Raw genomic sequence first — 55,840 nt, forward strand, 5'->3', positions numbered from 1 at the left:
AACAAGGAGTGCACCGGCTGCCAGACCCTCGCCGGCGCCTACCAGTTCGTCGTCTCCACACCGGCGCCCCTCACCCTCGACACCGCGGCCCGGGAGCGGCTCGCCGACATCCACCGCCGGCTGGACGCGCTGACCCGCTCCTCGGTGCCCGCGGCCGAGCTGAAGACGCGGGTCGACGGACTGGCGGGCGAGGTCTCGCAGGTCCTGCGCGACGCCGTCGCCCACGCGCCGAAGACGGACACCGCCCAGCCCACGGTCACGCTTCACCGGCATCTGGACGGCTGGCCGGGCCACTGACCGTGTGAACGCCTCGCGCTCCCCCGGGGCGCGAGGCATCCGGCCACGCGGTGCCCCCATTGACATCGGATGCCCCTCGGCGCAGACTCGCCGCACATCAGTGAAGGAAATTTCACTGAGCGAACGGCGATACTCGTGGAGTCGACCCGAAGGGACCCACCGATGCGCACCACCGTCGGGATCATCGGAGCCGGACCGGCCGGACTGCTGCTCGCGCGGCTGCTGCACCGCGCCGGCATCGACTCGGTCGTCCTGGAGAGCCGTGACCGGGCCTACGTCGAACATCGGCAGCGCGCCGGAATCCTGGAGCAGGGCACGGTCGACGTGCTGCGCGCGGCCGGCGCCGGGGAGCGGATGGACCGGGAGGGTCTGCGGCACGACGGGATCGAGCTGCGCTTCGGCCGTCGCCGCCACCGCGTGGACTTCCCCGGCCTGACCGGCGGCCGGTCGGTGATGGTGTACGCCCAGACCGAGGTCTGCAAGGACCTGATCGCCCTTCAGCTGAAGGAGGGCGGGCCGCTGCTGTTCGAGGCGGAGGCGCTGGCGGTGCTGGGCGCGGACGGCGACCGGCCGCGCGTCCGCTTCCGGCACCAGGACCGCGAGGACGTGCTGGAGTGCGAGTACGTCGTCGGCTGCGACGGCTTCTGGGGCGTGTCCCGCAGGGCCTTCCCGGCCGCCCTGTCCCGCGTGTTCGAACGGACGTACCCCTACGCCTGGCTCGGCATCCTCGCCGACGTCGCTCCCTCCCACGACGAACTCGTCTACGCCCGCCACGACCGCGGCTTCGCCCTCCTGTCCATGCGCTCCCCGTCCGTCTCCCGCCTCTACCTCCAGGTGCCTGCCGGCACGGACGCCCACGACTGGACCGACGACGAGATCTGGGCCGAGCTGGAGCGGCGTTTCGAGACCGAGGACGGCTGGCGGCTGGAGCGCGGGCCCATCACCCAGAAGTCGGTCACGCCGATGCGGTCCTTCGTGCACGAGCCGATGCGGCACGGCCGGCTCTTCCTCGCCGGTGACGCCGCCCACATCGTGCCGCCGACCGGGGCCAAGGGGCTGAACCTCGCCGTCGGGGACGTCGTCACCCTCGCCCGCGCCCTCGCCCACGAGAAGGAGACCGGCTCCCCGGAGCTCCTCGACGCCTACTCCGCGACCTGCCTGCGCCGCGTCTGGCAGGCCGAGCGGTTCTCCTACGACATGACGACGATGCTCCATCCGGCCCCGGACGCCACCCCCTTCGAAGCCCGCCTGCAGCAGGCCCGGCTGGAGCGGATCGCCTCCTCCCGCGCGGCCGAGACCGACCTGGCCGAGGCGTACACCGGGTTCCCGCTCGGCTGACCGGGTCCCCGCCGGGTTAGCGGAGCGTCTCGGTGAGGTAGCAGGTTCGTCATGGAAGGCGATCACCCATGGCCGGGAATCACCGGTACGCGTAGCGTGTTGGGCAGCACGGCAGGGGAAAGATCCTCCTCAAGTATCATGTCGATCCTTTGCCAATCCATTACGCTTTGAGCCAAGGCTGCGCACGGCAGCCATGGAGGAGTGAAATGAGGAGCAGTAACCCGGTCTTCTCGCGACGGGGGTTCAGCCGCGACAACGGCTACGCCGGCTTCAACACCGCACCGCAGGCCGGGTACGCACAGGGCAACCCGTACGCGCAGAACCCCTACGCCCAGAACCCGTACGCCCAGCAGGGGCTCCAGTACGGCGCCCCGCCGCAGGCCCCGGTCACCACCGACCGGATGACCATGGACGACGTCGTCGTCCGCTCGGCCATCACGCTCGGCACCGTCGCCGTCGGCGCCGTCCTCGCCTGGGCCCTGCTGCCGGTCACGGCGACCAGCTACGGCCTGGCCGTCGGCTCGGCGATCGTGGCGTTCGTCCTGGCGATGGTCCAGAACTTCAAGCGCACCCCGTCCCCCGCGCTGATCCTCGGGTACGCCGCCTTCGAGGGCGTCTTCCTCGGTGTCATCAGCGAGATGTACAACAGCCGCTGGAGCGGCGCCCCCTTCCAGGCGGTGCTCGGCACCATGGCGGTCTCGGCCGCGACCCTGCTGGTCTACAAGGCCGGCTGGATCCGCGTCACCGCCCGCTACGCCCGCATCGGCATGGCCATCGCCATGGCGTTCCTGGTGGTGATGGCGGTCAACCTGCTGCTGGTCGTGTTCGGCGTCGCCGAGAACGGCGGTCTGCGCAGCTTCGGTCCGCTCGGCGCGCTCGTCGGCATCGTCGCCATCGTGCTCGGCGCGTTCTTCCTGACCCTCGACTTCAAGCAGATCGAGGACGGCATCGCCTACGGCGCCCCGCGCAACGAGTCCTGGCTCGCCGCGTTCGGCCTCACCGTGACGCTGGTGTGGATCTACCTGGAGATGCTGCGGCTGGTGGCTATCTTCACCAACAACGACTAGCGCCCGCGCCGGTCATGAGGAGGGCCCCGGGTTCCACCCGGGGCCCTTCGCCGTCTCGGCGGCGGCTAGCGCAGCTTGCGCGCCGCCCTCCTCAGGTCGTACTCGTGGACGATCGCCTTCGCGTGGCCGTACGCGAGGTCGTACTCGTGCCGGAGCCAGCTGACCTTCTCCTCGAAGCGGAACAGGGCGGGGCCTTCTTCAACGGTGCGCAGCCAGTCGGAGACTTCGCGACCGGTGCAGTGGGGGATGCGGGCGAGCAGATTGCGGTGGGTCTCCTCCGAGAAGAGCTGGGACATCGGCGCCTCCGAACGCAAAGGGGATGTAAGCCGGTCCTTCACGTCACGGTGCCTGAGCGTTCGCGTATTGGCAACAGTGCGGCACGTTACGCTCGGCGCGTGGTTGATACGACGCCCTTGACCCGAGCAGTGGATCACTTCGCCGACCGGTTGCGGGCTGCTCCGCAGAGCCGGCTTCAACGGGGCGCCGCGGCAGAGGCCTTGGCGATGGCGAGGGAGCTGTCCCGGCGGGCCCAGCTGTTGGAGGACCCCGGTGTCGAGCCCCGGGAGATGCCGGACGCCGGGATGTTCGCCGCGGCCGATCAGATTCTCGTGGCCGCGCACGACTTGGCGGTGGTGCTGGAGAGTGACGATCAGGTCGCTGAAGCGGTGCGGTTGGTCGAGGAGGCGCGTCAGAGGGCGGGTGTCTGAGCACCGTTCGCGCCTGCGGTTTCGTCGTGGCTGGTCGCGCCCACGCGGCGGAGCCGCATCTCAGACGCAGCCCCGCGCCCCTTACGGGGCGCTGTCCCCCGCCGGTGTCTCAAAGTGAGGCGATGACCCTGTCCGCCAGGATGTAGACCATGTTCGCGTCGTCCTCGCCGTAGGCGAAGGTGAGGGTGTAGGCGCCGGAGACGCCGGAGCCGCCCAGCAGGTGCGGGGCCTCGCCGGCTTCCACGGCCGCTGCCAGGCGTTCGGCGGTTTCGCGGTGGCCCGGGGTCATGCACAGGGTGGTGCCGTCGGCGAAGACGTAGACGTCGAGGGTGCCGAGGGGGCCCGGGCGGACATCGGAGAGCTCGACGCGTTCGGCGGCCAGCTGTTCCAGCGTGGTGACGGTGCGCTCGTGGTCGTTCACGGCCGGCGACTGCACCGGGACGAAGTCGGGGTGCGAGGGGTGACGGCGGCGGGCCGCGGCCAGTTCCGGGGACTCCGCGGCGAACTCGTCGGTGTCGGCGGTCGGCTCGGACACCGGCTCCAGCCCGGCGAAGTCGGCCTGCCGGGGCAGGAACAGCTCCGTGTCGGGCAGACCCAGCAGAGTCGGGGTGTCGGAGGCGTCACGGGCCTCCTGCGCGGCCCAGAACGCACGCGCCTCGGCCAGCTCCCGCTCCCGCTCCTCGGCGAGCGCCTCGGCCACGGCGGCGCGTATCTGGTCGGCGTCGGCGCCGCTGCGGGCGTGGGGCAGCAGCGCGCCCAGGGCGGCCGACTGGTTCTCGGCGAGCTGGGTCTGCAGCTCCGCCAGCTGACGGCGCACCTTCAGCACGGTGCGCAGGACGGCGACGCCCACGGCGCCGGTGGCGGCCGTGGTGAGCAGCAGGGCGATCGGCATGGCGCTCACTGACGTACTCCCGGTTCAAAGTCGACCCCCGACTTCCTACATCAGCTTGAAGGGCGGACTAAGCAGCTGTCAGTGCGTAACGTCACGAAACGGACAGGACTTTGATTCCGCGGCTTCTTCGCGTGCCGCGCTGACCTGTGCTGACCTGCAGCGATGCGTCCGGCGAGCGAGATAGGTCACATCCTGGGGGAATTTGGATCACGAAAAGGCCCAGAACCTTGGAGTTTCCTCGGTTCCGGGCCACTTCCTGACGTAAAGTGCCTGCCCCGCTACGGACGGTGGGTCAGCTGAGGCGCTCGATGACCATCGCCATGCCCTGGCCGCCGCCGACGCACATCGTCTCCAGGCCGAACTGCTTGTCGTGCCACTGCAGGGAGTTGATGAGCGTGCCGGTGATGCGGGCGCCGGTCATGCCGAAGGGGTGGCCGACGGCGATGGCGCCGCCGTTGACGTTCAGCTTGTCGATGTCGATGCCGAGGTCCTGGTAGGAGGGGATCACCTGGGCGGCGAAGGCCTCGTTGATCTCGACCAGGTCGATGTCGTCGATGGTGAGGCCGGCTCGCTGCAGGGCCTGCTTGCTCGCCTCGACCGGGCCGAGGCCCATGATCTCGGGGGAGAGGCCGGAGACGCCGGTGGACACGATCCGGGCGAGCGGGGTCAGGCCCAGCTCGCGGGCCTTGGTGTCGCTCATGATGACGACGGCGGCGGCACCGTCGTTGAGCGGGCAGCAGTTGCCGGCGGTGACGAGTCCGTCCGGGCGGAAGACCGGCTTGAGGCCCTGGACGGCCTCCAGGGTGACGCCGGGGCGGGGGCCGTCGTCCTTGCTGACGACCGTGCCGTCCGGGAGGGTCACCGGGGTGATCTCGCGCTCCCAGAAGCCGTTCTTGATGGCCTGCTCGGCGAGATTCTGCGAGCGGACGCCGAACTCGTCCATCTCCTGGCGGCTGATGCCCTTGGCGCGGGCCAGGTTCTCGGCGGTCTGGCCCATCGCGATGTACGGGTCGGGCAGCAGGCCGTCCTCGCGCGGGTCGTGCCAGGTCGTGCCCTCCTGCTGGGCGACGGCCTCGGTGCGGGCCTGCGCCTCGGCGAACAGCGGGTTGTAGGTGCCCGGCACGTCGGAGCTGCCGTGTGCGTAGCTGGAGACCATCTCGACACCGGCCGAGATGAAGACGTCGCCCTCGCCGGCCTTGATGGCGTGCAGGGCCATGCGGGAGGTCTGCAGGGAGGACGAGCAGTACCGGGTGATGGTGCAGCCCGGCAGGTGGTCCATGCCCATCTGTACGGCGACGATCCGGCCGAGGTTGTGGCCCTGCTGGCCGCCGGGGAGGCCGCAGCCGAGCATCAGGTCGTCGATGTCCCTGGGGTCCAGCTCGGGGACCTTGGCCAGCGCGGCCTGGATGATCGTGGCGGTCAGGTCGTCGGGGCGCAGGTCCTTCAGGGAGCCCTTGACGGCGCGGCCGATGGGGGAGCGGGCGGTCGAGACGATGACGGCTTCGGGCATCACGGCTCCAGTGAGGGTTGTTTGAGCAGGGCCGGTTGGGAAGTTACCGCTACGTATGGCCCAGGTCACCCGTGTCGCGGTGTGACACTGACCGCAATTTACTAAGCGCTTGCTTTGGCCCGCGGCGGCTCAGCGGCACACCTCTGCCGTCACAAGGACGGACGCGCGGGCTCGGCCTCCGGTACCCGGCGTCGACGGCGCCGCTTGAGCAGCGCCCACGGCCCCCGCGGCCCCGTCGGCATCGCGGCCGCGACTTCGGTACCGGCCTCCGACGCCGCCTCGGCCGCCGCGCGAGCGACCGGCAGGAAGCCCTCGCGCCGCGACACGTCCGGCCGTTCCTCCTCCGCCGGCCACAGCCCCAGCGCCGCGCACACCGTCGGCAGCACCGCCATCGCCGCCGTCGCATAGCCCTCGGCGGAGGGGTGGTAGTTGTCGGGACCGAAGAGCTCCCGTGGGTTCGCCTCGAACTCCGGGCCCAGCAGGTCACCGAGGGACACGGTCCGGCCCCCCTGCTCCACCACCCCGATCGTCTGCGCCGCCGCCAGCTGCCGGGAGGCCCGGCGGGCCAGCCAGCGCAACGGCTGCTGCACCGGCTCGATCGTGCCGAGGTCGGGGCAGGTGCCGACCACCACCTCCGCACCGGCCGTGCGCAGCCGCCGTACCGCCGCCGACAGATGCCGAACCGAACGGGTCGGCGGCATCCGGTGGGTCACGTCGTTCGCCCCGATCATGATCACGCAGATGTCCGGGACGGGGAACGACGACGACAGCACCAGCGCCACCTGGCGGTCCAGGTCGTCGGACCGGGCGCCCGGCAGCGCCACGTTCCGCAGCTCCACCGGGCGTTCGGCCACCGCCGCCAGACCCGAGGCCAGCAGCGCGCCCGGGGTCTGGCCCGCCCGGTGCACGCCCTGCCCGGCCGCCGTGGAGTCGCCGAGCATGGTCAGGCGGAGAGGTGGTTCCCCGGGGATGTCGTACGCGTGGCCGTACACGCCGTCGGCGACCGGAACCCGGCCGCCGCTGTGGTTGCCCACATGGCGCCGGGCCAGCCGTACCTCCGCGAGCAGCAGCCCGACCGCGGCGGCGCCGACCAGCCCGACCCCGCCACCGCCGTACGCCGCTCCGGCCGCGATGCGCCGGGCCACTCTCGCCCTCGACATGCTCGTCATGCGTCGCCGCCACCTCCTCGTAGCCGTACACACAGTCCTTGCCCCGTACGGACCGTGCGTCAATCTCAACGGGGAGTGAACGGCCGCCTCGGCCACACACCTGGCCTTAGGCTGGCGACACCACTAAGACCACATCTCTTTTGCAGCAACCGGAGACAACGGTGCAATTCCACGACTCGATGATCAGCCTCGTCGGCAACACCCCGCTGGTGCGGCTCAACAACGTGACCAAGGGCATCCAGGCGACCGTCCTGGCCAAGGTGGAGTACTTCAACCCGGGCGGCTCCGTGAAGGACCGCATCGCCCTGCGCATGATCGAGGCCGCCGAGCAGAGCGGCGAGCTCAAGCCGGGCGGGACGATCGTCGAGCCGACCAGTGGCAACACCGGTGTGGGACTGGCCATCGTGGCCCAGCAGAAGGGGTACAAGTGCATCTTCGTGTGCCCCGACAAGGTCTCCACCGACAAGATCAACGTGCTGCGGGCCTACGGCGCCGAGGTCGTCGTGTGCCCGACCGCCGTCGCCCCTGAGCACCCGGACTCCTACTACAACGTCTCCGACCGGCTCGTCCGCGAGACCCCGGGCGCGTGGAAGCCCGACCAGTACTCCAACCCCAACAACCCGCTCTCGCACTACCACTCGACCGGCCCCGAGCTGTGGGAGCAGACCGAGGGGAAGATCACCCACTTCGTGGCGGGCGTGGGCACGGGCGGCACCATCTCCGGCACCGGCCGCTACCTGAAGGACGTCAGTGACGGCCGCGTCCGGGTCGTCGGCGCCGACCCCGAGGGCTCGGTGTACTCCGGCGGCTCCGGGCGGCCGTACCTGGTCGAGGGCGTGGGCGAGGACTTCTGGCCGACCGCCTACGACCGCACCGTCGCGGACGAGATCGTCGCCGTGTCCGACAAGGACTCGTTCCAGATGACCCGCCGGCTGGCCAAGGAGGAGGGGCTGCTGGTCGGCGGCTCCTGCGGGATGGCCGTCGTGGCGGCGCTGCGGGTGGCCGAGCGGCTGGGCCCGGACGACGTCGTGGTGGTGCTGCTTCCGGACAGCGGGCGCGGCTACCTCAGCAAGATCTTCAACGACGAGTGGATGGCCGACTACGGCTTCCTGGAGGACGAGGGCCCGAGCGCCCGCGTCGGCGACGTGCTCAGCGACAAGGCGGGCGGCATCATCCCCTCCCTGGTGCACATGCACCCGGAGGAGACCGTCGGCCAGGCCATCGAGGTGCTGCGCGAGTACGGCGTCTCGCAGATGCCGGTCGTCAAGCCGGGCGCCGGTCACCCGGACGTGATGGCCGCCGAGGTCGTCGGGTCCGTGGTGGAACGGGAGCTGCTGGACGCCCTGTTCAACAAGCGCGCCTCCCTCGACGACCCGCTGGAGAAGCACATGTCCGCCCCGCTTCCCCAGGTCGGCTCCGGCGAGCCGGTCGGCGACCTGATGTCCGTGCTCGGCTCGGCCGACGCGGCGATCGTCCTGGTCGAGGGCAAGCCGACCGGCGTGGTCAGCCGGCAGGACCTGCTGGCCTTCCTGGCCAAGGGGGGAAAGCAGTAGCGAACCCCGGGTGAACTGCGGGTTTACCGGCGCGATGTGAGGCGAGTCGGGGTTTGCGGAAGTGGTACGAGCGTGTCACGTGCGCGCAGCACCCGCTTAACACGCGTCCGGCACATTAGGGGGTGTCGGCAGGGCGGGAGCGGCTCCCCGCCCCGGCCGGCGCCGAACGGCGCCAAGGACCTCCGGAGCGGCTCCCGGACCTCCATGGACGCCACGGACGCGGGGGCCCGGCCCTGACCCGGCCCGCGTCCCTCGCGGGGACCGCCGTCGTCCCGCCCCCCGGAAACGGGGGTGCGGCGGTCCCCGCGCAAGCCCCCCTCTTTGCGCCTAAACCGGCGCCGCTCTCGCGGACGTGGTTGCTCGCCGTCGTGGTTCCTCAATTGGTGGTTGCGGTCGTCGCTTTCCAACTTCCCAGCAAGGCAAGGCGTTCCGCCGTCTCCGAGCCCGGTTCCGGGGTGTACACCACGATCACCTGGTCCGGGGCCGCCGGGATCGTGAGGGTCTCGAACGGCAGGGTCAGCAGGCCGGCCACCGGGTGCCGTACCTTCTTGACGCCGTACGCGCACTCCCTGACCTCGTGGTCCGCCCACATCCGGCGGAAGTCCTCGCTCTTGAGGGAGAGTTCGCCGACCAGCGCGCACAGCTCGGGGTCGTCGCCGTACCGGCCCGCGTTGACACGCAGATGGGCCACCGTCTGGGCGGCGACCGCGTGCCACTCGGGGTAGACGTCGCGGCCGGTGGACGCGAGGAAGACCTGCCGGGGGATGTTCCGCTCCGCCGCCGTCACGCGGCTGAAGCCGTTCAGCGCGTCGCCGAGGGCGTTCCACGCGAGCACGTCCATACGGGGGTTCAGCACGAACGCCGGGCTGCGGTCCATGCCGTCCAGCAGGATCTGGATTCCAGGGCGGACGCGGGGCGCCTCGGACCGCTGCCGCCGCCCCCGCTGCCGGCGCGGCCGCGCCACCGTCCGCAGATACGCCTGCTTGGTCTCGTCCAGCCGCAGCACCCGGGCGACCGCGTCCAGCACGGCGTCGCTGACTCCCCCAGACTTCGTCCGGGAGGTGCCCCCAGTACCCCGGCCCTGCTCCAGCCGGATGTAGTAGTCGACGCTGACCCCCGCGAGCTGGGCCACCTCCTCGCGGCGCAGGTCCGGTACGCGGCGCCGACCGTGGCCGGGCAGCCCCACCTCCTCGGGCTGGATCCGTGCACGGCGCGAGCGCAGGAAGTCGCCGACTTCCCCTCCCAGCCAGTCCCCGTCCATGTCCCGATCGTAGGGGGAGCCGCCGGACGCCGTCCTGGTACTGGCAGACCCAGGAAAACCGCATCCCTGGGTACGGCCGCCGGACCGGGCGAGGCTGGTGCCAGCCGCCGGGGAGCCGCCCCGGCGCCCACATCCTGGGGGAACACCCATGTCGTACGAGAACCTGTCCGGCCGCGTCGCCGTCGTCACCGGAGCCGCCAGCGGCATCGGGGAGGCCGTCGCCCGTCAGCTGGCGGCCGAGGGCGCCCGGGTGGCGCTGCTCGCCCGGCGCGCGGACCGGCTGCAGAGCGTGGTCGACAAGATCCGGGCCGACGGTGGCGAGGCGCTCGCCGTGGTCGCCGACGTCACCGACGACGCCTCGGTGGCGGCCGCCCGGGACCTGGTGCACGAGACCTTCGGCGCCGCCGACCTCGTCGTGAACAACGCCGGAGTCATGCTCCCGAACCCCGTCGCCGACGGCCGGCTCGACGAGTGGCAGCGGATGCTCGACACCAACGTCACCGGGGTGCTGCGGGTCATCCGTGCCTTCGGCGCCGACCTGGTGGCCGCCGCCGGCGAGGGCCGCAGCGCCGACCTGGTGAACGTCTCCTCCATCGGCGCCCACATCCCCTTCCCCAACTACGCGGTGTACGGTGCCACGAAGGCCGCCGTCACCTATCTCTCGCAGTCCCTGCGCACCGAGTTCGGGCCGCAGGACGTGCGGGTGACGAACATCGAGCCGGGACTGACGGAGACCGAGCTGAAGGACCATGTCGACAGCACCGAGCTGTCCGGGCAGCTGGACGGCATGCTGGAGGCGATCGGTGCCCTCGCGGCGGCCGAGGTCGCGGACGTCGTCGCCTACGCCACCAGCCGGCCCCGGCACGTCAACCTCCGCCAGATCATGGTCCTGCCGACCCGGCAGGCGTGAACCGGCGCTCCGCTCGGCCTGCCGGCCCGGCAGGCCCGGGCTCAGTCCTGCCGCTCAGTCCTGCCCGCTCAGTCCTGCCGCTCGGAGCGGTCGCGGCGGCCGGTGAGCAGCTCCGGGTTGAGCCGTACCGCCTGGGCGAAGTTGACGCCGACGATGCCGATCCAGGCGGCCACCGTCCCGGCCGTCCCCGCGACACCGCCGGCCACGGCGGTCAGCGGGATCGCCAGGACCAGCGAGATGATCGCGAGCCCGAAGCGCTCCGGCCAGGTGTCGGCGTTCTTCGGGCGCCGGGCGCCGCGGGCGGTCGCCAGCTGCTGCTCGGCCAGATGACGGCGCACCCGGCGGTCCACCGCGTCGTCGATCCGCTGCTCGACCTTCTCCAGGAAGGAGTCGACCAGCGCCGTCTCGTACTCCTCGCCCAGCTCCCTGCGGGTCTGCAGGGTGGCGTCGAGTTCCTTCCGCAGGTCCGGATCCTTCTTCAGGCCGCTGTCCCGCGAGTCCAGTGCGCTCATGGGCTCAACCCTAGGGAGCGCCCATGCCCCGCGCACTGGGGACAACCCCCCTCTTGCCGTCCCCGGCGTGCGGTCGGCGGCGCACGCCCGAAGGGGGTCCCGAGACGGCCCTTGCCTGACTGCATAAGGTCATGCAGAGTTCTCTGTGTGTGAATAGTTTGGAGCGGCTCGGCGATGGGAGTGTGGGCTCGATGTCGTCTCGCATCGTGGACGCGCCGCAGTCCGTGTCGCAGTCCCTGCCGTCCGCGCGATCCGCGGCCGTGGTCCTGGACGGGTCCGGACTCGGCGTCGAGGACGTCGTGCGGCTCGCCGACGGCGCCGCGCATCCCGTCCCCGAGGCCGGGGCCATGCGGCGTGTGGAGCACTCCTGGAACGTCGCCCGGCGGATCGCCGCCACCGGGCGCGTCTACGGCCGCTCCACCGGCGTCGGCGCCAACCGGAACGAGGACGTGCCCACGGAGGCCGCCGCCGGCCACGGCCTGCGCCTGCTGCGCAGCCACGCCGGCGCCATCGGCGAGGAACTCCCCGCCCGCCAGGTCCGCGCGATGCTCGCCGTCCGCGCCAACCAGCTGCTGGCCGGCGGCGCGGGCCTCAGGCCCGGCGTGGTCACCGCCCTGTGCGAGGCCCTGGGCACCGGCGCGTACCCGGTGGTCAACGAGTTCGGCTCCGTCGGCACCGGCGACATCGCGGCCCTCGCCCAGGTCGGCCTCGCGCTCGCCGGGGAACACCCCTGGCGCGGCGCCGGCGCCCCCGAGCCGCAGCCCCTCGACAACAACGACGCCCTCGCCCTGATCAGCAGCAACGCCCTCACCCTCGGCCAGTCCGCGCTCGCCCTGCACGAACTGCGCGGGCTCATCGGCGCCACCCAGGTCGTCGGTGCGCTGTCCCTGCTCGCGGTCGACGGCTCCCACGAGGCGTACGCCGCCCCCGTGCACGCCGCCCGCCCGCACCGGGGCAGCACCGAGGTGGCCCGGCGGATGCGGGAGCTGATCGGCGCCGCCGACCGGCCCACCCCGCCGCTCGGCCGGATCCAGGACCCCTACGGCTTCCGCTGCCTGCCCCAGATCCACGGCCCGGCGCACGACGCGGCCGACGCCCTGGAGCAGATCCTCACCGTGGAGATCAACGCGGCCGCCGAGAACCCCCTCATCGCCCCCGAGGACCTGGCCGCCTACCACCACGGCGGCTTCTACCAGGCCCAACTCGCCCTCGCCCTCGACCACTTCAGGCTCGCCCTGATGCAGGTGGCCCGGCTGTCCACGTCCCGGCTGTCCACGCTCAACGAGCCCGCCTACACCCGGCTGCGCCCCTTCCTCGCCGACCACGAGCCGGCCTCCTCCGGCGTGATGATCCTGGAGTACGCGGCCGGCGCGGCCCTCGGTGATCTGCGGGCCTTCTCCGCGCCCGCCTCGCTCGGGCACGCTGTACTCTCCCGGGGCGTCGAGGAACAGGCGAGCTTCGCCTCGCTCGCCGCGCGGCAGACCTTGCGCGCGTGCGCTGCGTACCGTCTGGTGGTCGGCTGTGAACTCGTCGCCGCCGTCCGCGCGCTGCGCCAGCGCGACCTGCGGCCCGACCCCGGGCTGCCGGCCGGGCGGGCGTTCGCGCTCGCCGAGTCGGTCCTCGACGCCGACCCGGCCGACCGGCCGCTCACGGACGACGTGACACAGGCGGCCGCACTGCTCGACCGGTTCACGGACATCTGGAGGGGGAGCGCGTCATGAGCGTGGACAGGGATACCGGTGCGGGCGCCGTGGAGGGTGTCGCGTCCGGCGGGGCGACCGACAGCCCCGCGAACCGGCTGCAGGCGCTGTTCGAGGGCCACCGGCTCACGCCGACGCAGCGCCGGATCGCGCACAGCATGGTCCGGCGGGCCGCCGACGTGCCGTTCCTGTCCAGCGTGGAGCTGGCCGAGCTGGCCGGGGTGAGCCAGCCCTCGGTGACCCGGTTCGCCGTGGCGCTGGGCTTCGACGGCTATCCCGCGCTGCGCAAGCACCTGCGCGAGGTCGTGCCCGCCGAACCGGCCGCCGAGGCGGGCACCTTCAACGAGTACCAGCAGGCCGTCGAGGCCGAGATCGAGAACCTCAGGCACCTCGCCGACCTGCTCGCCGACCCGCGCCCGGTGCAGCGGGCCGGACGGATCCTGGCCGCTTCCCGCCCGCTGCCGGTGCTCGGCCTGCGCGCCGCCGCGTCCCAGGCGTACGGTTTCGCCTACTTCGCCGCCAAGGTCCACCCGGATGTCCGGCTCCTCAACGAGGGCGGCACCATGATCCAGGACCGGATCGACGCCGCCGTCCGCGCGGGCGCCTCCGCGCTGCTGTGCTTCGCCCTGCCCCGGCATCCGCGCGAGGTCGTCGACACCCTCGCCTACGCCAAGGACGTCGGCCTGACCACCGTCACGGTCGCCGACTCCGCGTTCGCGCCGGTCGCCAAGTACTCCGACCTGCTGCTGCCCGCCGCCGTCGGCACCGGGCTCGCCTTCGACACCGCGTGCGCGCCGATGCTGCTCGGACGGGTGCTGCTGGAAGCGCTCTGCGACGACCTGCCCGAGGCGCAGGCTCGGCTGGAGGAGTTCGACGCGAAGGCGGCGGGCCGCGGGCTCTTCGTGGAATGACGTTCGGGGTCTCTCAGACTCGTCTCACGTTCTGCTATTAGCTTCCTTACGAGACACGAGCGCTGTGGACACGTGACACGGGAGGCTGACGTGGCGCGCGGAGGACAGGGGCTGGCCCGGGTGGCCGTCGTCGTACGGGCGGGGGCCGCCCCGCTGTGGTGGTGCGGGGTGTTCGCCGCCGGAATCGGGGCGGTGCCGTCCGGGCTGACCGGGCGGCGGATCGGGGTGCTCGCCGGGGCCGCGCTGTTCCTCGTCGGCGCGGCGGCCGTGGCACTGGTGCGGCGGGGCCGCTACGGCGCCCTTGCCCGCGGCGTGGCCCGCGCGGGCAAGTACGACGTGCTGCAGGACCGTGCGGTGACCGTGCGCAACTGGCGCCGGGGCCACCGCTGGTGGCTGCTGCTGGCCTTCGTGGCGGCGCTCGGCTCCTCCTTCGCGGTGCCCGTGGCCGGCGGCATGCTGCTGGCCGGGCTCGGCACCGGGCTGCGGCTGAAGGCCGCCTGGATCGGGCGCCGCGAACGCGCCGCGGAGATGCTGCTGTGGGTCCGCGTCGACTGGCTGGACCGGCGCGGAGGGAGCCCGGCGGGCAAGGCCGTCAAGGGCCTGCGCGGCACGGGCATCGCGGCTGGCGACGCGGCCCCGGGCGGGGCCCGCCGCCGTACCGCGGCTCTGGTCTAGACCTCAAGCTCCGCTTCGATCTTCTTGAGCTGGTGCCGGGCCATCGCCAGGTTGGCCCGGGCGGCGTCGAGGACCAGGTACAGGAACAGGCCGTTGCCGCCGCGGCCCTTGAGCAGGCGGATCAGGTGGTACTGGTCCGTCAGCGTGATCAGGACGTCCTCGATCTCGCCCTTGAGGCCCAGCATCTCCATCGTGCGCATCTTGGCGCGGATCACGTCGGTGTTGCCCGCGGCGGCCACGTTCAGGTCGAAGGTCTTGCTGCCGCCGATCGTGCCCAGCGCCATGCCGCTGGTGTAGTCGACGAGCGCGACGCCGGTGGCGCCCTCGATGGAGGTGAGGGCGTCCTTCAGCGCGGTCTCGGTGTTGGCCATGGTGGATCCTCTCGTACGGTTCAACTGTCGGTTGCGGTGCGCGCGTCGGAGCTCGAGGCGCGGGTCGTGCGGGGCGTGCGGGGCGTGCGGGTACGGACCGGGGGTGCGGAGCTGACGGCGCCCAGCGGCCGCCCGGCGCGCCCCGCCTCCCGGGCCGAGGCGTCGGCGGCGTCGAGCAGCTCCCCGATGCGGGCTCCGGAACGGCGGCCCTCCAGATGCAGCCGGCCGACGTTGACCCGGTCCCCGGCGAGCAGGGTCAGCACGGCGGTGCGGCCGGCCGCGTAGGTGGCGACATAGCCGCGCTCGCCGCGCACCAGCAGCTCCCGGAAGCCGCCGTTGCCGGTGGCGTCGGCGACCCGTACGGCGACGCCGAGCGCGGCGGCGGTGAGTGCCGCGAGGCCCTCGGGGTCGACTCCGGGCGTGTCGTGGGCGACGACGAGACCGTCGACGCCCGCCGCCAGGGCGCCGGTGAGCTGCGGCACCCGGTTGCGCAGCTGGTGCAGCTCGTCCTGGACGGCCCCCAGGTCCTTCTCGGACGCCATCAGCTCTCTCCTCTCGGCGGGGCGGTGCCGTTCAAAGTGCCTCCAGCGCATCCCTGAGCCTCTTCAGCAGCGCGATGTCGGGGTCGGTGACCTGGGGTGGGGGCGGCGGTGCGAGTTCCGCGACGACGGGTGCCCGGGGCGCGACATGGCCGGCCGCGGCGAGCCTGCGTACGTCGACCAGCGTGTGGAAGGCCTGCCGGCCCAGGTTCCGGGCGATCTGGGTGGCCGTGCGGACGCCGTCCACGCGGTCCAGGACCGCCCGCTGCCGGGGCGTGACCGGCGCGGCGGCGGCCCGTGCGGCGGCCACCGGCGCGGCGACCGGGTCCGCGCGGATCAGCGGGGCGCTGTCGGCGGCCGGGTCGGGCCACAGTCGGTGCAGCAGCAGCCGGCGGCGCAGCGTCTCGCGTTCCAGGGCGACGACCGGGACCGAGGGCAGCGGGCCCAGCCGGGGCGTGTTGTCGTACCGGAAGCGGCCCGGGGTGCTGCTCGGCGCCAGGGCGAAGTACCCGGCGTCGTAGAGCGCGTCCAGGTGGCACAGTTCCAGCGCGCCGGCGGGCAACAGTCCGGAGGCCAGCAGGAGTTCGGCGGCGTGCGCCGGACCCGAGGCCCGGTCGGCGGCCCCCTGCCAGGCGTCGGCCGCGAGGGTGCCGTGGGCCGTGAGGAGCAGGTCGAGACCGGGGGCGAACGGGCTCTCGGCGTGCACCACGCGGCCCTCGGCGAGGTGCAGGGTGCCGTGCTCGCGGACCAGGACGCCGGTGGCCCGCTCCTCGGCGAGCCGGGTCAGCATCGGCGAAAGGGCCCGGCCCGCCGAGGTGTCCCGCACCGGCAGGGGCGGCGGAGGTATCTGGGTCACGGTCATCCCAGCACCAGCCGGGCCGCCATCTCGGCGAGCCTGATCCGGGCGAGCGCGAGGTTGCCCTCCTCGCGGCCGAGCCACAGGTGCAGGAAGACGCTGCTGTCGAAGGACGTGTCCACGAACCGCAGCAGGTGATAGCTGTCGCGGTTGCTGACGATCACGTCCTCCACGGTCGGGTGCCCGTCGTCGGCCCGGGTCGCGAAGGCGCCGTGCTCGGCGGCCATCCGGGCCAGTTCGGCGGCCTCGGCGGCGGTCGTCTCGTGATCGCCGCCGGGCGCCTCCCCGACCGTGCCGAGGGCCAGTCCGCTCGTCCAGTCCACCAGCGCCGCTCCCCGCGCACCGGGCAGTCGCATCGCTTCCAACAGGCACTCGTCGATTCCGGGCACCGGTGGCTCCCCTCCCGCCTGGGTCTCCGGCTGAGTGACAGCGACACTACGCACCGTGCGCGGGAAAGGGGGAGCCTTTGGCATTTTCCAGTGGAACATGCGTCCGGCGTACTAGTGTGGGTCAACTGAGCTCTGCGACAGGCGAGTTGATCCATTCGGTGGAGGGGCGCCGGAGGTGCGTCAACGGCTTCCCGGCGCTTGCAGGGTGGTGAGTGCGTCCGCGTGCGCCCCGCCGGATTCCGCCACCACCTCGGCGATGGTCTGCGGCTCCCGTACGGTCGCGAAGGCGACGCCTCCCGAGCCGTCCGGCGCGAAGCCGTAAATGCCCGGGCGTACAAGGGAGTTGTAGGCGTAGTGGTGGGCGAAGTAGTACGCCCCCGTGTCCAGCGCCGCCGCGTAGTCGCCCTGCTCCAGCAGGGGCAGCGCGCGCCCCGCCGCCAGCAGGTCGCCCGAGAAGCAGGCCGGCCCCGCCACGTCCTGCACCACCTCCGGTCCCGGCTTCGGCCGCCCCTTGGCGTCGTACGCGGCGATCCTCAGCGGCCACGCCCCCGGCGCGTACACCGTCCGCGTCGCCACCTGCACGCCCGCGTGCGTCACCGCGATCCGCCGCCCGCCCGCGCTCTTGGCGTACTCCACCCGGGCCACCACCGTCCCGTGCTTGGCCAGCAGCGACCGCCCGAACTCGGTCACCAGCCCGTACCGCCCGTCGAAGAGCCCCGGCACCTGATCGGCCAGCAGCCGGGCGTGGTGCGCGTACGAGGGCGCCGTCGCCTCGGCCGCGAAGTTCACCGGCAGCCCGCCGCCGATGTCCAGCGTGTCGATCTGCCGCCGTCCGGCCCGCTCGTTGATCTCCTCCGCGAGCGCGTACGTCTCGGCCACGCCCCGCGCCAGCAGCGCCGGCGGGATGCCCTGCGAGCCGGTGTGCGCGTGCAGCCGGGTCAGCCACGGCCGGTCCAGAAACGCCCGTACGACCCACTCGCGCGCCCCCTCGTCGCGCAGCGCCACCCCGAACTTGGAGGTCTCCGTCGCCGTCGAGGTGGCTCCGATCGTGCCGCCGCCGATCTGCGGGTTGATCCGGAGGCCGAGCGGGGACCTGGTCGGGGCGGACCGTACCAGGGTGTCCAGGCGGTGAAGCTCCTGTGGGTTGTCGGCGTTCACCGCGATGCCGAGGGCCAGCGCCTCGCGCAGCTCCGCCGGGGTCTTGGCGGGCGAGTCCAGTACGGTCCGGGCCGTCGGCACCCCGGCCGCCCGCGCCAGCGCCAGCTCGCCCGGGCTCGCCACCTCGGCGCCGATGCCCGCCTCGCTCAGCAGCCGCAGCACCGGCACCAGCGGGGTCGCCTTCACCGCGAAGGCGTGCAGCACCGGTGTCCCGGGCGGCACGACGGCGTCGAACGCCGCCCGCAGCGCCGCCGCCGACTCGCGGATCCCGGTCACGTCCAGCAGCCCGGCCACGGCCGCGTCCGGCCCCAGCAGCCCCTGCTCCACGGCGGCCCGCACCGCCTCGTCCCGCCGCGCGGCGCGTTCCCGCGCCTCCCTGTCGAGGTCTTGCACCACGGCCTCTCCCCTCGTGTCCCCTCGTGTCCGTCTCGCGTACATCCAGCCAAACACCGGCGACGGGCGGACGGGGTCGCCCCCATGTATTGACTAGTTCTATTCAGGAGGACAGGATGTGAATAGAGATAGCAACAGGAGGAGGCAGACGATGTCGGGACCCCGCCCCGTACGAGCACCGCGCGGCACGGAACTGAGCGCCCTGGGATGGCAGCAGGAAGCCGCCCTGCGCATGCTGCAGAACAATCTCGACCCCGAGGTCGCGGAGCACCCCGACAAACTCGTCGTCTACGGCGGCACCGGCAAGGCCGCCCGTGACTGGCGCTCCTTCGACGCCATGGTCCGCACCCTGAGGACCCTCAAGCAGGACGAGACCATGCTGGTCCAGTCCGGCCGCCCGGTCGGCGTGATGCAGACCCACGAATGGGCCCCGCGCGTCCTGATCGCCAACTCCAACCTGGTCGGCGACTGGGCCAACTGGGAGGAGTTCCGCCGTCTGGAGGCCCTCGGCCTGACCATGTACGGCCAGATGACCGCCGGCTCCTGGATCTACATCGGCACCCAGGGCATCCTCCAGGGCACCTACGAGACCTTCGCCGCCGTCGCCGCGAAGAAGTTCAACGGCACCCTCGCCGGGACGATCACCCTGACCGCCGGCCTCGGCGGCATGGGCGGCGCCCAGCCCCTGGCCGTCACCATGAACGACGGTGTGGCCATCTGTATCGACTGCGACCCGCGCGCCATCGAGCGCCGCATCGAGCACCGGTACCTGGACGTGAAGGCCGACTCGCTCGACCACGCGCTGCAGCTGGCCACCGAGGCGCGTGACGCCCGCCGCCCGCTGTCCATCGGCGTCCTCGGCAACGCGGCCGAACTGGTCCCGCAGCTGCTCGCGATGAACGCCCCCATCGACATCGTCACCGACCAGACCTCCGCCCACGACCCGCTGTCCTACCTGCCGGTCGGCGTGGCCTTCGAGGACATGGCCGACGCCGCCGCCAAGGACCCGGCCGGCTTCACCACCCGTGCCCGCGAGTCCATGGCACGTCACGTGGAGGCCATGGTCGGCTTCATGGACGCCGGCGCCGAGGTCTTCGACTACGGCAACTCCATCCGTGGCGAGACCCAACTGGCCGGTTACGACCGGGCGTTCGCCTTCCCCGGCTTCGTCCCCGCCTACATCCGCCCGCTGTTCTGCGAGGGCAAGGGCCCCTTCCGCTGGGCGGCCCTGTCCGGCGACCCCGCCGACATCGCCAAGACCGACAAGGCGATCCTGGAGCTGTTCCCGGAGAACGAGTCCCTGGCCCGCTGGATCAAGATGGCCGGTGAGCGCGTCCACTTCCAGGGCCTGCCCGCGCGCATCTGCTGGCTCGGCTACGGCGAACGCGACAAGGCCGGCGAGCGCTTCAACGACATGGTGGCCTCCGGCGAGCTGGCCGCTCCGCTGGCGATCGGCCGCGACCACCTGGACTGCGGTTCGGTGGCCTCGCCGTACCGCGAGACCGAGGCCATGCTCGACGGGTCGGACGCGATCGCCGACTGGCCGCTGCTGAACGCCATGGTCAACGTGGCCTCCGGTGCGTCCTGGGTCTCCATCCACCACGGTGGTGGCGTCGGCATGGGGCGGTCCATTCACGCCGGGCAGGTGACCGTGGCCGACGGTACGAAGCTGGGTGGCGAGAAGATCCGGCGCGTCCTCACCAACGACCCGGGCATGGGCGTCATCCGGCACGTGGACGCCGGGTACGACATCGCGGAGTCGGTGGCCGAGGAGCGCGGTGTCCGGGTGCCCATGCGCGAGGGTGACGACGCGTGAGTTTCCACGGCATGTGGGCGGAGCTGCTGCCGATCGGCCGCAGCTCCGCCTCCGGCGGCTACCGGCGCTACGCCTGGACCGGTGCCGACACCGACTGCCGGGCCTGGTTCAGGGAACAGGCCGAGGCACGCGGGCTGACCTACGAGGTCGACCGCAACGGCAACCAGTGGGCCTGGCTCGGTGACCCCGCCGCCGGGGATGCCGTGGTCACCGGGTCCCATCTGGACTCCGTGCCCGACGGCGGTGCCTTCGACGGCCCTCTCGGTGTGGTGTCCTCCTTCGCGGCCCTCGATGAGCTGCGGAGCAGGAACGCGCGGTTCGCCAGGCCCCTGGCCATCGTCAACTTCGGTGACGAGGAAGGGGCCCGGTTCGGGCTCGCCTGCGTCGGGTCGCGGCTCACCGCCGGGCAGCTGACCGTCGAGCAGGCCCACCGGCTCACCGACGCCGACGGGGTCAGCCTCCCGCAGGCCATGGAGGCCGCCGGGTACGACCCCGAGGGCATCGGGGCCGACCCGGAGCGGCTGGCCCGGATCGGCGCCTTCGTCGAGCTGCACGTCGAGCAGGGACGGGCCCTGGACCTGTCCGGGGACCGGGTGGGCATCGCCAGCGCCATCTGGCCGCACGGGCGCTGGAGGTTCGACTTCCGGGGCGAGGCCAACCACGCCGGCACGACCCGGCTGGTCGACCGCCGCGACCCGATGCTGTCCTACGCCGAGACGGTGCTCGCCGCCCGCCGCGAGGCCGAACTCGCCGGTGCCGTCGCCACCTTCGGGAAGATCGCCGTGGAGCCCAACGGGGTCAACGCGATCCCCTCCCTGGTGCGCGGCTGGCTCGACTCCCGCGCCGCCGACCAGGAGACCCTGGACACGGTGGTCGGCGGCGTGGAGAAGGCCGCGCGTGCGTACGCCGACGCCCACGGCATCGACCTGGACGTGGTCAGGGAGTCCTTCACCCCGGTCGTCGAGTTCGACCACGCCCTGCGCGACGAGCTCGGCCGCATCCTGGGCAAGGACACCGGCCTGAAGGTGCCCGTCCTCGGAACCGGGGCCGGACACGACGCCGGAATCCTCTCCGGCAGCATTCCGACCGCCATGCTGTTCGTGCGCAACCCCACCGGTGTCTCGCACTCCCCGGCCGAGTTCGCCGCCGAGGACGACTGCGTGGCCGGGGTGCGCGCGCTCGCCGACGTACTGGAAGGGCTGGCCTGCAGGTGACCAAGCGGACCTACTGGTTGGAGCACGCCTGGCTCGGCGACCGGGTCGAGCCGGGAGTCGCGCTGGAGATCGAGGACGGGCGGATCGGCGCCGTGCGCACCGGGACGCCCGCCCCGCCGCCCGGCGCCGAGGTGCTGCGCGGGCTCACCCTGCCGGGGCTCGCCAACGCCCACAGCCACGCCTTCCACCGGGCGCTGCGCGGCACCGTCCAGGTCGGCAGCGGCACCTTCTGGACCTGGCGGGAGGTGATGTACTCCGTCGCCGGCCACCTGACCCCGGACACCTACCACGCCCTGGCGCGCGCGGTGTACGCCGAGATGGCGCTGGCCGGCGTCACCTGTGCCGGCGAGTTCCACTACGTGCACCACGCGCCCGGCGGCACCCCCTACGCCGACCCCAACGCCATGGGTGAGGCGCTGATCGACGCCGCCGCCGAGGCCGGTATCCGGATCACCCTCCTCGACACCTGTTATCTGTCCTCCGGCTTCGGTGAGCCGCCCAACACCCACCAGCTGCGGTTCTCCGACGGCAGCGCGGAGGCCTGGGCCGAACGCTGTGCAGTTCTCAAGGAGCGGGACCACGCGCGGATCGGGGCGGCGATCCACTCCGTGCGGGCCGTGCCGGCCGGGCAGTTGGCCACCGTGGCGGGATGGGCCGAGGAGCGGCGGGCCCCGCTGCACGTGCACCTGTCGGAGCAGACCGCGGAGAACGACGCCTGCCTCGCCGCGTACGGCTGCACCCCCACCCGGCTGCTCGCCGACCACGGTGTCCTCGGGCCGCGCACCACCGGTGTGCACAACACCCACCTCACCGACGAGGACATCGCCCTGCTCGGCGGCTCGGGCACCGGCACCTGCATGTGCCCGACGACCGAGCGCGACCTGGCCGACGGCATCGGCCCGGCGACCGCCCTGCAGCGGGCCGGCTCCCCGCTCTCCCTCGGCTCCGACAGCCACGCCGTCATCGACCTGCTGGAAGAGGCGCGCGCGATGGAGCTGAACGAGCGGCTGCGCACCCGCACCCGGGGGCACTGGACGGCGGACGCCCTGCTGCGGGCCGCCACCGCCGACGGCCACGCCGCCCTCGGCTGGGACGAGGCAGGCACCCTCGAACCCGGCGCCCTCGCCGACTTCACGACGATCGCCCTGGACTCGGTCAGGACAGCGGGCCCGCTGCCCCGGCTGGGCGCCGAGACGGCCGTATTCGCGGCGAGCGGGGCGGACGTACGGCACACGGTCGTGGGCGGGCGGCATGTCGTACGCGACGGGGCGCACACGCTGGTGCCCGATGTGCCGTCGGCGCTCGCGGACGCCATCGACGCCCTGCGCGGCTGAACACCGCGCGCCCGAAGTCCGCCGACCCCCCTCCGGCCACCCACGAGGACACCATGAGCAGCAGCACCGTCATCACCAACATCGCCACGCTGGTCACCAACGACCCCTCCCTCGGTGACGGGTCCCCCCTCGGTCTGATCCAGGACGCGGCCGTCGTCATCGACGGCGACCGCGTCGCGTGGACCGGTGAATCCAGCAAAGCACCCGCCACTGACAACCGGGTCGACGCGGGCGGCCGGGCGGCGCTGCCGGGCTTCGTGGACTCCCACTCGCACCTGGTCTTCGCCGGAGACCGCACGCAGGAGTTCAACGCCCGCATGTCCGGCCGCTCCTACACGGCGGGCGGCATCCGCACCACGGTCGCGGCCACCCGGGCGGCGAGCGACGCGGAACTGGAGGCCAACCTCACCCGTTACCTCGACGAGGCCCTCCGCCAGGGCACGACGACGTTCGAGACGAAGTCGGGCTACGGCCTCACCGTCGAGGACGAGTCCCGCGCCCTGCGCCTCGCGGCGAAGCACACCGACGAGGTGACGTACCTCGGTGCGCACATCGTCTCCCCGGATTACGCCGAAGACCCGGCCGCCTATGTCGCCCTGGTCACCGGCGAGATGCTGGACGCCTGCGCGCCGCACGCCCGCTGGATCGACGTGTTCTGCGAGAGGGGCGCCTTCGACGGCGACCAGGCCCGCGCGATCCTCACGGCGGGCAGGGCGAAGGGCCTCCACCCCCGCGTCCACGCCAACCAGCTCTCCTACGGCCCCGGCGTCCAACTGGCCGTCGAACTCGACGCGGCCAGCGCCGACCACTGCACCCACCTGACGGACGCGGACGTCGACGCCCTCGCCAACAGCGACACCGTCGCCACCCTCCTCCCCGGCGCCGAGTTCTCCACCCGTGCCGAGTGGCCGGACGCCCGCCGCCTGCTGGACGCGGGCGTCACGGTCGCCCTGTCCACCGACTGCAACCCCGGCTCGTCCTTCACCTCCTCCGTGCCCTTCTGCATCGCCCTGGCCGTGCGCGACATGCGGATGACCCCGGACGAGGCGGTCTGGGCGGCCACGGCGGGCGGCGCGGCGGCCCTGCGCCGCACCGACATCGGCCGCCTCAGCCCCGGCGCCCGGGCCGACCTCACCCTCCTGGACGCCCCCAGCCATGTCCACCTGGCCTACCGGCCGGGGGTACCCCTGGTCAGCGGGGTGTGGCGGCGCGGCGAACGCGTGGTCTGAGCGGGGAGCGCCGCGCGGACGGCGCCGCACGGACAGCGGCCCGCCTCACTGCGCCCCCGCCCGCCACCGCTGCTCCCCGCTGCCGTCGAGGGGCTCCAGGGAGACGTCGTGTCCGCCGTCCGGGGTCACCGCCGTCTCGATGGCGATGTCCGGGCGGATCGTGCCGTCGGGGTCGATGGTGAAGCGGAGGTTGTCGCCGTTGTCGCTGTAGACCGAGTCGCAGGTCCAGATGCCCACGCCGCGGTCGGTCGAGCCGCGGCTGTCCAGGCAGAAGCGGTCGTCGGCCGCGGAGCGCAGCACGCCCAGGTAGGTGTCGAACCGCCAGCGCTGGGTGTCGGCGGAGGAGCACGGGGCCGTGACGACGTCGTTGCCCTGCGACAGATCGCCGTCGCGGATGTCCAGGCAGCGGCCCGTCGCCAGGTTCACCACCTGGGCGAAGGAGGTGCCGGGCGGGGCGAACGACGGGGTCGGCGTGGGAGTGGGCTTTTGGGTGTGCGGCGGGTGCGTGGCCGGGCGCGACGGACTCGGTGTGGGCGAAGGGGGCCTGGACGAGGGGGACTTGGTGGGCGAGGGAGACGGGGACGGGGTGACGGAGACCGTCGCCGTCACCGTCACCGGTGGCGGCGCGGGCGTCGCGGCCGTCGGCTGCTGGTCGTCGGTGTGTGCCGGGGTGAGGGCGAACACCAGGAGCGGGGTCAGGGCCACGCCCAGGGCCGCCGAGACCAGCAGGACGCGCCGCCGGGGCGGCCAGGACGGACGTACGGCAGAGGCCCCTGGAGCGCCATGAGCGCCATGGTTGCCAGGAGCGTCAGGAGCGCCAGGAGCGGCCGGGGGGTCCCCGGCGCGCAGGTACGCCGCCCCGCTCCACGGCAGCAGGCCGTCCGCCAGGGTCTCCCGGGGCGCGTCCCGCAGCGCCCGCAGGTCCTCGAACGCGGCCGTGCAGTGCGGGCAGCGGGCCATGTGGGCGTCCAGGTCGGGGCTGTGCCGCGGGCCGTCCGGCCGTACCGCCTCCTCGATCAGCCGGCGGAAGTCGGCGCACTGCGGGTCGTCGGAGGCGGCGAGACGGTCGCGCAGGCAGGCCTGGGCCAGGGCCTTGAGGGCCTGCGGGGTGCCGTAGGCCACGTCGACGCCGCTCAGGCCGAGGAAGGCGGCGGTGCGGTGCTGCGGCTCCGCCTCCAGCACGCCGTACCAGATCAGGCCCTGGGTGCGGGAGGGCAGCGAGCGGAACGCCGGGAGCAGGGGCGGGGTGGGGCCCTCGGGCAGGCCGGACGCGTTCAGGACGAGCAGCAGTCCGGGGTCGACGCCCGCGGAGCGCTCGTCGCGCGCCCAGCCGGCCGCGAGCCGTGCGGTGAGCAGCAGCAGCCGGTGGCGCAGCGGGACGGCCGGGTCGACGCCCCGGGCCGTCTCGCGGGCCGCCGTGGTGAGGACCTCGGCCGCCAGCCGGCGGGCGGCGGACTCGCCCGCGGCGCACAGCCGGGCGTAGGCCAGGACCGCCGGGTGGTGCCGGCGGCGCAGTTCCTGCAGGGCGGGGTACGCCGTCGCCGTGGGGGAGCGGAGCAGCTCGCTCAGCCGGGCGTCCGGCGCGTCCTCGTACTCCACGCCCGTCCCGGTGCCGCCCGCCTCGGTTCCGCCCGTCCCGGTGCCGTCCCCCTCAGCCATGCGTCCAGCCTCCTCGCACCCCGGGGCACCGCGTCGTTGCGGCCCCGGTCTCACATACCGGCCAGTAGCCGGTTCGGTGGGCCATAGTGGTCGAGGGGACCGGCCGGGAAAAGGGGTTACTCTGGGTAACCACGTAACGGTTGGTATCCCGGAGCCAGTTGGCCCCAAGGTCCGCAAAGAACCGGGAATGACGGACGGATTCCTGGCTACTCGCGGCAGACGGAGAGGTGGGCCGACGGCGGAGACGCCGCAGCGGCCCGGCACCGGTGGCCGGACCGCTGAGGAAGGCGTCACAGGGGCGACGCGGAGGTCACTCCTCGAGTGTCAGACCCTTGCGCAGCCGTGCCAGCGTGCGCGCCAGCAGCCGGGACACGTGCATCTGGGAGATGCCGAGTTCCTCGCCGATCTCCGACTGGGTCATGTTCGCCACGAAACGCAGGGAGAGGATCTTCCGGTCCCGTTGCGGGAGTTCGGCGATCAGCGGCTTGAGGGACTCGATGTACTCGATGCCCTCCAGGCCGTGGTCCTCGTACCCGATGCGGTCCGCGAGCGCGCCCTCCGTCTCGTCCTCCTCGGGCTGGGCGTCCAGCGAGGAGGCGGTGTAGGCGTTCGAGGCGGCCATGCCCTCCACGACCTCGTCGTTGGAGATGCCGAGCTTCTCGGCCAGCTCCGGGACGGTCGGCGCCCGGTCCAGCCGCTGGGCCAGCTCGTCCCCGGCCTTGGCCAGGTCCAGGCGCAGCTCCTGCAGCCTGCGCGGAACGCGCACGGACCACGAGGTGTCACGGAAGAAACGCTTGATCTCGCCGATGATCGTCGGCATCGCGAAGGTGGGGAACTCCACCCCGCGGGCGAGCTCGAAGCGGTCGATCGCCTTGATCAGGCCGATGGTGCCGACCTGGATGATGTCCTCCATCGGCTCGCTGCGGGAGCGGAAGCGGGAGGCGGCGAACTTCACGAGCGCGAGGTTGAGCTCGACGAGCGTGTTGCGGACGTACGAGTACTCGTGCGTCCCTTCCTCCAGCGACTCCAGGCGCTCGAAGAGGGTCTTGGACAGGGCCCGAGCATCGACCGGGCCGATCTCGTCGTACGGGGGGATCTCCGGAAGTCCCTCGAAGGGGTCGAGGGCGTCGATGGGATGATCCAGTTGTTCCGGTGGGGGTGTCGACGTCGCGATCGGGGTATGCGATGCGTCGAGCCGGGGTGACATGGTGTCCTCCATCGTTCTCGGCATATGGCTGCCGAAGCCGATACGTGCACTGCGGTGTGCGGCGCCTCCAAAGCCGGCGTGTAGCGAAAGATGTTCCTACTAGCCCTACCCGCTCGACGGAGGCGATCGCAAGTGCGTTCTGTTGTGATATGTCCACTTCCGTGAGGTTCTTCGGGTGCCGGAGTGCGCTTGGAGGGCGTAATGTTCGAGAGCAGTCAGCGTCCACGACCTCGGGAGAGAGACGGCATGGACCACGGGACGGTCGGCAGCGCACAGTCGGGCCGGCTTCTGGTGGAGGTGCGTGAAGAGGGCTCCAGCGCCGTTGTGACACCGGCGGGTGAGCTCGATCACCACACCGCCGATCTTCTGCGCGAGCCCCTTGACGACCTTCTGGACAAGGGATTCTCGCGCCTCGTCGTGGACTGCACACGACTGGAGTTCTGCGACTCCACGGGCCTGAACGTCCTGCTCGGTGCCCGGCTGAAGGCGGAGGCCGCCGGTGGCGGGGTCCATCTGGCCGGGATGCAGCCGGTGGTCGCCCGTGTGTTCGAGATCACCGGCGCGGAGGCGGTCTTCACCGTGCACGACTCCGTGGAGGCCGCCCTGGCCGACGGTGCCGACTGAGTCCGCCGTCCCCGCCCTCCCGTGTCCCGACGGCCGCGGGCGTTCGCTCCGGGCACGCCGAAATCAGGGGTGTTGTACCGGATCGGCCGGGCAGGAGAGGGCAGGAGAAGGCGGGGCACCCTCTGACGAGCGCCGGCCCGGACCGCCCCGGGACCGGCGGAACGACCGGACGGGACGTACGTGCGACGGACGGGCGAGCAGGACACCCCGCGCGGACTGCGGCGGACGACGTACGGACAGCGGGCGGACGACGTACGGACCGGCCGGCACACACCAGTGCCGGTCCTTTGAATCATGACATCGTGAACTGGTGATTCGGTGAGGTGAAGCGCTGATGAGCACCACCCGGCCTTACTCGCCGGGCGACCGCGGCCCGGAGCCCAGCGGCGCTTCCGGGGCGTCCGAGGAGGGTGCGCCGCCGGCCGGCGTCCCCACGGGGGCAGCCGCGCCGTCCGTGCCGCCCGACGGCACCCAGGGCCCCGGCGGGCCGCAGGTCCGCCGGATCGGCCTGCAGGGCGAGAGCGGGGTCGTCCCGCTCGCCCGCGACTTCACCCGCCAGGCGCTGTACGCGTGGGGCTGGCTGCCCGCCGCCGGCGCCGACCAGCGGGCCGCGGCCGAGGATGTGCTGCTCGTCGTCTCGGAACTGGTCACCAACGCCTGCCTGCACGCCGAGGGCCCCGAGGAACTGCTCCTGGCCTGCGACAAAAAGGTGATCCGGATCGAGGTCTCGGACCGCGGCACCGGCCAGCCGACCCCCCGCACCCCCCATCGCGCCGGCCGCCCCGGCGGCCACGGCATGTTCATCGTGCAGCGGCTGTGCCTGGACTGGGGCGTCGTCCGCGCCGCGGGCCGCCCGGGCAAGACGGTGTGGGCAGAGCTGGGCGCTCCGGCGTAGGGCGCCGGGTTCCCGGCGGATCGGCCCATCCGGTTTCCGCCTGCCCGCGGCGCCCGGAAAATCGATTTCCGTCGGAAGCGGCGCCGCCTACCCTGGCCGCAACGCGCTGACGGAGACAAGTAGCCCGGGACCCTGCGAGCCGAGAGAGCCGCCACCCGCTGTGAAGGCGGCCTCGCACCCCGGGTGAATCCACTCCCGAGTGCGGGGAGGAAATGCCCCGCCGGCCGGCCCCCGTCATCGGGCCCGAAGAGGCCGTCGTACGACGGCGAAGGCGTGGTGGCACCGCGAGCACCCTCTCGCCCGCGCCCCGAGGGACCGACCCGGGGCGGACCGTGCCGCCCCGCCGACCAGTTGGGCAGCACCATGCTTGACGTCACCCTCATCCGACAGCACCCCCGACGCGTCCGCGAAGGCCTGGCCAAACGCGGCCTGGACGTGGACCTCGACGCCTTCCTCGCGCTCGACCAGCGGCTGCGCGAGGCCCGTACGGCCCTGGAGCGGCTGCGCGGCGAACGGCGCCGCGTCTCGGCGGACATCGCGACCCGCCGCCGGACCGGCGAACCGGCGGACGAACTCCTCCACAGGGCCGCCGAACTGGCCGACCGGGTCGCCGAGGCGACGGCCGCGCACGGCAGGCTGGAGACCGAGCACCGCGCCTTCCTCGACGGCCTGCCGAACCTACCCGATCCGGACGTGCCCGCGGGCGGCAAGGAACACAACGAGGTCGTCCGCACCGGGGGCACCCGTCCGGAGTTCGGCTTCGCGCCCCGGGACCACGTCCGGCTCACCGAGGAGCTCGCACTCGTCGACCACCGGCGCGGCGCCGCGCTCGCCGGCAGCGGCAACTGGGTCTATCGGGGCGAGGGCGCCGCGCTGGAGTGGGCGCTGCTCAACCACTTCCTGGACGGCCACCGCCGGGCCGGCTACACCTTCGTGCTGCCGCCCCACCTGCTCACCTGGCAGGCCGGTTACACCGCCGGCCAGTTCCCGAAGTTCGCCGACGACGTCTTCGTCACGGACCGCGGGGCCGACGGCCGTCCCGAGCGGTTCCTGCTGCCCACCGCCGAGACCGCGCTCGCCGCCCTGCACCAGGACGAGACCCTCGACGAGCGCGAGCTACCGCTCAAGTACGTGGCCTTCACGCCCTGTTACCGCAAGGAGGCCGGCGGCTACCGCACCGCCGAGCGGGGCACCCTGCGCGGCCACCAGTTCAACAAGGTCGAACTGTTCCAGCTCACCCGGCCCGCCGACTCGGACGCGGCCCAGCTCGAACTGCTGCACCGCGCCGAGCAGTTGGTCGCGGACCTCGGTCTGCACCACCGGGTCACCCGGCTCGCCGCCGGGGACACCAGCGCCGCCCAGGCCAAGACGTACGACGTCGAGGTCTGGCTGCCCAGCCTGGGCGCCTACGCCGAGGTCAGCTCGGTGTCGAACGCCCGCGACTACCAGGCCCGGCGCGGCGGCATCCGGTACCGCCCGGCGGGCGGCGGCAGGGCGGCGTACGTCCACACGCTCAACGCCTCGGGACTGGCCACCAGCCGTCTGGTGCCGGCCCTCCTGGAACAGCACCAGCGGCCGGACGGCACCGTCGCCGTCCCCGAGGTGCTGCGGCGCTGGGGCCTGCCGGAGGTGCTGCGCAGGGCCTGACGCCACTGCCCAGCCTCCACTCCGGCCACGCGTCACACACGCCGGATCACCACAACTCCGGCGTGTGATGCGTCTTCCCTCCTCGCGGCGCCGGGCGTACCTTGACGGCCGAATCTGATATGTCGTCAGGAAATGTCGTCGCAAGGGATTGGGGTGGACCGATCGTGTCGTACCCGAAACGAACCGCCGCGCTCGCGTCCGCCGCGGCACTGGCCGGCTCGGTGGTGCTGCTGTCCGCGCCGGCCGCCCACGCCGACGTGGTCGACGTGAACTACCGCTGTCAGACCCCGATCGGCGTCAAGAGCGCCGTCTCGCCCATCGACATCAAGGGTGTCAAGAGCGGCAGCGGCTACCGGATCACCATGTCCTGGCAGAAGGGCGTCTCCTCCAGCCCCGTCGAGCTGGGCAAGGGCGCGATGACCCCGAGCGCGAGCATCCGGCTCGGCGGCGCCGACAGCGGCACGCTGCCGGTCAGCGGGCCCGCCAACGCGGCCGCGATCCCCGCCAACACCCCGATCAAGATCAGCGACTTGAGCGGTACGTACACGCCGAAGAAGACCGGCAAGGTCACCTTCACCCCGAGCACGCTCGTCATCAAGGCGCTCGGTACGACGACGACCTGCACGCCGACCAACAGCCCCGGGCCGGGGCTCACGCTGGACGTGACCGCGGCAGGAGGCTCGTCGTCGACCTCGTCCTCCGGCGGCTCCTCCACCGGCGGAACGCTCCCGCAGACCGGCCCGGAGGACTCCGCGATCGCCCTCGGCACCCTCGGCGGCACGGTGCTCCTCACCGGCGCGGCAGGCGCCCTCTGGCTGACCCGCCGCAACCAGCCGTCCCGCCGCTGACCTGGCCCGACGACCACGGAAGCCCCGGCCGAGCGCCGAAGCCCAGGCCGACCACCGAAAGCGGAGCCACCGCCGAGGCCTGAGGCCGACTGCCGAAGCCGAGCCACTGCCGAAGCCCCCAGGCCCGACTGCCGAAGCCCCCAGACCCGACTGCCGAAGCCGAACCACCGTCGAAGCCCCCAAGCCGTCCGCCCCAGATCGACCACCGAGAGCCGAGCCAGCGCCGAAGCCCCAGGCCCACCGCCGTGGCCTGAGGCCGACTGCCGAAACCGAGCCACTGCCGAAGCCCCCAGACCCGACCGCCGAAGTCGAGCCACTGCCGAAGCCCCCAGACCCGACCGCCGAAGTCGAGCCACTGCCGAAGCCCTCAGACCGACTGCCGAAGCCGAACCACTGCCGAAGCCCTCAGACCGACTGCCGAAGCCGAACCACTGCCGAAGCCCCCAAGCCGTCCGCCCCAGATCGACCACCGAGAGCCGAGCCAGCGCCAAAGCCCCCAAGCCGTCCGCCCCAGATCGACCGCCGAGAGCCGAGCCACCGCCGAAGCCCCAGGCCCACCGCCGAAAGCGGAGTCACCGCCGAGGCCTGAGGCCGAGCGCCGAAGTGAGCCACCGCCGAAGCCCCCAAGCCCGACTGCCGAAGCCGAGCCCCGCCGAAACCCAGGCCAACCGCCGGAGCCGCCCATGCCGTCCGCCGCCCGCGCCCTGACCCGCCATCGGTGCCCGCCCCGGACCCACGCATCGCTTCCGGCCCGCGCCGCCCTGCCCGCGGCCCTGTGCCTGTGCGCCGTACTGGGTGCCGCGGCGGGCGCCTCCGCCGCGCCCGGGGCTTCCACCGCATCCGGGGCCGCCGCCGCGTCCGCGCGGTGGTCCGTCGCGCCCGCGGGCGGTGGCCGCCCCTCCTTCTACGCCGAGGGTCCGCCGGGGGCGGTCCTGCAGGACACGGTGGCCGTCACCAACCCCGGGCGGGCGCCGGTCGTCGTACGGCTGTCCGGAACGGGATTGCGCACGGTCTTCGCCGAGCAGGCGGAGAGCGGGATACGCGTCCCGGCCCGCACCCGCGCCGAGGTGCCCTTCACGGTGACCGTGCCGGCCGGGGCCGCGCCCGGCGACCGCCCCGGCGCCGTCGTCGCGCGGGACGCGCGGGGACGTACGGCGACCGTCCCGGTCCGGCTGCGCGTCGGTGGCCCGGCGCTCGCCGCGCTGACCGTCGAGCACCTCGCCGTGCACGCCGACCGCATCACGTACGAGCTGGTCAACCGCGGTACGACCGTCCTCGTGCCGAGGCTCTCGGTGCGCGCCGACGGTGTCCTCGGCCGGGTCCTGGACCGGGCGCCGCGCACCCTCCCCGTCCACCTGCGCCCAGGCGCCCGCGTGCGGCTCGCCGAGCCCTGGCCCGACCGGCCCGCGCTGGACGCGGTCGACGTACGGCTGACGGTCACGGCCCCGGGCGGAGCCCATGACACGGCGACCACGTCGGCCCGGTTCGTGCCGTGGCCGGCGGTGGCGGGGGCGGGCGTCGTACTGCTCGCGGGGGTGGCGGTGCCGACCGCCGCCCGTCGGCGTCGCAGCGGCACTCCGGCGGCCGGTGCTCCGGTGACCGGGAGTGCACGGGGCCCTGTTGACGCCGGGCTCCCGTACCCCGGTGGTGAGTTGACGGAAGGCGCAGTGAAGTGAGCGGCAAGGCGGGGATCCTGCGGGTGCCGGCGATGCTGGCGGTGCTCGCGTTGCTTGTGTTGACCGGCGGCGGACAGACGTACGCGGCGGACGGGCCGGTGGTGAGACTGTCGGCGTCCCAGGCCGGCACCGGCGGCTCGGTCACCGTCAGCGGCAGCGGCTGGCGGTCGCACACGTTGCTGATGCTGCTGGTGTGCGGGCGGGCCACACCGGCCCGGGGGGTCATCGGCGGCACCAACTCCTGCGCCAACGGCGACGGCCGGGCCGTGACCACCGATGCCCAGGGCGCCTTCAGCCGGCGACTCCCGGTCGCCGAACCGCCCGTGCCCTGCCCCTGCGTGGTGCACGTGGCCACGGTCACCGGCGCGGGGGCGGAGGCGGACGCCGTCCTCCAGGTCGCCGGGCATCCCGTCGCCCCGCTGCCCGCCGAATCGTCCGCCGGCCGGCTGTCCGTGCTGTCCGATGTCCGGCTGACCGGTGCCGGTGGGCTGCTGACCTGGTTCGGCGCCCCGCCGAGCCGCAGCCTCGTGCTCACCGTCGGCAACACCGGCACGAGCACGATCAAGGACCCCGTCTTCCAGGTCGGCAGCGCGCACGGCGTCTTCGCCCCGCAGTGGGACGACCGGCAGTGGCACGGCACCCTGGCCCCCGGCCGGAAGGCCGAGGTGAGGCTGCCGGTCGAGCTGTCCGCCGGGGCGCACGGCGACTACACCGTCACCCTGAAGTACGACGGCAGGGTCCTCGCCGAACAGCCGTGGGGCGTGGGCCGCCCCTGGGGCGTGACGCTGTTCTGGATCCTGCTCTGCCTGGTCGTGCCGGCCGCGCTGTTCCGCATCGGCATGGCCGTGGTGGACCGGGTGCGGCCGCGCCGCCCGGGTGCCGCCCGCCCCGCCCGGACGCCGCGCCTGCCCCGGCTGCCCCGCACCGGCCGCCGTACCGCCGAACCGCCCCCCACGAACCCGACCCTGCCGTGGTTCGCCCCGGACTCCGTCCCGGGCGACCCGGCCGGCCGGCTCTCCGCACCGCACCCCGACAGCCCGACGAGTCCGACGACTCCCACCACGAAAGGACCGACGTGAGCATCCGAAGGAGAGGTACGGCCGCGGGCGCCGCGCTGGCGCTGAGCGGTGCGGGCGTCCTGCTGGGCCTCGCCGCGAGCCCCGCGCAGGCGGCCGAGGTGGCGTACGCCACCCACTGTGTGCCGCCGGCGGGCATCAGCCCGATCGACGGCACCACGAAGGTCGAGATCGACGCGCCGGCCACGGCGAAGGTCGGCGACACGGTGGACGTGGTGTGGAAGTTCGTCCAGGCCGCGTCCAAGAACCCCGACATCATCGACCTGCCCGCGAACTCGGTCCAGCCGTCCGGCGTGCTGAAGGCGGCCGGGGCACAGGCCGCCGACATCGCGATGCAGGGGACCCGCACGAACCCCCCGATTCCCAAGGGCGCCGCCATGGTGCTGTCCGACATGAAGGGCAGCGTCAAGCTGACGACGGCCGGCGAGGTGACGCTGACTCCCGACGCGTACACCGTCAACGCGATGTCGACGGACACCAAGTGCACGCCCAAGGAGACCGTGCAGAAGGCGGCGACCATCCAGGTGACGGGCGGGGGCGGCGGCGGGAGCACCGGCACGCCGACGCAGTCGACGACACCGACCCCGTCCAGTACTGCCACCCGGTCCGCCAGTCCCACGGCGACCTCGAGCGGCGGCAGCGGGCAGACCGACTTCACCGGCAAGGAGGTGCAGATCCCCTACGCCTGCAAGACGCCGATCGGCGACAAGAACGCGACCTCGCCGGTGCAGATCAACGCGAAGAAGAACGGCGGGAACTTCGACCTCACCGTGCAGTTCAAGAAGTCGGTGATGAACAGCCCCGCCGACATCCCGAAGGGCTCCGTGAAGCCGTCCATGGAGGTGGTGCTGGGCGGCTCCGACAAGGGCACGGTGCATGTGGAGGGGCCGACGAACGCGAAGGACATCAAGTCCGGCGACCCGATCGAGATCCCCGACCTCACCGGGACCTACAAGCCCGGCGCGAGCGGCACCTCGACGCTGTCCCCGGGCGTCCTCACGGTCAAGGCGCTCGGCACGACCACGACCTGCACACCGACCAGGACAGAGGTCTCACTCACCCTGGACACCAGTCAGCAGCCGGGTGGGGCGTCCGGCGGCACGTCCACCTCCGGCGGCTCGGCCGGCGGCAGCAGCACCTCCGGCTCCGGCGGCCTCGCCGAGACCGGCGCGAGCGACCACGGCGCCCTGAAGGCCCTCGGCCTGGTGGCGGGCACGGCGATCCTGCTGGGCGGCGCGGTGTTCACGTTCCTGCCGGGACGAAGGACGCGATAGCCGACCCAGGGGCGCGAGGAACCGCGCGACAAGCCAGGACGGACCTCTGGCCGCGCACCGGGATCGCCCCCGACGGCGCTTGGCCATGCCCCGGCACACCAAGAGGGCCACCACATCCCGAGGATGCGGTGGCCCTCTGTCGGCCGAGCCCAGCGGCAGCGACTAGTGGACGTCGCCCATGAGCTTGTTGACCTTCCGGCGGTACATCCACACCGCCGCACCGGCGATGACGGCGAGCACGGCCTCCAGGGCGACGAAGCCCATCTTGTCGAGGTTGACGCCGCCTATGGCCGGGTTGGACACCAGCGCGGTGATCGAGTCGCCCGCGGTGACCGCGAGGAACCAGACGCCCATCATCTGCGAGGCGTACTTCTTCGGCGCCATCTTCGTCGTCACCGACAGACCCACCGGCGACAGCGTCAGCTCACCGACGGTCTGCACGAAGTAGATCGCGACCAGCCACATCGCCGCGGCCTTGTGACCGCCCTCGGCGATCGACAGCGGGGCGAGGAAGAGGAAGAAGGACGCACCGATCAGCACCAGGCCGGAGGCGAACTTCACGATGGTGCTCGGCTCCTTGCCGCGCCGGTTCAGCCACAGCCACGCCCAGGCGAAGACCGGGGCCAGCGCCATGATCATCACCGGGTTGACCGACTGGTACCAGGAGACCGGGAACGTCCAGCCGGCGATCGAGTTCTTGGCCGAGCCGTCGGCGAACAGCGACAGGGTCGAACCGCCCTGGTCGTAGATCATCCAGAAGACGGCGGCGGCGGCGAAGAACCAGATGTACGCGCGCACCTTCGACTTCTCGCCCGAGTCCAGGTCCTTGTCGCGCAGCATGCGGGCGATGACCAGGATCGGCACGATCAGGCCGATGAGGGTGAGCGGGATCAGCGCCCAGTTCAGGGTGAAGTGGCCGGTGCCGCCGACGACGCCGTAGAAGACCGCGGCGATGGCCAGCCACATCAGGCCCTTGCGCAGGGTCACGGACTTCTGCTCGGCGGTCAGCGGGGTCGGGACCTCGCTGCTCTTCGGGCTCAGGTGGCGGCCGCCGAGCAGGTACTGGGCCAGACCCAGCGCCATGCCGAGCGCGGCCAGCGCGAAGCCCAGGTGCCAGTTGACGTTCTCACCGACGGTGCCGATGACCAGGGGAGCGGCGAACGCACCGAGGTTGATGCCGATGTAGAAGAGGGTGAAACCACCGTCACGGCGCGCGTCGTCCGGGCCCTTGTAGAGGTGGCCGACCATCGTGGAGATGTTGGCCTTCAGCAGACCCGAGCCGATGGCGACGAGACCCAGGCCGACGAAGAAGCTCGCGGCCACGGGCAGCGCGAGGCACAGGTGGCCGAGCATGATGATCAGGCCCGAGACGGCGACCGTCTTGCGGGGGCCGAGTACACGGTCGGCGAACCAGCCGCCGGGCAGGGCGAGCAGGTACACGAGCGAGACGTACACCGAGTAGATCGCGGTCGCGGTGCCCGCGCTCAGGTGCAGGCCGCCCGGGGCCACCAGGTACAGCGGAAGCAGAGCCCTCATGCCGTAGTAGGAGAAACGCTCCCACATCTCGGTCATGAAGAGAGTGGCCAGGCCGCGGGGGTGGCCGAAGAAGGTCTTCTCGGAACCGGGGGTGCCCGGGCGGACCGAGTCCTTCGTCAGGCTGGACGCCATGGTCGTTCCTTGCTGGTCGGGACGCGCTTTTCGAGCGTTGCGCGCCCGGTGGGGGTGTGGCCGGCACCGGCACGGTCGGTCGTCCGCCCCCAACGCCCGAGGGGAGTCCGCGTCCGGGTCTCGGAAGCGGTGGACGGCGACCACCGGGATCCACGCCCCGACGCGCGTCGATGCGCTGCGGAGCCCGGCCAGAGGTCATTCCTTTCAAGGCCGGCCAAGGCTTGATCTTGGTCGGCCCGCACACAAATAGAGACCCTCAGCGTCAAGTGCTCGCCAAAGGTCCCCGGTGTACTACAGGCGTTCAGGTCACCATACGGCAGGACACGGCCGGATATGGAAGGACTTGAGACACGGATCACAGGTGTCGGGGGAACCACAGGACCGGAATCGAAGGTCTCTTCTACGGTCTCATCCCCACAGTGATGGTCCGTACCAGTGCCGTCACAAGGTAAGAGTTCCTGGAAGCGATCACACCCCAGCACCGTGCGCGGGCGGTCTACCATCACCTCATGACCCGTGTACTGCTCGCCGAGGACGACGCGTCCATCTCGGAGCCGCTGGCCCGCGCCCTGCGCCGGGAAGGTTACGAGGTCGAGGTGCGCGAGGACGGACCCACCGCGCTGGACGCCGGAATGCAGGGCGGCGTCGATCTGGTCGTACTGGACCTGGGCCTGCCGGGCATGGACGGCCTGGAGGTCGCCCGCCGGCTGCGGGCCGACGGCCACACCGTGCCGATCCTCATCCTGACCGCGCGGGCCGACGAGGTGGACACCGTCGTCGGCCTGGACGCGGGCGCCGACGACTACGTCACCAAGCCCTTCCGGCTCGCCGAACTGCTCGCCCGGGTACGGGCCCTGCTCCGGCGCGGTGCCGCCGAGCCGCAGCAGCCGCCGGCCACGCACGGGGTACGGATCGACGTCGAGTCGCACCGGGCGTGGATGGGCGACGAGGAACTCCAGCTCACCGCCAAGGAGTTCGACCTGCTGCGGGTGCTGGTGCGGGACGCCGGCCGGGTCGTCACGCGCGACCAGCTGATGCGCGAGGTCTGGGACACCACCTGGTGGTCCTCCACCAAGACCCTCGACATGCACATCTCCTGGCTGCGCAAGAAGCTCGGCGACGACGCGGCGAACCCCCGCTACATCGCCACCGTACGAGGCGTGGGCTTCCGCTTCGAGAAGAGCTGAGCCCCTCCCCGGGTGAGCCCTTCCCGGGGCCCAGCGATCACCTCAGGTAACGGAACATGCGCCGACGTCTCATCCAGTCCACTCTCGCCGTCGTCCTCGTGGTGATCGCCGTCTTCGGTATCTCCCTGGTGATCGTCGAGACGCGGACGATCAGCAACAGCGCCCAGGAGCGGGTGGACTCCGAGGCGATCCGGCTGGCCAGCATCGTGGACAGCAGGATCCTCGCCGCGGAGAACGTCAACGCGGACGTGCTGCGCAATCCGGTCAGCAAGGACCAGTACGCGGTGATCCGCATGCCCGGGCAGGCGCCGATAGAGATCGGCACCAAGCCGCAGGGCGATGTCATCCGCGCCACCCAGCGGGGCGAGGAGGGCGAGACGGTCACCGTGCAGGAGCCGCGCTCCTCGGTGACCCGCGAGGTCGGCCGGACCCTGCTGATCATCGGCCTGGTGGCGCTGCTCGCGGTGGTCGCGGCCGTGCTGCTGGCCGTCCGCCAGGCCAACCGGCTCGCCTCCCCACTGACCGACCTCGCGGAGACCGCCGAGCGGCTCGGCTCCGGCGACCCGCGCCCGCGGCACAAGCGGTACGGCGTCCCCGAGCTGGACCGGGTCGCCGATGTGCTGGACTCCTCCGCCGAGCGGATCGGCCGCATGCTGACCGCCGAGCGGCGCCTGGCGGCCGACGCCTCCCACCAGCTGCGCACCCCGCTCACGGCGCTCTCGATGCGGCTGGAGGAGATCACCCTCACGGACGACCCGGACATCGTGAAGGAAGAGGCGAACGTCGCGCTCACCCAGGTCGAGCGGCTCACCGACGTGGTCGAGCGGCTGCTGACGAACTCGCGCGACCCGCGCACCGGCTCCGCCGTCACCTTCGACCTGGACGAGGTCATCCAGCAGCAGCTCGCCGAGTGGCGGCCCGCCTACCGCAGCGCCGGCCGGGCCATCGTCAGCTCCGGCAAGCGGCATCTGCACGCCGTCGGCACGCCGGGAGCGGTCGCCCAGGTGCTGGCGGCGCTGATCGAGAACTCCCTCATGCACGGTGGCGGCACCGTCGCGCTGCGCACCCGGGTCACCGGCAACCAGGCCGTGGTGGAGGTCACCGACGAGGGCCCCGGGGTCCCCGCCGACCTGGGCGCGCGGATCTTCGAGCGGACGATCAGCGGACGGAACTCCACCGGGATCGGCCTCGCCGTCGCCCGCGACCTCGCGGAGGCCGACGGGGGACGCCTGGAGCTGCTCCAGGCGCAGCCGCCGGTGTTCGGCCTGTTCCTCTCGCGCACGCCGCCGGCCCGCAAGGCGGAGGAGGACCGGCCGACGGTGCGCTGAACCGGGTTACGGAACCCGCTGCGACTTCGGCTCGGGTTCCGTGTGCGGCCGCTTCGACTCGGCCACCAGGATCGACTCCGCCTCCTGCGTCGGCTGCACGCGGAACACCCAGGTGCGGTACGACCAGAAGCGGAAGAGCGTCGCGACGCCGATGCCGACGAACTTGAAGACGTTGCTCTGCAGCGGGCTGTCCCAGCCGAAGCCGTAGGTCGCCGCGTACAGCACGCCGTTCTCGATCACCAGGCCGATCGCGCTGAAGAACAGGAAGAGCGTGAGCTCCTTGGTGCGGCCGCCCTTGTCGCGGTCCCGGTACGTCCAGTAACGGAAACCGACGTAGTTGAAGGCGATGGCGACTATGGTCGCGATGATGCTGGCGCGTACCACCGGCAGGTCGGAGACGTGCCGGACGAGGTTGAAGACGCCGAGGTTCACGAAGATGCCCGCGACGCCGACGGTGCCGAACTTGGCCACCTCGCGTACGAGCCGTTGCAGCCCCGAGGAACGAGGTTCCATGGCTGTGCAGCTCCCGTCGGTAGGTTTCGTCAGCCCAGCCATGCTATCCGGGTGAACCCCCTGTCGCCTGTGCACAAGGCCAAGACCGGGAAACAGATCGGAAAGAGGGCGGAAAGCGACCGGTAAGAGTTCCTCCGAGGGACGCGATCCGGTCGCCCCCGCGTGGCCGATACGCTAGGGGTGTGACGTTCCCGGTAGTCGGCATGGTCGGCGGGGGGCAGCTCGCGCGTATGACGCACGAGGCGGGCATCCCGTTGGGCATCAGGTTCAAGCTTCTCAGTGACACTCCTCAGGATTCCGCGGCGCAGGTCGTGAACGATGTCGTCATCGGCGACTATCGCGACCTGGACACGCTGCGCGAGTTCGCGCGCGGGTGCGATGTGATCACCTTCGATCACGAACATGTACCCACCGAGCACCTCAGGGCCCTGGAGGCGGACGGCATCCCCGTGCGTCCGGGGCCCGACGCGCTGGTGCACGCCCAGGACAAGGGCGTGATGCGTGCGAAGCTCGACCTCATCGGCATCCCGTGCCCGCGGCACCGGATCGTCGCCGATCCGGAGGACGTGGTCCGGTTCGCGGCGGAGGGGGACGGCTTCCCGGTCGTCCTGAAGACCGTGCGCGGTGGCTACGACGGCAAGGGCGTGTGGGTCGTGGAGTCCGCCGAGGAGGCCATGGACCCGTTCCGGGCGGGCGTCCCGGTGCTCGCCGAGGAGAAGGTCGACTACGTCCGCGAGCTCGCGGCCAACGTCGTACGCTCCCCGCACGGCCAGGCCGTCGCCTACCCGGTGGTGGAATCGCGGCAGGTGGACGGCGTGTGCGACACCGTCATAGCCCCGGCCCCCGACCTGGACGAGGCCCTGGCGCTCAAGGCCGAGCAGATGGCCCTGACCATCGCCAAGGAACTCGGTGTCGTCGGCCACCTCGCCGTCGAGCTGTTCCAGACCCGCGACGGCCGCATCCTGGTCAACGAGCTGGCGATGCGCCCGCACAACTCGGGCCACTGGACCCAGGACGGCGCGATCACCTCGCAGTTCGCCAACCACGTCCGCGCGGTCCTCGACCTGCCCCTCGGCGACCCCCGCGCGCGTGCCCCGTGGACGGTGATGGTCAACGTCCTGGGCGGCGACTACCCGGACATGTACTCCGCGTACTTGCACTGCATGGCCCGCGACCCCAAGCTCAAGATCCACATGTACGGCAAGGACGTGAAGCCCGGCCGCAAGGTCGGCCACGTCAACACCTACGGCGACGACCTGGACGACGTGCTGGAGCGCGCCCGTCACGCAGCCGGATACCTGAGAGGCACGATCACCGAATGAGCCCTGTTGTTGGCATCGTCATGGGGTCGGACTCCGACTGGCCCGTCATGGAGGCCGCCGCCAAGGCCCTGGACGAGTTCGAGATCGCCTACGAGGTCGACGTCGTCTCCGCCCACCGCATGCCGCGCGAGATGATCACGTACGGCGAGCAGGCCGCCGACCGCGGCCTGAAGGTGATCATCGCCGGTGCGGGCGGTGCCGCCCATCTGCCCGGCATGCTCGCCTCCGTCACCCCGCTGCCGGTCATCGGCGTGCCGGTGCCGCTGAAGTACCTGGACGGCATGGACTCGCTGCTGTCCATCGTGCAGATGCCGGCCGGGGTCCCGGTCGCCACCGTCTCCGTCGCCGGTGCCCGCAACGCCGGTCTCCTCGCGGCCCGCATCCTCGCCGCGCACGACGAGGACCTGCTGCACAAGATGCGCGACTTCCAGCAGGACCTCAACGACCAGGCCACGGAGAAGGGCAAGCGGCTGCGCTCGAAAGTCGAGGGGTCGAGCGGCTTCGGCTTCGGGAAGTAACAGGTAATGACCTCAACCGACGAAGCCCGGTCCCTGCTGCGCGAGTTCCCGGTCGTCGACGGCCACAACGACCTGCCGTGGGCGCTGCGCCAACAGGTCCGCTACGACCTCGCGGCCCGCGACATCGCCGTACGGCAGGACGCCCATCTGCACACCGACATCCCGCGGCTGCGCGAGGGCGGGGTCGGGGCGCAGTACTGGTCGGTGTACGTGCGCTCGGACCTGCCCGGGGCCGTGCCGGCGACCCTCGAACAGATCGACTGCGTACGGCAGTTGATCGCCCGGTACCCCGCCGATCTGCGGGCCGCGCTGACCGCCGCCGACATGGAGGCGGCGCGCGCGGAGGGCCGTATCGCCTCCCTCATGGGCGCGGAGGGCGGTCACTCGATCGACAACTCCCTGGGCACCCTGCGCGGTCTGTACGAGCTGGGCGTGCGCTACATGACGCTCACCCACAACGACAACAACGACTGGGCGGACTCCGCGACGGACGAGCCGAAGGTCGGCGGTCTGTCGGCCTTCGGGCGCGAGGTGGTGCGGGAGATGAACCGCCTCGGCATGCTGGTCGACCTCTCCCACGTGGCCCCCGAGACCATGCGGGCCGCGCTGGACACCACGTCCGCGCCGGTGATCTTCTCGCACTCCTCCGCGCGGGCCGTGTGCGACCACCCGCGCAACATCCCCGACGACGTCCTGGAGCGGCTGCGCGCCAACGGCGGCGTGGCGATGGTGACGTTCGTGCCGAAGTTCGTGCTCCAGGCGGCCGTCGACTGGACGGCCGCGGCCGACGACAACATGCGCGCCCACGGTCTGCACCACCTCGACACCAGCCCCGAGGCGATGAAGATCCACGAGGCCTTCGAGGAGCGCAACCCGCGCCCGATCGCCACGGTGTCCACCGTCGCGGACCACCTGGACCACATGCGCGAGGTCGCCGGCGTCGACCACCTGGGCATCGGCGGCGACTACGACGGCACCGCGTTCACCCCCGACGGCCTCGGCGACGTCTCCGGCTACCCCAACCTCCTCGCCGAGCTGCTCGACCGCGGCTGGTCCAAGGCCGACCTGGCCAAGCTGACCTGGCAGAACGCGGTGCGGGTCCTGGGCGCCGCGGAGGACGTGGCCCGCGACCTTCAGGCCACCCGCGCCCCGTCCAACGCCACGATCGAGTCGCTGGACGGCTGACCGGCCAGGGTGGGGTAGTCGTTGTACCCCTCCGTCCCGCCCACGTACATGAAGTACCGGTCCCGGACCGGGTTGAGGGGTGCGCCGAGGCGCAGCCGCTCGACCAGGTCCGGGTTGGCGAGGAACGGCCGGCCGAGCGCCACCAGGTCGGCGCCGGCCGCCAGCATCTCCCGCGCGGCCCGGGCGACGGCCTGCGTGGACAGGTCGGTCAGGTCCGGGTTGCCGATCAGGACGCCGGGCCAGTCGGCGCGGATCCGCCGGTACCAGCCGGTGGCCGGGTCGGAGCGCACCAGGTGCACATAGGCGAGGTCCAGCCCCTTCAGCCGGTCCAGGAGCGCGGCGTACAGGCCCTCGGTGTCCTCCTCCAGGACGCCGTTGACCGTGCTCGCGGGGGAGATCCGGATGCCCACCCGGTCCGCGCCGATCGCGTCGGCCACCGCCTCGGTCACCTCCGCCGCGAAGCGCACCCGCCGCCGGGCCGGGCCGCCGTAGCCGTCGGTGCGGCGGTTGGTGTTGTCCGCGAGGAACTGGTGCAGCAGCATCCCGTTGGCCGAGTGCACCTCCACGCCCTCGAAGCCCGCGTCGACGGCCCGGCGCGCGGCGGCGGCGAAGTCGGCGATCGTGGCGCGGATGTCGTCCGCGCTCATCTCGCGCGGGACGGCGGCCCGCAGGTGGCCCCGCGGGGTGAAGATCGTCTCCGGCAGCGGGACGGGGGAGGGAGCGACCGGCGTGAGGCCGGTGGTCGCCGGATGGCTGACCCGGCCGCCGTGCTGGAGCTGCAGGAACATCCGCCCGCCGGCCGCCCGCACCGCGTCCGTGACCCGCCGCCAGCCGACGGTGTGCCGGTCGGTGTGGATCGCGGTGATGTCCGGGTACGTCTGCCCGACCGCGTTGGGCGTGGAGCCCTCGGCGATGATCAGTCCGGCGGCGGCACGCTGGGCGTAGTGCGTGACCATGAGGTCCGTCGGTGTGCCGTCGGCTTCCGCGCGGTTGCGGGTCAGCGGGGCCATCACGAGGTGGTGGGGGAGGTCGAGCCGGCCGAGCCGCGCCGGGGCCAGGAAGTCCGTGGAGTCCGTGAAGTCCGTTGTCTGCGTCATGCCGGCACGGTAGAACTTGACACTGATGTGAGATTCAAGCCCTCGTCGGCGAGGCGGGCACGCGGAGTCGGACACGCGGAGGCGGACATGCGGATCGGTGAACTGGCCCGGCGCACCGGCGTGAGCGAGCGGTCGCTGCGCTACTACGAGACCCAGGGGCTGCTCACCGCCGAGCGCACCCCCGGCGGCCACCGCGACTACCCGGAGTGGGCCGTCGACCGGGTCATCCGCATCCAGGAGCTGTACGCGGCCGGGCTGCACAGCGAGAAGATCCGGCAGCTGCTGCCCTGTATGCGCGACCGGGACGGCGGCCCCTCCGCGATCGCCACCCCGCGCCTGGTGCGGGACCTGACCGCCGAGCGGGACCGGATCGACCGCATGATCGCCGATCTGCGCCGCTCCCGGGAGACCCTGGACGAGGTGATCCGCACGGCCCGGGACGCCTGAGCTGCCGTACCCCCGAACGCCCCACTCACCAGGAAGCCGTCCTGGCCTCCGTGCGACGGTGGCGATACGCCCCAGCCCGACGTGGCTCACGACCTGCGTGGGCCGCGACGACGTACGGAGCCCGCCATGGCCGACCTCCAGGACGACATCCCCACCCCGACCGAGGTCGGCGAGGACGACGGCCTGCCGGACGACCCCTTCCCCACCGAGCCCGCGTCGCTGCGGCGGGCCCACGCCCTGCTGGCCGTCCACCCGGTGGCCGACGGCTACAACGCGCTGCCGTGGGCCCTGCGCCGGCTGCCCTGGTACGACCTGGAGCTGGGCGAGGCGGCCATCGACACCGACATACCCCGGCTGCGAGAGGGGCACGTGGGCGCGCTGTTCTGGTCACTGCACCTGCCCGAGGGCCCCGCCGGCGACCGCGCGACGGCCGCCACCCTGGAACAGCTGGACCAGGCCCGCTCGGTGATCGACGCCCATCCGGAGGGCCTGCGCCTGGTGCGCACCGCCGGGCAGATCATCGACGCCCGCAACTGCGGCCGGATCGCCGTGGTGCTGGGCCCCGCCCACGCCACCGCGCTCGACGACTCCCTGGGCATCCTGCGCGTCCTGCACGGTCTCGGCCTGCGCGTGCTCACGCTCGCGGGCACGGCCTGGGCGGGGGAGCGGGGCCTGACCCGGTTCGGCGAGGAGGTGGTGCGCGAGATGAACCGGCTCGGGGTGGTCGCCGATGTCTCCGGTGCCTCGCGGGCCACCGCCGAACGCGCCCTCGCGCTGTCCAAGACCCCGGTGCTGTGCACCCGCTCCGCCGCCGGCGCCCTGCGCCCGCACCCGGCCAACCTGCCCGACGAGCTGCTCACCGCACTGGGCGCGGCGAAGGGCCTGTGCCTGGTGCCGCTGACCGCCGAGCAGACCGGGCCGACGGTCCAGGACGTCGCCGACCACCTGGACCACGTCCGCGACATGGCCGGCCCGGAGTGCGTGGGCCTGTCCGGCGCCTACGACTCCGGTGCCGACCACCCCCGCGACCTCGCCGACGCCTCCCGCTACCCCCGCCTGATCGCCGAACTCCTCCGGCGCGACTGGTCCGAGACCGAGCTGGCCCAGCTGACCTGGGGCAACGTCCAACGGGTGCTGCGCAGCGCGGACTTCACGGCGAGGGCGGCACAGCACCGCCGGGAGGTGTCGAACCCGAAGATCGGGGAGCTGGACGCCCCCTGATCAGGGCGTCACGGATGATCGATCCGGCACAGGCAGAACGGATGCCCGGCCGGGTCGGCGTAGACCTGGAAGTCCTTCTTCTCCCGGTCCTCCAGATCCAGCGGGCGGGCGCCCAGCGCCAGCACCCGCTCATGGGCCGCGTCGACCTCCGCCCAGGTCCGGCCGGCGTCGAAGTCGAGATGGAACTGCTGGCCGTTCACGTCCGCGCGCGGCCACTCGGGCGCGGTGTACCCCTCGGCCCGCTGGAAGGCCAGCCGCGGCCCGTCCGGCACCTTCAGGACGACCCAGTCGTCGTCCTCGGCGTCCGGGGTGCCCCCGGCCACCGCCGCGTAGAAGGCGGCCAGTGCGTGCGGATCGGGACAGTCGAGCACGACGGAACGGAGACGGGCGACGGACGCCATGGGATCCTCCTCGATGTCAGCAGGCGCACCGGCTCAGCAGGCGCACAGACAGAACGGGTGCCCCGCGGGGTCGGCGTACACACGGAAGGTCCGCTCGCGGTCCCCGGCGTCCAGCGGCCGCGCCCCCAGTTCCAGCACCCCCTTCTCCGCCGCGTCGAGGTCCTGCACCACCAGGTCCAGATGGAACTGCTGCGAGGCGTCCGGCGCGGGCCACTTCGGCGGCACGAACCCCGGCGCCTGCTGGAAGGCCAGCGCCGGCCCGCCGGGCACCTTCAGGTCCACCCACTCGCCGTCCCCCTCCACCGTGCCGCCCAGCACTCCGGCGTAGAAGCCGGCCAGCGCACGGGGATCGGGACAGTCCACCACCACGACACCGAGCTCGGCGAGAGCCATGACTACCTCCTTGGGTCACGGGCAGAGTTACCCGTAGAGCCGGGTAACCGGTAACGGTTACTGCATGCTCCCGTATTGGGGGTAACGTCGCAACCATGAATGAGAGATCGGCCGCCCCCGGAGCCCTGGCGCTGATCGAGTCCCTGGTCAACACGCTTTCGGACATCCGGACCGGCGCCGACACGCTGGACACCGAGGAGGGCAGGGGGCGCTTCGGGGTCACCGAGGACACGGTGGAGGAGGCGCGGGAACTGCGGGAGTCGCTGCGGGCGGCGCTGCTCGCGCACGCCGGGCATCCGCCGCACCGCGAGGTGACCCAGCTCGGCGAGCTGCTCTCCCGCGCGCCCCTGTACGTCGCCGTGGACGCGCGCGACGGCTCCGCGGCCCTCGCCCCGGCCCCGGACGCGCCGCTGCTCTCCCGTGTCGCCGCCGCCGTCGCCGAGGGACTGATGCAGGGAACCTGGATGCGGCTGAAGGCCTGCGAGGCCCCCGACTGCCACTGGGCCTACTACGACCGCAGCCCGGCCGGACGCGGCCGCTGGTGCTCCATGCAGGTGTGCGGGGCACGGGCGAAGATGCGCCGCTACCGGGCCAAAGAGGGGTAGCACACAGGCAGTTCACCGGCCACGTATGTGTCCGGTGGTGCAGAATACGGAAAGACGCCGGTTCGGCCGACTGAGCCTCGGCCGAACCGGCGTCACCCGCCTGCTCTATGCGGTCGGGCGGCCCATCGCCCGGTACGTCCAGCCCGCCCGGCGCCACAGCTCCGGGTCGAGGGCGTTGCGGCCGTCCAGGATCAGCCGGGCCGCTGCGACCTCGCCGAGGGCCGCCGGGTCCAGCTCGCGGAACTCCCGCCACTCGGTGAGGTGCAGGACGACGTCGGCGCTCCGCACGGCCTCCAGCGCGGAACCGGCGTAGCCCAGGGTGGGGAAGACCTTGCGGGCGTTGTCCATGCCCTTCGGGTCGTACACGGTGACCTGGCCGCCCTGGAGGTGGATCTGGCCGGCCACGTTCAGCGCGGGCGAGTCGCGCACGTCGTCCGAGTCGGGCTTGAACGTGGCGCCGAGCACCGCGACCCGCTTGCCGAGGAAGGAGCCGCCGCCGAGCGCCTCCCGGGTCATCTCCACCATCTGGCCGCGCCGGCGCATGTTGATGGAGTCGATCTCCCGCAGGAACGTCAGCGCCTGGTCCGCGCCCAGCTCACCGGCGCGCGCCATGAACGCCCGGATGTCCTTCGGCAGACAGCCGCCGCCGAAGCCGATCCCGGCGCGCAGGAACTTCGACCCGATCCGGTCGTCGTACCCGATGGCCTCCGCCAGCCTCGCCACGTCACCGCCCGCCGCCTCGCACACCTCCGCCATCGCGTTGATGAAGGAGATCTTGGTGGCGAGGAAGGAGTTCGCGGCCGTCTTCACCAGCTCGGCGGTCGGGAAGTCGGTCACGACGAACGGCGTGCCCTCACCGATCGGCGTCGCGTACACCTCCCGCAGCAGCTTCTCGGCCCGCTCGCTGCGCACACCGGCCACGATCCGGTCCGGGTGCAGGGTGTCCTGGACGGCGAAGCCCTCGCGCAGGAACTCCGGGTTCCAGGCCAGCTCGGCGTCCTCGCCCGCCGGGGCGTGCTCGGCCAGATAGCCGGCCAGCCGGTCGGCCGAGCCCACCGGCACCGTCGACTTGCCGACGACCAGGGCCGGACCGTGCAGATGCGGGGCGAGAGAGGAGATGGCGGAGTCCACGTACGACATGTCGGCCGCGTACTCCCCGTGCCGCTGCGGGGTGTTGACGCACACGAAGTGCACGTCGCCGTACGCCCCGACCTCGGCCCAGTCGGTGGTGAACCGCAGCCGCCCGGTGGACCCCTCGAAACCGGCGACGTGCCGCCGCAGCAGCTCCTCCAGACCCGGCTCGTACATGGGCGTCTCGCCGCGCTCCAGCATGGCGATCTTCTCGGGTACGACATCGAGTCCCAGCACCTCGAAGCCGAGCTCGGCCATGGCCGCGGCGTGCGTGGCGCCGAGGTAGCCGGTGCCGATCACGGTGATCTTCAGGCTCATGGATGCGCTCCAGCTCGGGTACGTCGGTGATGCGGCCCCTGAGCATAGTCGGGCCCCTCGCCGGGCAATTTCCCCGCTGTCGTGTAGCTCACGTAGGCGTCCTCCGGGCGGCCCTCTAAAATTTGAGTTACTTAACGGTAATTAGCGTCAGTATCACTGCGTCTTTGGAGCGTGAGAGACCGTGGCCGGATCGGCTGACTTCGACCTGTACCGCCCGTCCGAGGAGCACGACATGCTCCGGGACGCCGTCCGCTCCCTGGTCGAGGCGAAGATCGCGCCGTACGCCGCCGCGGTGGACGAGGAGGCCCGCTTCCCGCAGGAGGCCCTCGACGCCCTGGTGGCCAACGACCTGCACGCGGTGCACGTCCCCGAGGAGTACGGCGGCGCCGGCGCCGACGCGCTCGCCACGGTCATCGTGATCGAGGAGGTCGCCCGCGCCTGCGTCTCCTCCTCCCTCATCCCCGCCGTCAACAAGCTCGGCTCCCTCCCGGTGATCCTCTCCGGCGGCGAGGAGCTGAAGAAGAAGTACCTGACCCCGCTCGCCAAGGGCGACGCGATGTTCTCGTACTGCCTCTCCGAGCCGGAGGCGGGCTCGGACGCGGCCGGCATGAAGACCAAGGCGGTCCGCGACGGCGACTTCTGGATCCTCAACGGCGTGAAGCGCTGGATCACCAACGCGGGCGTCTCCGAGTACTACACGGTGATGGCCGTGACCGACCCCGCCAAGCGCTCGAAGGGCATCTCGGCGTTCGTCGTCGAGAAGTCGGACGAGGGCGTCTCCTTCGGCGCCCCGGAGAAGAAGCTCGGCATCAAGGGCTCGCCCACCCGCGAGGTCTACTTCGACAACGTCCGCATCCCCGCCGACCGCATGATCGGCGAGGAGGGCACGGGCTTCATGACCGCCATGAAGACCCTGGACCACACCCGCATCACCATCGCCGCCCAGGCCCTCGGCTGCGCCCAGGGCGCCTTCGACTACGCCAAGGGCTACGTCCAGGAGCGCAAGCAGTTCGGCAAGCCCATCGCCGACTTCCAGGGCATCCAGTTCATGCTCGCCGACATGTCGATGAAGATCTCGGCGGCCCGCGCCCTCACCTACCAGGCCGCTGCCGCCTCCGAGCGCGGCGATGCCGACCTCACCTACCTGGGCGCCGCCGCCAAGTGCTTCGCCTCGGACGTCGCGATGGAGGTCACCACCGACGCCGTCCAGCTCCTCGGCGGCTACGGCTACACCCGCGACTACCCGGTGGAGCGCATGATGCGCGACGCCAAGATCACGCAGATTTATGAGGGCACCAACCAGGTCCAGCGGATCGTCATGGCCCGCAACCTGCCGTAACGGCACGGGACTTCGGATCTCTTCGGAAGGCGCCCTCCGGGGCGCCTTCCGGCTGTTGGGCCGCACGTGACGACCGGTCGGTCACATGCGGGCCGGGTCCGGCCGACGTAGGACGGAAGCACACGGGGTCCGCCCCGGGCCCCCGCCTCCCAGGAGGAGCCATGACCCAGCCGGGAACGATGACGCCGATGACCCAGCAGATGCAGGACTGCGTCAATGCCTGCATGGCCGCGCACACCGTGTGCGAGGAGACCATGAGCTCCTGCATGCAGATGGGCGGCCAGGCCCAGATGCAGATCATGCGCGCGCTCATGGACTGCTCCGAGACGACCCGTATGTGCGCCGACATGATGATGCGCCGCTCGCCCATGTCGGGCGACATGTGCGCGATGTGCGCCAAGGCGTGCGAGATGTGCGCCGAGGCGTGTATGGCGATGCCGGACGATCCGCAGATGATGCGCTGTGCGGAGGCGTGTCGCCGCGCGGCGGAGATGTGCCGCGCCATGGCGGGCGCCAAGATGTGAGGCCCGCCTGAACGCGGAGCGAGGGCACCCGGACGGGTGCCCTCGCTCCGGCGTGTGGCCGCTCAGTTGCCGGAGACGGTGACCTTCTGGTCGTTGTTCAGCTCGTCCACCAGCGTCTTCACCTTCGCCTTGTCCCAGACGAGGTTGCCGCCGACGGAGCCGGAGATCGGCATGTTCAGGGAGGTGCCGTCACCGCCCTGGACGCCCTTCATCGCCCAGAACATCGAGCCCAGGTCCCACAGGGACATGTCCTTGTCGACGATCAGGGAGTCCAGGCCCGCGCCCATCACCGGGTAGAACTTGAAGGGGTTGAGGACCGTCGACGGGGTGGCCACCTGGTGGGCCAGGGCCGACAGGAACTTCTGCTGGTTCTTGGTGCGCTGCAGGTCGGAGGCCGCGAACGCGTGCCGGGTGCGGACGAAGGCGAGGGCCTGCGCGCCGTTCAGCGTCTGCTTGCCCGCCTTGAAGTCGGCGCCCGAGTACGAGTCCTTGAAAGCCTTGTCGATGTTGATCTCGACCCCGCCGACCGCGTCCACGATGTTCGCGAAGCCCTGGAAGCCGATCTCCACGTAGTGGTCGATGTGCAGACCCGTGTTGGCCTCGATCGTGCGGACCAGGAGGGTCGGGCCGTCCTCGGCGTAGGTCGCGTTGAGCTTCTCCTGCCGGCCCGTGGCCGGGTAGAGCTTCCCGGACGACCCCCTGAAGGACGGCACGGTCACGTTCGAGTCGCGCGGCAGCGAGATCAGCGTGTCGCCGTTGCCGCCGACGTGCAGGATCATCATCGAGTCCGTGCGCTTGCCCTGGGCGGAGCCCGTGTGCAGCTTCTTCTCGTCCGCCTTGGACATGCCCTCACGGCTGTCGGAGCCGACGATCAGGTAGTTCGTGCCGGCGCCCGACGCCGGCCGGTCGATGACCTTGGACAGGTCGACCTCGCGGCGCAGCTTGGAGTCGGCCCAGAAGTAGGTCGCGACGGACGTGACGACCAGCACGGTGGCCAGGGTGATCACGGTCCACTTGATCCGGCGCCGCCAGTTCGGGCGCGGCCGGTACCGGTCGAGCTCCGGGTCCGGGTCGTTGTCGTTGGGCACGAAGCCGGCGCCGCCGCGCCGCCCGCCGCCGTACACCTGCCCGGTGTTGTAGCCGCTGTCGTAACCGGCGCCGTCGTCGTATCCCTGGCCGTCGACGTACGACGGCTGCTGCGGGACGCCGGCCCCGTACGGCGGCGCCGCCGGGCCGGGGTCGCCGTAGGAGCGCTGCCCGGGCGGTACCGCCGGGCCACGCCGCACCTGACGCATCACGCGGGCGTTCTCCGGCTGTGCGCCGGCACTGCCGCGTCCGTAGCGCGGGCCGCGGTTGTCGTCGGACCATCCCTCGGGCCAGTCATTCATGCGCCCCAGTGTGCAGGGCGTCGGTGTGAGGCTTACAAGGGCTGTCGGAAAATAACAGCGGCGCTGTTGCGAAGCCGACACAAATTCCGCGATTGTCGCTTCGGCATAAGGTGGAGGGCATGACAGACCAGGCCACGGACGCGGAACCGGAGACGGAACCGGACATCCCCGGCAAGCCGACGTCCGCCTCGCGCACCACCCTCAGCCACATCATGACCCACAACGACACCAACCTCCTGGGGACGGTGCACGGTGGCGTGATCATGAAGCTGGTCGACGACGCGGCGGGCGCCGTGGCGGGCCGGCACTCCGGCGGTCCCGCGGTCACCGCGTCGATGGACGAGATGGTCTTCCTGGAGCCGGTGCGCGTCGGTGACCTGGTCCATGTGAAGGCGCAGGTAAACTGGACCGGCCGGACCTCCATGGAGGTCGGCGTGCGGGTCCTCGCCGAGCGCTGGAACGAGTCGACCCCGCCCACCCAGGTCGGCTCGGCCTACCTGGTGTTCGCGGCCGTCGACGCCGACGGCAAGCCACGCCGGGTGCCGCCGGTGATACCGGAGACCGAGCGTGACAGGCGCCGCTACCAGGAGGCGCAGATCCGCCGCACCCATCGCCTGGCGCGCCGCCGGGCCATTCGCGAGCTGCGGGAGAAGCGCACGGCCGAGGGCTTCGAGGACTGAGCGCTCAGGAGGTTCCCGGGCACACCACCTCGCTGCCGCGCACCGGGGTCTGCTCGGGCTGGGCCGGGTCCTCGAAGCGGACCTTGTGGACGTCCTTGAAGTCCGCCCCGGCGATCACCCTCAGCAGCGGGCCCTGGCCCGGTACGGCGCGCAGCTCGGCCCCCGGCAGGGCAGCCGCCAGGGCACGGGCCGAGCGGTCCCAGCGGGGGTCGTAGGAGATCACGGTGTGCGGCACGTGCGCGGCGGCCGTCACCGGCAGGTGCGTCGTGGCGAAGCCGGTCGCCGCGAGCCCCGCGTCGACGCGCTTGGCGAGGCCGACCGTGCCGCTGCCGTTCTCCACCTGGACCCGGATCTGCCGCGGATCCACGTCCACGGGCGCCACCGGCGCGGGGGCGGGACCATGGCCGCGCTGCGGCTGGTCCACGGTGAGCGGCTTGTCGTCGCGCAGCGCCGAGAAGAGCCGGTCCGCCTTGGCCTGGTCCCACTTCAGGGTCGAGCCGATGCCCTTGACGTCGTAGTTCATCTGCCCGATGGGCACGGTGGTGAACTCGGAGGAGGACGGGGAGAAGTTGCGCATGGCCCGGCCGAGGTCGAGCAGCTCGTCGGTGCCGAAGCCCTCGTCGGCGCGGACCGAGCCGAGCACCGCGCGGGCCACGTCCCTGAACCGCATCGGGTTCAGCAGCACCCCGGAGGAGGTGGCCCGCTCGATCAGCGCGGCCAGGAACCGCTGCTGCCGCTTCATCCGGCCGAGGTCGCTCGCCACGTCCACGTGCCGGGCCCGCACGTACTGCAGGGCCTGGCCGCCATTGAGGGTGTGCGTGCCGGGGCCGAGGTCGAGGCCGGTGTAGGAGTCCTTCAGCGGGGTCGTCGTGCAGACCTTCACCCCGCCGAGGACGTCCACGGTCCGCATGAAGCTGGTGAAGTCGACCTCCAGATAGTGGTCGATCTTCACATGGGTCATGTTCTCGACCGTGCGGATGGTCAGCTGGGGGCCGCCCTCGGCGTAGGCCGCGTTGAGCTTGATCGGGTGCGGCCCCTGCTGCTGCCTGGAGCGGACGTCGGTGTGCGCGGGCACCTCGGCGTAGGAGTCGCGCGGCAGGCTCACCACCGTGGCCCGCTCCCGGTTGTCCGAGACGTGCACGATCATCATCGTGTCGGTGCAGTGGCAGGGCACCCCGCCCAGCCGGTACTGCCGCCGCTCCCGGTCGGTGATCCGGTCCCGGCCGTCGGTGCCGACCAGCAGGATGTTCATGCCCTGGCCCGCCCGCGGCCGGTTCTTCATGTCCTTGAAGGCGTCGACCCGGGCGATCCCCGCGTCCAGGCTGCTGATCACCGCGTGCCCGATCCCGGCGGAGGCGAGCACGACGACCGACAGCGTGCTCACCGCCCGCATCGCCCACCGGGGCCGCCGGGGCGGCCGTACCGACCGCACGGGCCGCTCGGGCGGGTGCGGCACACGGCGAGGCGGCTGCGGTCGGCGCTGCGGGCGGGCAGGGGACCGGGGCGGGCTGGCCAAAGAGGACACCTCCGGACGAGGCCGTACGCGGGATCCGTGAGCACCGTAGGCCGATACGATCTCCAGCCCGGGGCTACGCCCCGGCGGCGCGCACCGGTGTCCCCCGTTCGCGGTAACGTGAGCCCCCTATGAACGCCAAGCCCGACGTGCGACACCCCGCTGTTTCCGTGATCATGCCCGTCCTCAACGAGGAGCGGCATCTGCGCGGGGCCGTCCAAGCGATCCTCGCGCAGGAGTACGCCGGCGAGATGGAGGTCGTGATCGCCCTCGGTCCGTCCACGGACCGCACGGACGAGATCGCCGCCGAGCTGGTCGCCGAAGACCCCCGCGTGCATACCGTCCCCAACCCCACCGGCCGTACCCCCGCCGCGCTGAACGCGGCGATCAAGGCCTCCCGGCACCCGATCGTGGTCCGCGTCGACGGCCACGGCATGCTCTCGCCGAACTACATCGCCACCGCCGTCCGGCTCCTGGAGGAGACCGGCGCACAGAACGTCGGCGGCATCATGCACGCCGAGGGCGAGAACGACTGGGAGCACGCGGTGGCCGCCGCGATGACCTCGAAGATCGGGGTCGGCAACGCCGCCTTCCACACGGGCGGCGAGGCCGGTCCCGCCGAGACGGTCTACCTCGGGGTGTTCCGCCGCGAGGCCCTGGAGCAGCAGGGCGGCTACAACGAGGAGTTCATCCGCGCCCAGGACTGGGAGCTGAACTTCCGGATCAGGGAGGCGGGCGGCCTCATCTGGTTCTCGCCCGAGCTGAGGGTCTCGTACCGTCCGCGGCCCTCCGTGCGGGCGCTGGCCAAGCAGTACAAGGACTACGGCCGCTGGCGGCACGTCGTGGCCCGCTACCACTCCGGCTCCATCAACCTGCGCTACCTCGCCCCGCCGACCGCCCTGTGCGCCGTCGCGGCCGGAGCCGTCGTCGGCGCGGTGCTCACCCCGTGGGCCCTCGTCGTCCCCGGCGGCTATCTGGCGGCCATCGTCGCGGGCTCGGTCCCGGCGGGCAGGGGGCTGCCCCTGAAGGCCCGGCTGCAGATCCCGGTGGCCCTGGCGACCATGCACATGTCGTGGGGCTGGGGCTTTCTGACCAGCCCCAAGTCCCTGGCCCGCAAGGTCATCGCGTCACGGCGGCCGGCGGTGCTCAGCGCCCGGTGATCAGGTGGGGCCCCGATCCCGGGGCCCCACCGCCGGTCACCACCGATAGGGCTTGTACACGTCCATGCACGTGCTGGTGTCCGCACCGTTGAGGGCGTCCGAGCCGTCGGGCGTGTCGCCGGCCTTGGGCTTGGGCCGCTGGGGATAGCTCGTGCCGGTGCGCCAGTCCGCGCCGACGACGACCGTGACCCCCGAGACATCGGTCGACCGCTTCACCGCGCTCGCCGGGATGCCGAGCGCCTTCGCCACCGCCTGCGCGTCACCCTGCAGATCCGCGCTCGGATACTGCACGACCGTGCTGTCCTGCGACAGCGTCCCCGAGGTGTCGGCGGCCGCCCGGGTGTAGCCCTTCTGCGCCAGCACCTGGCTGATGTCGTTCGCCCGGCCTCCCACCGGTGCCTGTGTGGAGGTCCGGGTGGCGTTGCGCACCAGCACCCCGAGCCGGCCCGGGTCCGTGGAGGGCGACTCGGTCGCCGGGGCCTTGTCCGCGACCTGCTTCGCGGCCGACGGTGTGCCGTTCTTGTCGAACGGGACGTCGTCGCGCAGCATCTCCCACAGCTTGTCGGCGTTGGCCTCGTCCGGCACGACGTGCTCGCGGTTCTGCGAGTCCGTGACGTTGGGCATCGTCAGCGACGTGATGCGGTTCGTCGGCACCGACTTCAGCTCCATGGCCAGGTCGTACAGCTTCTTGACCGAGCCGATCTCCTCGGAGACCTGGAGCGACTTGGTGGCCGCCTCGGCCAGGTCCATCAGCCGCCCGCTGTCCGTGAAGACGTTCTGGTGCTTCAGGGTGCGGACCATCGAGTTCAGGTACATGTGCTGGGCGCGGGCCCGCAAGGGGTCGCTGCCCCAGGCGTGCCGCGTGCGCAGCCACTGCAGGGCCTGCTCGTGGTAGATCTTCTGCGTCCCGGCCCTCAGCTTCAGCCCCGAGCCGCCGGGCTGGTCCGGCGTCGGGTGGTCCCAGACGTTCTGCTTCACACAGACCTCGACGCCGCCGATGGCGTCCGCCATGCTCACCACGCCGGCGAAGTCGATCATCATCCAGTGGTCGATGTAGACCCCGGTGAGCTTCTCCCAGGTGGCCAGCGTGCAGCCGGCCCCGCCCCGGGCCAGGGTGGTGTTGATGATGTCGTTGGTCGCCGGGTAGACCTTGCCGGTCTTGGGATCGGTGCACTTGGGGATGTCGACGCGGGTG

The 55,840-nt window shown here is 72.1% G+C and carries 54 protein-coding genes (2 of these 54 only partly in view); 32 read left to right on the forward strand and 22 right to left on the reverse strand.

The features are described from left to right. From FB563_RS18145 to FB563_RS18155, 3 genes are all read left to right on the forward strand, one after another. A protein-coding gene (locus FB563_RS18145) for a hypothetical protein (RefSeq protein ID WP_055705227.1) crosses the window boundary here: on the forward strand, positions 1-297 show its 3' end. It extends 381 nt beyond the left edge of the window; only the last 297 of its 678 coding nucleotides appear in the window; its start codon lies off the left edge, out of view; its stop codon occupies positions 295-297. A 162-nt stretch (positions 298-459) separates the two neighbouring features. Beyond that, a complete protein-coding gene (locus FB563_RS18150) occupies positions 460-1,635 on the forward strand; it encodes a 4-hydroxybenzoate 3-monooxygenase (RefSeq protein ID WP_055705228.1) in 1,176 nt (391 codons plus the stop codon). A gap of 206 nt (positions 1,636-1,841) precedes the next feature. Further along, positions 1,842-2,702, forward strand: coding sequence for a Bax inhibitor-1/YccA family protein (locus FB563_RS18155; protein ID WP_055705229.1), 861 nt, complete (start codon positions 1,842-1,844; stop codon positions 2,700-2,702). A 65-nt stretch (positions 2,703-2,767) separates the two neighbouring features. Here FB563_RS18155 and FB563_RS18160 read toward each other — a convergent pair whose 3' ends face one another. Continuing rightward, positions 2,768-2,998 carry a DUF4287 domain-containing protein gene (locus FB563_RS18160; RefSeq protein ID WP_055705230.1) on the reverse strand — a complete coding sequence of 77 codons (231 nt, stop codon included), beginning with the start codon at positions 2,996-2,998 and terminating at the stop codon, positions 2,768-2,770. 99 nt (positions 2,999-3,097) lie between these two features. On the opposite strand from FB563_RS18160, the gene FB563_RS18165 reads away from it, so the two are divergent. Next, entirely contained in the window at positions 3,098-3,409 is a 312-nt protein-coding gene (locus tag FB563_RS18165; RefSeq protein WP_079048657.1) for a hypothetical protein, read from the forward strand. 109 nt (positions 3,410-3,518) lie between these two features. Here the strand turns inward: FB563_RS18165 and FB563_RS18170 are convergent, their stop codons facing one another. From FB563_RS18170 to FB563_RS18180, 3 genes are all read right to left on the reverse strand, one after another. Then, positions 3,519-4,310, reverse strand: coding sequence for a hypothetical protein (locus FB563_RS18170; protein WP_055705232.1), 792 nt, complete (start codon positions 4,308-4,310; stop codon positions 3,519-3,521). 283 nt (positions 4,311-4,593) lie between these two features. Beyond that, positions 4,594-5,811 (reverse strand): acetyl-CoA C-acetyltransferase, encoded by a 1,218-nt coding sequence (locus tag FB563_RS18175; RefSeq protein ID WP_055705233.1) that lies wholly within the window; start codon positions 5,809-5,811, stop codon positions 4,594-4,596. 149 nt (positions 5,812-5,960) lie between these two features. Continuing rightward, complete coding sequence (locus tag FB563_RS18180) at positions 5,961-6,980, reverse strand: SGNH/GDSL hydrolase family protein (protein ID WP_199832763.1); 1,020 nt, start codon at positions 6,978-6,980, stop codon at positions 5,961-5,963. Between the two features lie 161 nt (positions 6,981-7,141). Between FB563_RS18180 and FB563_RS18185 the strand changes: the two genes are divergently transcribed. After that, a complete protein-coding gene (locus tag FB563_RS18185; RefSeq protein WP_055705235.1) occupies positions 7,142-8,533 on the forward strand; it encodes a cystathionine beta-synthase in 1,392 nt (463 codons plus the stop codon). A gap of 376 nt (positions 8,534-8,909) precedes the next feature. Here FB563_RS18185 and FB563_RS18190 read toward each other — a convergent pair whose 3' ends face one another. After that, positions 8,910-9,794, reverse strand: coding sequence for a helix-turn-helix domain-containing protein (locus FB563_RS18190; RefSeq protein WP_055705236.1), 885 nt, complete (start codon positions 9,792-9,794; stop codon positions 8,910-8,912). A gap of 148 nt (positions 9,795-9,942) precedes the next feature. On the opposite strand from FB563_RS18190, the gene FB563_RS18195 reads away from it, so the two are divergent. Further along, positions 9,943-10,704, forward strand: a complete 762-nt coding sequence (locus FB563_RS18195; RefSeq protein ID WP_055705237.1) for an SDR family oxidoreductase — start codon at positions 9,943-9,945, stop codon at positions 10,702-10,704. Positions 10,705-10,772: 68 nt separating this feature from the next. Here the strand turns inward: FB563_RS18195 and FB563_RS18200 are convergent, their stop codons facing one another. Continuing rightward, positions 10,773-11,216: a hypothetical protein gene (locus FB563_RS18200; RefSeq protein WP_055705238.1), complete on the reverse strand. Its 444-nt coding sequence runs from the start codon at positions 11,214-11,216 to the stop codon at positions 10,773-10,775. Between the two features lie 191 nt (positions 11,217-11,407). On the opposite strand from FB563_RS18200, the gene FB563_RS18205 reads away from it, so the two are divergent. From FB563_RS18205 to FB563_RS18215, 3 genes are all read left to right on the forward strand, one after another. Next, entirely contained in the window at positions 11,408-12,937 is a 1,530-nt protein-coding gene (locus tag FB563_RS18205; RefSeq protein WP_055705239.1) for an aromatic amino acid ammonia-lyase, read from the forward strand. Continuing rightward, entirely contained in the window at positions 12,934-13,827 is an 894-nt protein-coding gene (locus FB563_RS18210; protein ID WP_055705240.1) for a MurR/RpiR family transcriptional regulator, read from the forward strand. The genes FB563_RS18205 and FB563_RS18210 overlap by 4 nt, the downstream gene beginning before the upstream one ends. 90 nt (positions 13,828-13,917) lie before the next feature. Further along, positions 13,918-14,502, forward strand: coding sequence for a hypothetical protein (locus FB563_RS18215; protein WP_199832764.1), 585 nt, complete (start codon positions 13,918-13,920; stop codon positions 14,500-14,502). Here the strand turns inward: FB563_RS18215 and FB563_RS18220 are convergent. The 5 genes from FB563_RS18220 to FB563_RS18240 form a co-directional block, all read right to left on the reverse strand. Continuing rightward, positions 14,499-14,873: a roadblock/LC7 domain-containing protein gene (locus FB563_RS18220; RefSeq protein ID WP_055705242.1), complete on the reverse strand. Its 375-nt coding sequence runs from the start codon at positions 14,871-14,873 to the stop codon at positions 14,499-14,501. The two genes, FB563_RS18215 and FB563_RS18220, sit on opposite strands and share 4 nt — an antisense overlap. A gap of 20 nt (positions 14,874-14,893) precedes the next feature. Further along, positions 14,894-15,415 (reverse strand): roadblock/LC7 domain-containing protein, encoded by a 522-nt coding sequence (locus tag FB563_RS18225; protein WP_055705243.1) that lies wholly within the window; start codon positions 15,413-15,415, stop codon positions 14,894-14,896. Positions 15,416-15,446: 31 nt separating this feature from the next. Next, on the reverse strand, positions 15,447-16,274 hold the full coding sequence (locus tag FB563_RS18230; protein WP_055705244.1) for a hypothetical protein: 828 nt from the start codon (positions 16,272-16,274) through the stop codon (positions 15,447-15,449). After that, positions 16,271-16,657: a hypothetical protein gene (locus FB563_RS18235; RefSeq protein ID WP_055705245.1), complete on the reverse strand. Its 387-nt coding sequence runs from the start codon at positions 16,655-16,657 to the stop codon at positions 16,271-16,273. Before FB563_RS18235 ends, FB563_RS18230 begins: the two co-directional genes overlap by 4 nt. Before the next feature lie 180 nt (positions 16,658-16,837). Further along, the gene (locus FB563_RS18240) at positions 16,838-18,253 is read right to left on the reverse strand and encodes a type III PLP-dependent enzyme domain-containing protein (protein WP_055705246.1); all 1,416 of its coding nucleotides are present in this window, start codon (positions 18,251-18,253) and stop codon (positions 16,838-16,840) included. A 106-nt stretch (positions 18,254-18,359) separates the two neighbouring features. Between FB563_RS18240 and hutU the strand changes: the two genes are divergently transcribed. The 4 genes from hutU to hutI are packed head-to-tail and all read left to right on the forward strand — an operon-like array spanning position 18,360 to position 23,801. Further along, on the forward strand, positions 18,360-20,024 hold the full coding sequence (gene hutU, locus FB563_RS18245; RefSeq protein ID WP_055705247.1) for a urocanate hydratase: 1,665 nt from the start codon (positions 18,360-18,362) through the stop codon (positions 20,022-20,024). Beyond that, positions 20,021-21,238, forward strand: coding sequence for an allantoate amidohydrolase (locus FB563_RS18250; RefSeq protein ID WP_079048658.1), 1,218 nt, complete (start codon positions 20,021-20,023; stop codon positions 21,236-21,238). Before hutU ends, FB563_RS18250 begins: the two co-directional genes overlap by 4 nt. Next, on the forward strand, positions 21,235-22,572 hold the full coding sequence (locus tag FB563_RS18255) for a formimidoylglutamate deiminase (RefSeq protein WP_055705249.1): 1,338 nt from the start codon (positions 21,235-21,237) through the stop codon (positions 22,570-22,572). The genes FB563_RS18250 and FB563_RS18255 overlap by 4 nt, the downstream gene beginning before the upstream one ends. Before the next feature lie 53 nt (positions 22,573-22,625). Then, positions 22,626-23,801, forward strand: a complete 1,176-nt coding sequence (hutI, locus tag FB563_RS18260) for an imidazolonepropionase (protein WP_055705250.1) — start codon at positions 22,626-22,628, stop codon at positions 23,799-23,801. A 45-nt stretch (positions 23,802-23,846) separates the two neighbouring features. Here the strand turns inward: hutI and FB563_RS18265 are convergent, their stop codons facing one another. Both FB563_RS18265 and FB563_RS18270 read right to left on the reverse strand, forming a co-directional pair. Next, on the reverse strand, positions 23,847-25,460 hold the full coding sequence (locus FB563_RS18265) for an RICIN domain-containing protein (RefSeq protein ID WP_142218795.1): 1,614 nt from the start codon (positions 25,458-25,460) through the stop codon (positions 23,847-23,849). 310 nt (positions 25,461-25,770) lie between these two features. Next, entirely contained in the window at positions 25,771-26,667 is an 897-nt protein-coding gene (locus FB563_RS18270) for an RNA polymerase sigma factor SigF (RefSeq protein ID WP_055706540.1), read from the reverse strand. A 246-nt stretch (positions 26,668-26,913) separates the two neighbouring features. Here FB563_RS18270 and FB563_RS18275 point away from each other — a divergent pair, with 246 nt between their 5' ends. The 7 genes from FB563_RS18275 to FB563_RS18305 all read left to right on the forward strand — a co-directional run bounded on the left by FB563_RS18275 (position 26,914) and on the right by FB563_RS18305 (position 34,707). Further along, positions 26,914-27,291 carry an STAS domain-containing protein gene (locus tag FB563_RS18275; RefSeq protein WP_055706505.1) on the forward strand — a complete coding sequence of 126 codons (378 nt, stop codon included), beginning with the start codon at positions 26,914-26,916 and terminating at the stop codon, positions 27,289-27,291. 334 nt (positions 27,292-27,625) lie between these two features. Next, on the forward strand, positions 27,626-28,186 hold the full coding sequence (locus tag FB563_RS18280; RefSeq protein WP_055706506.1) for an ATP-binding protein: 561 nt from the start codon (positions 27,626-27,628) through the stop codon (positions 28,184-28,186). Between the two features lie 363 nt (positions 28,187-28,549). Then, the gene (gene serS / locus FB563_RS18285; protein WP_055706507.1) at positions 28,550-29,833 is read left to right on the forward strand and encodes a serine--tRNA ligase; all 1,284 of its coding nucleotides are present in this window, start codon (positions 28,550-28,552) and stop codon (positions 29,831-29,833) included. Between the two features lie 164 nt (positions 29,834-29,997). Continuing rightward, positions 29,998-30,681, forward strand: coding sequence for an LPXTG cell wall anchor domain-containing protein (locus FB563_RS18290; RefSeq protein WP_055706508.1), 684 nt, complete (start codon positions 29,998-30,000; stop codon positions 30,679-30,681). A gap of 683 nt (positions 30,682-31,364) precedes the next feature. Further along, positions 31,365-32,357 carry a COG1470 family protein gene (locus FB563_RS18295; RefSeq protein WP_063797079.1) on the forward strand — a complete coding sequence of 331 codons (993 nt, stop codon included), beginning with the start codon at positions 31,365-31,367 and terminating at the stop codon, positions 32,355-32,357. Positions 32,358-32,389: 32 nt separating this feature from the next. Continuing rightward, positions 32,390-33,436, forward strand: coding sequence for a hypothetical protein (locus FB563_RS18300; RefSeq protein WP_055706541.1), 1,047 nt, complete (start codon positions 32,390-32,392; stop codon positions 33,434-33,436). After that, complete coding sequence (locus tag FB563_RS18305) at positions 33,433-34,707, forward strand: hypothetical protein (RefSeq protein ID WP_055706509.1); 1,275 nt, start codon at positions 33,433-33,435, stop codon at positions 34,705-34,707. The genes FB563_RS18300 and FB563_RS18305 overlap by 4 nt, the downstream gene beginning before the upstream one ends. Positions 34,708-34,869: 162 nt before the next feature. Here FB563_RS18305 and FB563_RS18310 read toward each other — a convergent pair whose 3' ends face one another. Further along, positions 34,870-36,375 carry a peptide MFS transporter gene (locus FB563_RS18310; protein WP_055706510.1) on the reverse strand — a complete coding sequence of 502 codons (1,506 nt, stop codon included), beginning with the start codon at positions 36,373-36,375 and terminating at the stop codon, positions 34,870-34,872. Positions 36,376-36,884: 509 nt separating this feature from the next. On the opposite strand from FB563_RS18310, the gene FB563_RS18315 reads away from it, so the two are divergent. Then, positions 36,885-37,562, forward strand: coding sequence for a response regulator transcription factor (locus tag FB563_RS18315; protein WP_020940464.1), 678 nt, complete (start codon positions 36,885-36,887; stop codon positions 37,560-37,562). A 56-nt stretch (positions 37,563-37,618) separates the two neighbouring features. Continuing rightward, the gene (locus tag FB563_RS18320) at positions 37,619-38,890 is read left to right on the forward strand and encodes an ATP-binding protein (RefSeq protein WP_055706511.1); all 1,272 of its coding nucleotides are present in this window, start codon (positions 37,619-37,621) and stop codon (positions 38,888-38,890) included. A gap of 6 nt (positions 38,891-38,896) precedes the next feature. Here the strand turns inward: FB563_RS18320 and FB563_RS18325 are convergent, their stop codons facing one another. Then, entirely contained in the window at positions 38,897-39,403 is a 507-nt protein-coding gene (locus FB563_RS18325) for a GtrA family protein (RefSeq protein WP_055706512.1), read from the reverse strand. Positions 39,404-39,585: 182 nt separating this feature from the next. On the opposite strand from FB563_RS18325, the gene FB563_RS18330 reads away from it, so the two are divergent. Genes FB563_RS18330 through FB563_RS18340 form a run of 3 tightly spaced genes read left to right on the forward strand, consistent with a single transcriptional unit; the run spans position 39,586 to position 42,428 of the window. Then, positions 39,586-40,725: a 5-(carboxyamino)imidazole ribonucleotide synthase gene (locus FB563_RS18330; RefSeq protein WP_055706513.1), complete on the forward strand. Its 1,140-nt coding sequence runs from the start codon at positions 39,586-39,588 to the stop codon at positions 40,723-40,725. Then, positions 40,722-41,243, forward strand: coding sequence for a 5-(carboxyamino)imidazole ribonucleotide mutase (purE, locus tag FB563_RS18335; RefSeq protein ID WP_079048792.1), 522 nt, complete (start codon positions 40,722-40,724; stop codon positions 41,241-41,243). Before FB563_RS18330 ends, purE begins: the two co-directional genes overlap by 4 nt. A gap of 6 nt (positions 41,244-41,249) precedes the next feature. After that, a complete protein-coding gene (locus FB563_RS18340) occupies positions 41,250-42,428 on the forward strand; it encodes a dipeptidase (protein WP_055706515.1) in 1,179 nt (392 codons plus the stop codon). Here FB563_RS18340 and FB563_RS18345 read toward each other — a convergent pair. Continuing rightward, positions 42,377-43,525 carry an alkene reductase gene (locus FB563_RS18345; RefSeq protein ID WP_055706516.1) on the reverse strand — a complete coding sequence of 383 codons (1,149 nt, stop codon included), beginning with the start codon at positions 43,523-43,525 and terminating at the stop codon, positions 42,377-42,379. The genes FB563_RS18340 and FB563_RS18345 overlap by 52 nt on opposite strands. An 87-nt stretch (positions 43,526-43,612) precedes the next feature. Between FB563_RS18345 and FB563_RS18350 the strand changes: the two genes are divergently transcribed. After that, positions 43,613-43,972 (forward strand): MerR family transcriptional regulator, encoded by a 360-nt coding sequence (locus FB563_RS18350; protein WP_055706517.1) that lies wholly within the window; start codon positions 43,613-43,615, stop codon positions 43,970-43,972. A gap of 126 nt (positions 43,973-44,098) precedes the next feature. Then, positions 44,099-45,193, forward strand: coding sequence for a dipeptidase (locus tag FB563_RS18355; protein WP_055706518.1), 1,095 nt, complete (start codon positions 44,099-44,101; stop codon positions 45,191-45,193). An 8-nt stretch (positions 45,194-45,201) separates the two neighbouring features. Here the strand turns inward: FB563_RS18355 and FB563_RS18360 are convergent, their stop codons facing one another. Both FB563_RS18360 and FB563_RS18365 read right to left on the reverse strand, forming a co-directional pair. Beyond that, positions 45,202-45,594, reverse strand: coding sequence for a VOC family protein (locus FB563_RS18360; protein WP_055706519.1), 393 nt, complete (start codon positions 45,592-45,594; stop codon positions 45,202-45,204). 33 nt (positions 45,595-45,627) lie between these two features. Further along, positions 45,628-45,987, reverse strand: a complete 360-nt coding sequence (locus FB563_RS18365) for a VOC family protein (protein WP_055706520.1) — start codon at positions 45,985-45,987, stop codon at positions 45,628-45,630. A gap of 95 nt (positions 45,988-46,082) precedes the next feature. On the opposite strand from FB563_RS18365, the gene FB563_RS18370 reads away from it, so the two are divergent. Beyond that, positions 46,083-46,592, forward strand: a complete 510-nt coding sequence (locus tag FB563_RS18370; RefSeq protein WP_055706521.1) for a CGNR zinc finger domain-containing protein — start codon at positions 46,083-46,085, stop codon at positions 46,590-46,592. Positions 46,593-46,697: 105 nt separating this feature from the next. On the opposite strand, the gene FB563_RS18375 is transcribed toward FB563_RS18370, so the two are convergent. Further along, entirely contained in the window at positions 46,698-48,041 is a 1,344-nt protein-coding gene (locus tag FB563_RS18375) for a UDP-glucose dehydrogenase family protein (RefSeq protein WP_055706522.1), read from the reverse strand. A gap of 181 nt (positions 48,042-48,222) precedes the next feature. Here FB563_RS18375 and FB563_RS18380 point away from each other — a divergent pair, with 181 nt between their 5' ends. Both FB563_RS18380 and FB563_RS18385 read left to right on the forward strand, forming a co-directional pair. Next, positions 48,223-49,380 (forward strand): acyl-CoA dehydrogenase family protein, encoded by a 1,158-nt coding sequence (locus tag FB563_RS18380; protein ID WP_055706523.1) that lies wholly within the window; start codon positions 48,223-48,225, stop codon positions 49,378-49,380. A 161-nt stretch (positions 49,381-49,541) separates the two neighbouring features. Next, positions 49,542-49,904 carry a four-helix bundle copper-binding protein gene (locus FB563_RS18385; protein WP_055706524.1) on the forward strand — a complete coding sequence of 121 codons (363 nt, stop codon included), beginning with the start codon at positions 49,542-49,544 and terminating at the stop codon, positions 49,902-49,904. Positions 49,905-49,966: 62 nt separating this feature from the next. Here the strand turns inward: FB563_RS18385 and FB563_RS18390 are convergent, their stop codons facing one another. Beyond that, complete coding sequence (locus tag FB563_RS18390) at positions 49,967-51,292, reverse strand: LCP family protein (protein WP_199832829.1); 1,326 nt, start codon at positions 51,290-51,292, stop codon at positions 49,967-49,969. A 119-nt stretch (positions 51,293-51,411) separates the two neighbouring features. On the opposite strand from FB563_RS18390, the gene FB563_RS18395 reads away from it, so the two are divergent. Then, positions 51,412-51,972 carry an acyl-CoA thioesterase gene (locus FB563_RS18395; protein WP_055706525.1) on the forward strand — a complete coding sequence of 187 codons (561 nt, stop codon included), beginning with the start codon at positions 51,412-51,414 and terminating at the stop codon, positions 51,970-51,972. Positions 51,973-51,976: 4 nt separating this feature from the next. On the opposite strand, the gene FB563_RS18400 is transcribed toward FB563_RS18395, so the two are convergent. Then, positions 51,977-53,488, reverse strand: a complete 1,512-nt coding sequence (locus FB563_RS18400; protein ID WP_435015274.1) for an LCP family protein — start codon at positions 53,486-53,488, stop codon at positions 51,977-51,979. A gap of 128 nt (positions 53,489-53,616) precedes the next feature. Here FB563_RS18400 and FB563_RS18405 point away from each other — a divergent pair, with 128 nt between their 5' ends. Then, positions 53,617-54,645 (forward strand): glycosyltransferase family 2 protein, encoded by a 1,029-nt coding sequence (locus FB563_RS18405; RefSeq protein ID WP_055706527.1) that lies wholly within the window; start codon positions 53,617-53,619, stop codon positions 54,643-54,645. 36 nt (positions 54,646-54,681) lie between these two features. On the opposite strand, the gene FB563_RS18410 is transcribed toward FB563_RS18405, so the two are convergent. After that, positions 54,682-55,840 carry the 3' portion of an LCP family protein gene (locus FB563_RS18410; RefSeq protein ID WP_055706528.1) on the reverse strand. It continues 440 nt past the right edge of the window, so 1,159 of the gene's 1,599 nt are visible here — the last part of the coding sequence; its start codon lies off the right edge, out of view; its stop codon occupies positions 54,682-54,684.

Source organism: Streptomyces puniciscabiei, assembly GCF_006715785.1.
GTDB lineage: Bacteria > Actinomycetota > Actinomycetes > Streptomycetales > Streptomycetaceae > Streptomyces > Streptomyces puniciscabiei.

Coding starts and splice junctions, on each gene's coding strand:
- FB563_RS18150 (WP_055705228.1), top strand. CDS start 460: ATGCGCACCACCGTCGGGATCATCGGAGCCGGACCGGCCGGACTGCTG.
- FB563_RS18155 (WP_055705229.1), top strand. CDS start 1,842: ATGAGGAGCAGTAACCCGGTCTTCTCGCGACGGGGGTTCAGCCGCGAC.
- FB563_RS18160 (WP_055705230.1), bottom strand. CDS start 2,998: ATGTCCCAGCTCTTCTCGGAGGAGACCCACCGCAATCTGCTCGCCCGC.
- FB563_RS18175 (WP_055705233.1), bottom strand. CDS start 5,811: ATGCCCGAAGCCGTCATCGTCTCGACCGCCCGCTCCCCCATCGGCCGC.
- FB563_RS18180 (WP_199832763.1), bottom strand. CDS start 6,980: ATGACGAGCATGTCGAGGGCGAGAGTGGCCCGGCGCATCGCGGCCGGA.
- FB563_RS18190 (WP_055705236.1), bottom strand. CDS start 9,794: ATGGACGGGGACTGGCTGGGAGGGGAAGTCGGCGACTTCCTGCGCTCG.
- FB563_RS18195 (WP_055705237.1), top strand. CDS start 9,943: ATGTCGTACGAGAACCTGTCCGGCCGCGTCGCCGTCGTCACCGGAGCC.
- FB563_RS18200 (WP_055705238.1), bottom strand. CDS start 11,216: ATGAGCGCACTGGACTCGCGGGACAGCGGCCTGAAGAAGGATCCGGAC.
- FB563_RS18205 (WP_055705239.1), top strand. CDS start 11,408: ATGTCGTCTCGCATCGTGGACGCGCCGCAGTCCGTGTCGCAGTCCCTG.
- FB563_RS18210 (WP_055705240.1), top strand. CDS start 12,934: ATGAGCGTGGACAGGGATACCGGTGCGGGCGCCGTGGAGGGTGTCGCG.
- FB563_RS18220 (WP_055705242.1), bottom strand. CDS start 14,873: ATGGCCAACACCGAGACCGCGCTGAAGGACGCCCTCACCTCCATCGAG.
- FB563_RS18225 (WP_055705243.1), bottom strand. CDS start 15,415: ATGGCGTCCGAGAAGGACCTGGGGGCCGTCCAGGACGAGCTGCACCAG.
- FB563_RS18230 (WP_055705244.1), bottom strand. CDS start 16,274: ATGACCGTGACCCAGATACCTCCGCCGCCCCTGCCGGTGCGGGACACC.
- FB563_RS18240 (WP_055705246.1), bottom strand. CDS start 18,253: ATGTACGCGAGACGGACACGAGGGGACACGAGGGGAGAGGCCGTGGTG.
- hutU (WP_055705247.1), top strand. CDS start 18,360: ATGTCGGGACCCCGCCCCGTACGAGCACCGCGCGGCACGGAACTGAGC.
- hutI (WP_055705250.1), top strand. CDS start 22,626: ATGAGCAGCAGCACCGTCATCACCAACATCGCCACGCTGGTCACCAAC.
- FB563_RS18265 (WP_142218795.1), bottom strand. CDS start 25,460: ATGGCTGAGGGGGACGGCACCGGGACGGGCGGAACCGAGGCGGGCGGC.
- FB563_RS18270 (WP_055706540.1), bottom strand. CDS start 26,667: ATGTCACCCCGGCTCGACGCATCGCATACCCCGATCGCGACGTCGACA.
- FB563_RS18275 (WP_055706505.1), top strand. CDS start 26,914: ATGGACCACGGGACGGTCGGCAGCGCACAGTCGGGCCGGCTTCTGGTG.
- FB563_RS18280 (WP_055706506.1), top strand. CDS start 27,626: ATGAGCACCACCCGGCCTTACTCGCCGGGCGACCGCGGCCCGGAGCCC.
- serS (WP_055706507.1), top strand. CDS start 28,550: ATGCTTGACGTCACCCTCATCCGACAGCACCCCCGACGCGTCCGCGAA.
- FB563_RS18295 (WP_063797079.1), top strand. CDS start 31,365: ATGCCGTCCGCCGCCCGCGCCCTGACCCGCCATCGGTGCCCGCCCCGG.
- FB563_RS18300 (WP_055706541.1), top strand. CDS start 32,390: ATGCTGGCGGTGCTCGCGTTGCTTGTGTTGACCGGCGGCGGACAGACG.
- FB563_RS18310 (WP_055706510.1), bottom strand. CDS start 36,375: ATGGCGTCCAGCCTGACGAAGGACTCGGTCCGCCCGGGCACCCCCGGT.
- FB563_RS18315 (WP_020940464.1), top strand. CDS start 36,885: ATGACCCGTGTACTGCTCGCCGAGGACGACGCGTCCATCTCGGAGCCG.
- FB563_RS18320 (WP_055706511.1), top strand. CDS start 37,619: ATGCGCCGACGTCTCATCCAGTCCACTCTCGCCGTCGTCCTCGTGGTG.
- FB563_RS18325 (WP_055706512.1), bottom strand. CDS start 39,403: ATGGAACCTCGTTCCTCGGGGCTGCAACGGCTCGTACGCGAGGTGGCC.
- purE (WP_079048792.1), top strand. CDS start 40,722: ATGAGCCCTGTTGTTGGCATCGTCATGGGGTCGGACTCCGACTGGCCC.
- FB563_RS18340 (WP_055706515.1), top strand. CDS start 41,250: ATGACCTCAACCGACGAAGCCCGGTCCCTGCTGCGCGAGTTCCCGGTC.
- FB563_RS18345 (WP_055706516.1), bottom strand. CDS start 43,525: ATGACGCAGACAACGGACTTCACGGACTCCACGGACTTCCTGGCCCCG.
- FB563_RS18350 (WP_055706517.1), top strand. CDS start 43,613: ATGCGGATCGGTGAACTGGCCCGGCGCACCGGCGTGAGCGAGCGGTCG.
- FB563_RS18355 (WP_055706518.1), top strand. CDS start 44,099: ATGGCCGACCTCCAGGACGACATCCCCACCCCGACCGAGGTCGGCGAG.
- FB563_RS18360 (WP_055706519.1), bottom strand. CDS start 45,594: ATGGCGTCCGTCGCCCGTCTCCGTTCCGTCGTGCTCGACTGTCCCGAT.
- FB563_RS18365 (WP_055706520.1), bottom strand. CDS start 45,987: ATGGCTCTCGCCGAGCTCGGTGTCGTGGTGGTGGACTGTCCCGATCCC.
- FB563_RS18370 (WP_055706521.1), top strand. CDS start 46,083: ATGAATGAGAGATCGGCCGCCCCCGGAGCCCTGGCGCTGATCGAGTCC.
- FB563_RS18375 (WP_055706522.1), bottom strand. CDS start 48,041: ATGAGCCTGAAGATCACCGTGATCGGCACCGGCTACCTCGGCGCCACG.
- FB563_RS18385 (WP_055706524.1), top strand. CDS start 49,542: ATGACCCAGCCGGGAACGATGACGCCGATGACCCAGCAGATGCAGGAC.
- FB563_RS18390 (WP_199832829.1), bottom strand. CDS start 51,292: ATGAATGACTGGCCCGAGGGATGGTCCGACGACAACCGCGGCCCGCGC.
- FB563_RS18395 (WP_055706525.1), top strand. CDS start 51,412: ATGACAGACCAGGCCACGGACGCGGAACCGGAGACGGAACCGGACATC.
- FB563_RS18405 (WP_055706527.1), top strand. CDS start 53,617: ATGAACGCCAAGCCCGACGTGCGACACCCCGCTGTTTCCGTGATCATG.